The following is a 55,734-nucleotide window of genomic DNA, read 5'->3' on the forward strand; positions in this document are numbered from 1 at the left end:
GCCCTCGAAGCGTGCCAGCCGCACCGCCGTATGGCCGCGCATCGCGTGCGGGCTCGGCATCACCAGCAGACAGTCGTCATGCGGGGTGCGGACCTCCGCCTCCCCATCGAGCGCGATCAGCGTGTTGCGGCGCGGTACCACCTCCCCGCCGCGGAAATCGCGCAGGAAGGTGAAGCCACTGGTGCTGGCTGTCACGGTGCGCGTGACCCGCGCCAGGCGTCCGGCCGAGGGCGCGGCATCCGGCGGCAGCGGCGCATCGGGCGTCGCCATGCCCAGATGGCGCAGCAGCCTGGCGGCGCTCTGCTCCATCTGCGCCAGCGTCTCCGCCTGCCAATGCGGGCCGGCTTCGAGCAGCAGGGCGGTGGCACCGTCCTGGAAGCGGACATGGTCGATCAGCCGCCGCCCAGACGCGTGCCCATCATCCGCCACCACAAGCGGCGGCGTGCCCAGTGCCTGGCCCAGCGCCCGCGCCGCCGCCCCCGGCCCGGCCAGGAACAGCGGGTCCGATGGCCAGAGCATGGAATGCAAATCCAGTAGCACATCCGCCTGCGCCATCACCGGCAGCAGCGCCCGGGCCCGGTCCAGTTCCACGGATCGCCGCCCACCGCCGAGCAGGGCCGGCGCCCAGATGCGGTTCAGATCCTCATCAACGAATCGGCTAGCGGTGGGATCGGCCGGGTCGAAGCGTTCCAGCGCCGCCAGATTGCCGAAGACCAGCGTCAACGTACCGCGACGCGGCCGCAGCCCGTCCCGCAGCCAGCGTGCCAGCAGCAGCGCACCGGCAATCTCATTGCCATGCACCGCAGCGGAGACAACGAGATGCGGCCCGGCCTCCACCGCCTTGAAGCGCCAGACCCCGGGCAGCCCGGCATTGCCGGCCCGCCAGGGGCCGATCTCCGGCCGCGGCAGATGCACGGTCAGTGGCGGCAAGCCGGCCAGGACGCTGGAGGATGGCCTCACGCTGCCATCCTGTCGCGAAGCCTTTCGAGGAAGGCGCAGCAAGTCGCGATTTCGGATCGCGCGATCCATTCCTCCGGCTGGTGGGCCTGCGCCACGTCACCGGGGCCGCAGACCAGGGTGGCGATTCCGGCATTTTGGAACACCCCGGCCTCTGTCGCGAAGGGCATTCGCCCCACCGGCCCGACCGCCCCGCAATCCCGCGCCAGGCCGACCAGCGGATGCGCCGGGTCGAGGTTGAGCGGCGGGGCCAGGCAGCGTGGGCGGATGCGGAATTTAGCCTCCGGCGCGCGCGCCTGCAGGTCCGGCAGCAGCACGTCGCGGGCGTAATCGTCCAGCGCGTCACGCACCGCCGCCGCCTGGTCGCCGGGCACGGAGCGCACCTCGAAGACGAATTCGGCCAAGTCCGGCACGATGTTGAGGATGCTGCCGGCGCGGAAGGTGCCGGTGTGGACGGTGGTATAGGGCGGCTCAAACCCCTCCGCCCGATGGCCTTCCGCCGCGAAGCGGCGTGCTTGGGCCTTAAGGAACGCCACCGCCTCCGCCGCCGCCTCCAGCGCGTTGGCGGTGCGGTGCGCCTGGCTCGAATGGCCGGTGCGGCCGGTAACCTCGACCTCCCAGGACGCATAGCCCTTATGCGCCACCACGGGTGCCATGAGGCTCGGCTCACCCACGAGGCATAGCGCCGGCAGGGGGCCGTGCCGGGCCAGGCTGTTCACCAGCAATGGCGCGCCGGCGAAGGTGGTCTCCTCATCGAAGGATAGGCAGAGATGGATCGGCCGCGCCAATGGGCGCGCGGTGAAGGCAGGCACCGCCGCCATGACGCAGGCCCAGAAGCCCTTCATATCCACGGTGCCGCGCCCAGTCAGCCGGCCATTGGCCTCGCGCAGGGCGAAGGGGTCCGCTGCCCAGGCCTGGCCTTCCACCGGCACGCAGTCGCCATGTGCCGAAAGCGCCACCCCGCCGGCCACCGCCGGGCCGATCATGGCATGCAGCGCCGCCTTCTGGCCGGTGGCATCCAGAACGCGCCGGGATGCCACGCCATGCCGGGCGAGTTCATCCTGCACGAACTGGACAAGATCCAGATTGCTGCGCGCGCTGGTCGTATCGAACGCCACCAGCCGCGCCAGAATCCCGACCGAATCGGACTCCGCCCCCATCCGCGAGTATCTCCCTTGCCGTCACTCTATACGGCCCGGGAATGGGCGCAATTCGATGTCGTCCTATTGCGCGAGGCCAAGGTCGCGCAGCACCGTCCGGTTCATCGCGCTCTCAGCGGCGAAGCGCTCCTGAAAGGCTGTGCCGGGCAGGTAGCGCGGCACCGCGTTCATCCGTTCCGCCGCCTCCCGGAAGCTGGTGCTGGCCACTGCGGTGGCGCAGGCTCGCCCCAGTGCCGCCGCGGCGGCGTCGGGCATGCCGACGGGGCCGATCAGCCCTCCGGCGGAGCTGCCCTCGATCGGGTGGCCAAGTTCCGCCACTGTCGGCACCTGCGGCAGGGCAGGCATCCGTTCCAACCCGAAGACCCCCAGGATGGGCAGGCCGGCATTGGTGGGGATGGAGGGGCTTTCGACGAAGACCTGGATCTGCCCGCCGAGCGCCGCGGTCGCCATCGGCCCGGCGCCTGTGAAGGGCACATGCAACCCATCCACCCCCGCCGACTTCAGCAGCGCGGCCATCAGGATGTGCTGTGTGCTGCCCTGGCCGGGGGAGCCATAGACCAGCGCCTCCTTCCCCGACCGCGCATGAGCGATCATGCCCGCGAAATCCTGGAACGGCGCGCCGCGGCCGGCCACCAGCACTTGCGGGTTGTCATAGACCAGACAGAGGAAGCGAAAGCTGTCCATGGAATAGGACAAGGATTGCAGATGCGGCTGCGCCGTCAGCGGATTGTTCGGCGACATGCCGATGGTGTAGCCATCAGCCGCCGCGCGGGCGATTTGCGCATCGCCGATGGTGCCCGCCGCGCCGCCGCGGTTGACGATGACCACCGCCTGTCCCAGCGCCCGGCTGAGCTCAGGCTGTAATGCGCGGGCCATGAGGTCCGTATTGCCGCCGGGCGGATAGGGCACGACCATCTGCAGGGCGCGGGATGGGTAGCCGTCCTGCGCCCAGGCGGTGCCGGCGGCCAGCAGCAGCCCGAAGGCGAACGCAATTTGCGTCTTCATCGTATTTCCCCCAACGGTTTTCTTGTCAGGGGACGCTTGCGCGCAGGGTCGAGGCGGTCAAGGCCGCCGAGCGGCGGCGGGGTTCCGGGGAGGTGTCAGCGCGCCGCGCGCGCCTCCGCCACCAACCGCTCAAGTGTTGGCAGATCCACCGCGCCAGGCACCAGGGTGCGGCCGATCACCAGGGCCGGCGTGCCCTCGATGCCAAGCGACTGGGCCAGGTTGAGATTGGCCTGAATGCGCGCGGCCACCGCCGGATCGTCCATGTCCCGGCGCAGCCTAGCCCAATCCAGCCCCGCGCGTTCCGCCTGCTGGCGCAGCACCGGCTCCGTCGGCTCGCTCCGTAGCACCATCAGCGCATCATACAGCCGGCTGTAGCCACCCTGGCGCTGCGCCGCGAGCAAGGCGCGAGAGGCCAGCACGCTGTTCGGGCCGAGGATCGGCAGGTCCTTCATCACCACGCGCAGATTGGGGTCGCGGCGGATCAACGCCTCCATGGTGGGGTGCAGCTGCTTGCAGTAGCCGCAGCGCGCATCAAAGAACTCGACCAGCGTCACGTCGCCCTGCGGGTTGCCCTTCACCGGGTCCGCCGCATCGCGGAACAGCGCCGCCTCCTGCGCACCGATCGCCTCCCGCTGCGCGGTCGCACGCGCGGCCCGCTCGGCCGCCTCCAGCCCGCCTATGGCGTCGCGCAGGATGGTTGGGTCATCGCGCAGCGCCTGGCGGAGGATTTCGACAATCTCAGCACGCTGAGCGGGGGTGAAGCCTTGGGTCCAGCCGGTTATGGGCAGGGCCAAGGCCAGCAGCAGGGCGGCGGCCCGGATCATCTGACGCATGTGAATCCTCATCGGCCGCGTTGCGGCGGTTGGTTCTCGGGCGCGGCGGCATTGCGAAGATCCTGCGCCCGCAGCCGCTGCGGACCGGTCGGCAGCGCGGTCGCGGCCCGGGTGGCGAGCGTCCGGGCGCTGCGCGGGTCGCCCAGCAGCAGTGCTTCCTCGGCCAGCGCCAGGTCGGCCTGCGGCATATTGCCCAGCCTGCCCTGCGCCACCGCCATCTGGCGCCAGACGAAAGGGCTGTCACGTTCTGTGCGCAGCGTCGATTCCAGTTCAGCCACCGCCCGGTGCAGCTGGGCGGGCTGGCCGAGCTCGATCAACACTCGGGCATGGCTCAGCCGGATCATCGGCTCATCCGGCGCCAGGCGGCTGGCCTGGGCATAGGGGACCAGCGCCTCCGCGGGCCGGTGGCCCTCGAACAGGATCTGGCCCTTGAGTTCATGTAGCCAGGGGCTGCGCGGCGCCTCCGCGATCAAGGCATCGATCATCGCAACAGCTTCCGGAATGCGGCCGGAGCGGAATTGCGCGATGGCACGGGCATAGCGGGCGGGGCCGGAGGTGTCGCTCGGTGGGTAACGGCGCCAGGTCATCGCCGGCGGGTCGATGAAGCCATCCAGCTTCGCCCGCACCATGGCGAAGCCCTCCTCGAAGCCCGGCGGCACCGGCGCATTCGCATGGCGAGACCGGGCGATGTGCTCGCGGGCAAACTCCAGCCGGTCACGGGATAGCGGGTGGGTGCGGAAATACGGGTCCTGACGTCCGACGGCCAGCAGTTCCTGCTCCAGCAGCTTTTCCAGCAGCGACTCCATGCCGCGGGAGGACCAGCCGAGCCTGTCCAGATAGGTCACCGCCGCCTGGTCAGCCGATTGTTCCTGGGCGCGAGTGAAGGCGTAGAACTCCCCCATTGCGCTGGCTTGGCCACCCAGCATTCCGGCCGCCAACGCGCCGGATTGCCCGGTCGCCGCAGCTGCCGCGCCGCCCAGCAGCATGGCAGCGACGGAGCGCAGCATGGCCGCGCGCATCTCATCCGGCATCCGCGCCAGGTGCCCGCCGGCGATGTGGCCAGTCTCATGCGCGAGCACGCCGATCAGTTCCTTCACCGACCCCGCCTGCTGGATAAGTCCGGTGTGGATGAACAGCCGGTTGCCGGTGCTGACGAAGGCGTTTATGGCGCGGTTCTGGATCAGCGTGATCCGAACCAGTCCGGGATCAACGCCTGCCGTGCGGAACAGCGGGTGGGACAGGCGGCGGACCAGATTTTCGGTCTCCGCATCCCGGATGGTCACGATCCGCTGCGAGGCCTGCTGCGCCGCGGCCGATCCGGGGGCGACCAGCGCGACGAGAAGGGCGAGGACGACCAGGATGACCACCAGCTTGGTGCCGGCGATCGAAAAGGCCAGGGGGCGCGACATGGCGACCAGCCTAGCGCGATCGACGCCCTCGGCCCACCCCGAGGCTTGTAACACGCCCCGCCAGGGCCGCCGGTTCGCCGCGCTGGCCCTGCTGCCGTTGCTAGCGGCCTGTGGCGCCACGGACAGCACAACCAGCGGCTTGCAGGCCGGGCAGGAAGGCTTCGTGCGCGGCTTCCTCGGCGGCGTTGCCGCGGAGGAACCACGTGCTGCGCTGATCGCGCGCGACGTGCTCTCGGCTGGTGGGTCTGCGGCGGACGCGGCGGTGGCGGCGGGCTTCGCACTCTCCGTCACCCTTCCCTCACGTGCCGGACTTGGCGGCGGCGGCGCCTGCCTGCTGTACGTGCCGAGTAGGAACGAGGTGGAGGCCATCGTCTTTCCGCCCGGCCCGCGCGCCTCGGTACCGCCAGGCGCCGACCGGCCGGCTGCCCTGCCATTGATGGCGCGCGGCCTGTTCGCCCTGCATGCCCGCGCCGGCCGCCGGCCTTTCGAGGAATTGATCGTCCCGGCGGAACAGGCAGCGCGATTCGGCACCGAGGTCAGCCGCGCCTTTGCCGCCGACCTCGCCGCCGTCGCCGGGCCGCTGTTTGCCGATCCGGGCGCCGCCGCAGCTTTCGCGGCCCCGGGCGGCCAGCCGCTGGCCGCCGGTGCACGGATGACGCAGGTCGACCTTGGCAGCACACTCGCCACGCTACGGACCGCCGGCGTGGGTGATCTGCACCAGGGCGCGCTGGCGCGGCGGATGGAGGAAACCTCCCGCGCCGCTGGCGGCATGCTGACGGTGCCTGAAATGCGGGAAGCGGTACCCCGGGTGGTGCCGCCGCTGCAGGCGCGGCTTGGGAATGATGTGGTGTCCTTCCTGCCGCCGCCGGCCGATGGCGGCCTGGCCGCTGCGGCCGCCTTCGCCGCGCTGCAGGCCGGCACCGCCGCGCCCGGCGCAGCCGCGCGAGGCGAGGCTGTCGCTGCGGCCTGGCGGGCGCGTGGCGGGGAGCCCATGACGCTACTGGCCTCAGCCGATTTGCCGGGCGGCGGGTTGGGCCTGCTGCCGGCCTCGACTGGGCTCGTCGTGGTCGACCGTGACGGCATGGCGGTGACCTGCGCCTTCACCATGAACAACCTGTTCGGCACCGGCCGCGTCGCGCCGGGCACCGGCGTGCTGCTGGCCGCGGCGCCTGGCATCGGCGAGGTTCAGCCGCCATTGCTCTCGGCCGGGCTGGTGCACAGCCCCAATCTGCGCGCCTTCCGCGCCGCCGCTGCCGGCAGCGGCCAGCAGGCGGCGCCGATGGCCGTGGCGCTGCCGCTGTCCCAGGTCATGGGCGGGGTGGCGCCGGCGCAGGCCGCGGGTTCGGCGCCGCAGCCGGGCCGCACCCAGTTGCTGTCCTGCCCGCGCTATCTGCCTGGCGACGCAAACGCCTGCCAGGCGGTGACGGATCCGCGCGGCGCCGGCCTCGCCGCGGGTGCCGTGGACCGCTGAGGGCGTGGCGCTGAAGGTCGGAAGGGGGGCGGAAGCGCCGCCCTTCCTGGTGATGGATGTGATCGCGGCGGCCAATGCGCGTGCCGCAAGCCTGCCTGCCGGCGCCCCCGGCGTGCTGCGCATGGAGGTCGGCCAGCCCGGCAACGGCGCGCCCCGCGGGGCGGAGGAAGCCGCCATCCGCGCGCTGCAATCGCGCCGGCCGATGGGGTACACGGAGGCCTTCGGCCTCGCTTCCCTGCGCGCCCGCATCGCGCGGCACTACCTGGACCACTACGGCGTAGCGGTGGCGGCGTCGCGCATCGCGGTGACGGTGGGGGCCTCCGGCGCCTTCCCGCTGGCCTTCCTGGCGGCCTTCGACGCGGGCGACCGAATCGCCATGGCGGCGCCCTTCTACCCGCCCTACGCCAATATCCTGACCGCGCTCGGCATGGTGCCGCAGCTGCTGCCCTGTGACGCCTCGACCCGTTTCCAGCCAACGCTGGCGATGCTGGAGAGACTGGACCCGCTGCCCGCCGGGCTGATCGTTGCCAGTCCGTGCAACCCGGCCGGCACCATGCTCGCCCCCGACGACTTTTCCGCGATTGCCCGCTGGTGTCATGACAGGGGCGTGCGCCTGGTCTCGGATGAGATCTATCACGGCTTGTCCTGGGGCAGCGTGGCAGAGAGCACCGCCGCGGCCTTCAGCGACAGCGCCATCGTGGTGAACAGTTTCTCGAAGTATTTCTGCATGACTGGCTGGCGGATCGGGTGGCTGCTGCTGCCGGAGGATCTGTGCAGGCCGGTGGAGCGGCTGGCGCAGAACCTGTTCATCAGCGCCCCGCACATCGCGCAGGTCGCCGCTGAAGCCGCCTTCGACTGCACCGCCGAGCTGGAGGCCAACAAGGACGGCTACCGCCGCGCCCGCGCCGCGCTGCTGCTGGGCCTGCCACAGGCGGGCTTCGACCGCATCGCCGCCGCCGACGGCGCCTTCTACCTGTGGTGCGACATCGGGCATCTCAGCAATGACAGCCTAGATTTCTGCGCCCGCATGCTGGAGGGCGCGGACATCGCCGCCTCCGCCGGCGTCGATTTCGACCGCGAGCGCGGCCACCGCTTCCTGCGCTTTAGCTATTGCGGGGCGGAGGCGGAGGTGGTGCAGGCGCCGGCGCGGCTGAAGGCCTGGCTCAGGCGCTAAGCGGCCCACCCCAACGCCACCAACCAGCCGGCAGCGCCGAAGCGGCCGTGGCGGCGTGAGTGGGCGAGGGAAACAGTGCGAAGCAGGTTGCGCCCGACCCGCTCATCCGCGCCACCAGGCAGCCGGGCTGCGCTGCCAGGGCGGCCAGCACCTCAGCCACCTGAGGGCACAGGCCGATCGCGGCGTCCTGCAGGTCATTGCCCAGCGGGCGCAGCCACGCGGCCAGCTCGGCGGCATTCGCCCAGCATTCCGGGAAGGTGGCGGGGGCGGAAAAGCCGGCTCGGCGGGCACCGAAGACGGCGGGCGTGGCCAGGGGCAGGCGCGGATTGGCGAGCAGCAGGCCACAGGGCGGCAGCGGCGGGACCGGGGACAACAGCCCCCCTACCCCGCGCATCCGCGCCGGGCGGCCAGCGACGCAGACCGGGACATCGGCACCCAGCGTTGCCGCGATGGCGTCCAGATCCGCCTGAACGCCCCACAACCCGGCCAGCACACGCAGCCCTGCCGCGGCATCCGCCGAGCCACCACCGATGCCGGAGGCCACCGGCAAATGCTTCTCCAGCCGCAGCGCGGCATGGGGCGGGCATCCAGCAACGGCCGCCAGGGCGTGCGCGGCGCGGAGCACCAGATTATGCGGTTCCGCCGTCAGCGCCCCCGCCTCCGGCCCATCCAGCGCCAGGGTCAGCCGATCGGACGCCATGGCGGAAACGTGGTCGCCCGCGCCCGCAAATACCGCGAGGCTGTCCAACAGGTGAAAGCCATCCGAACGACGGCCGGTGACGCGCAGATACAGGTTCACCTTCGCCGGGGCGAAGCCCGGATCCTGCGCGCTCAATCGCGGCTCTGTGCCGTCGTGGCCGGCGGATCGGGCAGGCCGTCGCGCAATTTGACGGTGATCTTCTCCAACTCCGCCGCCTCCGGCTCCAGTCCCATCGCGCGGCGCCATTGAAAACGGGCTTCCTGACGCCGGCCAGCGGCCCAGTAGGCATCACCCAGATGGTCGTTGATGACGGAGTTTCGCGGCTCCAGCTCGACCGCGCGTTCCAGGGCGGCGATGGCGCCGGGAATGTCGCCCATGCGGAACAGCGCCCAGCCGAGGCTATCGACGATATTTCCGTCATTGGGCCGCAGCGCCACCGCGCGTTCCAGCATGCGGCGCGCCTCCGGCAGATCCCGGCCCTGCTCCACCCAGGTATAAGCAAGATAGTTCAGGACGTAGGGCTGCTCTGGAGCCAGCTCTAGCGCCCGCTTGAAATCCGCCTCTGCCCGCGGCCAGTTGCCGGAGCGCTCATGGGCTATGCCGCGGGCATAGTATAGCGGCCAGTCCGTCGCCCCGGGCGTCGGGATGCGTGCGAGTGCGGCGTCATAAGCCTGCACCGCATCCGGGAACCGGCTGCGTACCCGCAACATATCGCCGAGCCGAACCAGGGGTTGTGGCTGCTCCGGCAGGTCTGCCGCCAGGCCACGCAGCGCGGCCTCCGCCTCCTCCACCCGATCCATGCGGTCGAACAGCGTGGCGCGGCGCAATGCGGTGACGGGGGCGAGAGGATCGGCGCCCGGCACCGCCTCCAAGACCTGAAGCGCAGTGTCCGGGTGGCGCTCCTCGGCGTAGTTCTCCGCGATCAGCAGAAGGGTCGGCGAGAAATCCGGGCGCAGCCTTAGCGACAGCCGGGCCAGGATCAGCGCCGCATCGCCGCCCCCCTGCTGGCGCAGCGCCACCGCGAGCGTCAGGTAGGATTCGGAAATGCCTTCCACGGCGGAGGAAACAGGTCGGGTCTCAAGCAGGGCGCGGCGCTGCGCCGGACTGCTGGCCGCGAGCGCATAATCACCCAGCGCCCGGCCCAGCCCATCGACCAGCGCCATCGCCTCCCCCTCCCGCCCGCTGCGGGCGAAGATGGCGGCGGCCACCTGCAACAGGCGGAGCGAGGGATCGGGCGTTTCCGCCAGCGCCACGCGGATCGCACGCTCCGCCTCCCGCGGCCGGCCGGCAAGGTCGGCGATCAGCGCCATGTGCAGCGAATGGATGCCCCGTAGACGGCCGGTCTCAGCCAGCGGGCGCAGCGTGGCCAGCGCGGCATCGGTCTGGCCGCGGCCCTGCTGCACCCAGGCGAGCAGCAGCGGTTGGAGCAACTGCGCCGGGCCCTGCCGCGGCAGCGCGCGGATCCGCTGCTCCGCCCGGTCCCATCGCCCAGCCAGCGACTCGGAACCGACAAGTAGCAGCGCGGCGGCTTGGTTCTGCGGAAGACGGCGGGCAAGGCGCAGCGCCTCCGGCCTTCCGTCGAGCAGGGCGGCGGCAAAGGCACGGCTCAGCAATTCGCCCTGGTTCGGGTCTCGCCGCAGGGCCGCCAGCAGCCGATCGGCGGCCACGCGCGTGTCGGTTTCCGACTGCGCGAAGCGGCCAGAAAGGTAGTTGCCGAAGACGCCTTCGGGTTCTGCGGCTTCCGCCGCCGCAGTGGTGGCGGGGCTGGGCGTGCCGGCGGCGGCACAGCCGGACAGCAGCGCGGCCACGAGCAGAAGGGCGCGACGGGGCGGGACGGACCATATCATGCCGGTTACCCTAGCAGCCCTGCGCGGCGCTTCGCCAGAACGGCATTGATGCATCGCAGCAGCGGGGCGGTCCCCCGCCGCCAGCGTGGCCCCCATGCCACAGCCCCGGGCAAACCGGCGTGGAGCGCGAAACACGGCGACATGAAATGGACGTTTGTTCATCCGACCTGCGCCTCGCCGCGGTTACGTTTCGTTCCTCGACCGAGAAACGGGAGTATATTGATGCATCGCCACGTCCTTGCCCTGTTCGCGTTGCTCGCCGGCCTCGTGGCCGCCGGCTCAGCGCAGGCACAGAATCGGTTTTGGCTGGTCAATGAGACCGGGCAGACCATCGAGCGTGCCTATGTCTCGTCCTCGCGCGTTTCCAACTGGGGCCCGGACATCCTCGGCACCTCGGTGCTTCCGTATGGGGAACGGGTCTGGGTGGTTCCCTCCTTTGGCGACTGCGTGCTGGATTTGCGCGTGACGTTCCAGGGCGGCGGGGAATCCACGCGCATGCAGGTGAATGCATGCCGAGTCAGCCAGATCGTCTTCGGCGGCCGCGGCGCTGGGGCGGGAGCTGGCGCACAGGTTGCGCCATCTCGGCCCGCTGTCATGAATCCGTCCTTCAATTTCGTGAACGGCACGAACACCACTATCAGGGAGCTTTATGTCTCATTGGCCACCGATGGCGGCTGGGGGCAGGACCGGCTGGGCACGCAGGTGATGCGGCCGGGCCAGCGCATCCCCGTATCCCTGCCTGCCGGCGTGACCTGCGCTGTGGATATGCGGCTAGTCTACATGGATGGCCGGTCCTTCGAACGGCGGCGGCAGCAAACCTGCAACCTGAACAGCTTCGTCTGGCGGTGAGGGACCAGGCGGGGCGAAGTCACGAGTAGGGCGGACCTTCCGAGGCGGTGTCGGCAGCCTCCTATCCTCCTGACGGTCCGACGGGCGGGGCCAGGCGGCAGCCGAAGGCAGCTCTTGCAGGGCGCGCCCGCGGCGCCCGACCCGCTTCGGCACTGGTGGCTCCACCTGATGTTGCCGACGGGTCGATCATCTGGTTGCGCGCCCGCAGCTGGGGGCCGCGCAACGGATGATTGAGAAAGCATCGGACCCCGAGCCCCGGACCCAAGCGCCGGCCCGCGGCGGCCATTACGATGCGCAGCCCTCCCACGCCCGGTAGTTGCGCGGCGGCCCGCCCCCGGCGCAGGCTACGCGCCGGATCGGCCAGGAAGGAACCTTGACCATGCCGGATGGCACCACCCCCCTGCTGCTTCGGCAGGACAGCGAATCCGGCGTCACGCGGCTGACCCTCAACCGGCCAGACAGCCGGAACAGCCTGTCCTTCGCCATGCTCGGCGCGCTGCTGCATGCGCTGGAGGAAATCGCACAGGACCCAGCCGTGCGCGTCGTGGTGCTCGCCGCCGCCGGTCCTGTGTTCTGCGCCGGCCATGATCTGCGGGAGATCACCGCGCATCGCAATGACGAAGATGAAGGCCGCGGCTTCTACGCCGCCGCCATGCAGCGCTGCGCTGCGGTGATGCAGGCGATCGTCGCCCTGCCCCAGCCGGTGATCGCAGAGGTGCAGGGGATCGCCACCGCCGCCGGCTGCCAGCTTGTGGCGAGCTGTGATCTGGCGCTGGCCAGCGAGTCCGCCAGGTTCTGTACGCCCGGCGTCGATATCGGTCTGTTCTGCTCGACCCCGGCCGTAGCCCTGTCTCGCGCAGTGGCGGCCAAGCCGGCGCTGGAGATGCTGCTGACCGGCGCCATGGTGCCGGCAGCGGAGGCGCAGCGGATTGGCCTGATCAATCGCGTGGTGCCGGCGGCAGAACTGACGGAGGCGACGATGGCGATGGCGGCGCAGATCGCCGCACGGTCGGCGCATACCGTGCGGCTCGGCAAGGCTGCCTTCCACCGCCAGCGTAGCCTGCCGCTCGATCAGGCCTACGCCCATTGCGCGGCGGTGATGACCGACAATCTGCTGGCGGCCGACGCGGCGGAAGGTATTGGCGCCTTCCTCGCCAAGCGCAGCCCCGTCTGGCAAGACCGCTGAGACCACCGAGTAGGCCCACCCAGAAGGCCACAAGGATTCCAGGAATGGCTGCGACCGACTACGATGCCCTGCCCCGCACACCCGCCAACCACCAGCCGCTGACACCGCTGCTGTTCCTGGGACGCGCGGCCATCACCTTCCCCGAGCACACCGCCGTGGTTCATGGCGCGGTACGCCGCAACTACCGCGAACTGCGCGCGCGCTGCGTCGCGCTCGCCGATGCACTGGTGAAGCGCGGCGTGGTGCGCGGGGATACGGTGGCGGTGCTGCTGCCCAACATCCCCGAGATGCTGGAATGTCACTACGGCGTGCCGATGTCGGGCGCCGTGCTGAACACGCTGAACACGCGGCTGGATGCCGGGACCATCGCCTACTGCCTCGACCACGGTGAAGCGAAGGTCCTGGTGGTGGATCGCGAATTTGCGCCCCTTGCCCGCATGGCGCTGACCCAGTGCAAGGTGCGGCCGCTGCTCGTGGAGGTGGATGATCCAGAGGCGAGCGAGGCCGCGCGCGCCAACCGGTTGGACGGCGCGCTGGATTACGAGGCGCTGGTCGCCGAGGGCAGCCCCGACTACGCCTGGGCGCTGCCAGCCGATGAGTGGGACGCAATCTCCCTGAACTATACATCCGGCACGACGGGGCGCCCGAAAGGCGTGGTCTACCATCACCGCGGCGCCCAACTGCTCGCGATCGGCAACATGCTGTCCGCCGGCATTGGCAAGCATCCGGTCTATCTCTGGACGCTGCCGATGTTCCACTGCAATGGATGGTGCTTCCCCTGGTCGATCACCGCGCAGGCCGGCACCCATGTCTGCCTGCGCGCCGTGCGCGGCAATGCGATGTGGGCGCTGATGGCCAGTGAGGGCGTGACCCATATGTGCGGCGCGCCGATCGTCATGGCGACGCTGCTGGCCACCGCCGAGGCCGAGAAGAAACCCCTGCCGCATCAGGTGCAGTTCGTCACCGCCGGTGCACCACCGCCGGAGGCCGTGCTGGGCGCGATGAAGGAATCCGGCTTCGCGGTCTGCCATGTCTATGGCCTGACTGAATGCTACGGCCCCTCCGTGGTGAATGAATGGAACCACGCCTGGGATGCAAAGCCCGCGCCGGAACAGGCGGCGCTGATGGCGCGTCAGGGCGTGCGCTACATCGCGCTTGAAGGCCTCATGGTGATGGACCCCGACAGCATGGCGCCGATCCCGGCCGATGGGGCCTCCATGGGCGAGGTGATGATGCGCGGCAACGTCGTGATGAAAGGCTACCTGAAGGACGCTGCGGCGACCGAGAAGGCCTTCGCCGGCGGCTGGTTCCACACCGGCGACCTCGCCGTGACCTTCCCCGATGGCTACATCCAGCTCAAGGACCGCTCCAAGGACATCATCATCTCAGGCGGCGAGAACATCTCCTCAATCGAGGTCGAGGATGCGCTGTACAAGCATCCCGCCGTCGCGGTCGCCGCCGTGGTGGCAAGGCCCGATGAGAAATGGGGCGAGACCCCATGCGCCTTCATCGAACTGAAGCCGGGCGCGACAGCGACGGCGGAGGAACTGGTGGCCTGGTGCAAGGGCCGGCTCGCCAGTTTCAAGGTGCCGCGCCATGTGATTTTTGCCGAACTTCCGAAGACCAGCACCGGGAAGATCCAGAAGCACGTGCTACGGGCCCAGGCGCGAGAGGGTACTGTCTGACCGCGAAACTTTGCTTGCACATCCGGCAGGGCTTCCCCATCATCCTGCTCATCCATCAACAACCGAAAGGAGGTGATCCAGTGTCTCATGGTATCAATGCGGGCGACCGTTCCGCGGCCTGGATCATCGCCACCGCCAGCGCGGCGGCGAGTCACTAGTCCCAGGCGGTAACGCCACAGGATCCATGCAAAGGCCCCGGCGGAGCGATCCGCCGGGGTTTTTCTTTGGGCGGGACGCGGCGGAGTCAGACCCCGCCGCCATCCACCACGAAGCTCTGCGCGGTGACCACCGCGCTGTCATCGGCGGCGAGCCACAGCACCATGCGCGCCAGGTCGGGGGGCATCACCTTTCGCTTCAGGCATTGTTTCTCCATGGTCCGCGCCACCGCGTCCGGCGTCGCCCACAGCGCCTCCTGCCGCTCGGTGAAGACCCAGCCGGGCACCACCTCATTCACCCGGATGCCATCCACGCCGAGGTCGCGCGCAAGGCCGCGGGTCAGGCCGCGCACGGCGGATTTCGCGGTTGTATAGGCGGGCATACCGCCCTGCGCGTTCATCCAGCTCACGCTGCCCATGTTGATGATGGACCCGGCGCCGGCCTCGCGCATCGCCGGCGCCACGGCCTGGGCGCAGAAGAACATATGGCGCAGGTTGGTGGCCATGCGCTCGTCCCAGTAATCGGGCTCGACATCCTCCATGCCGTGGCGGTCGTCGCGGGCGGCGTTGTTCACCAACACCTGCACCGCGCCCAGCTGTGCCGCGACCTCGGCGATGGCGGCGCGCAGGGCGGCGATGTCGCGCAGGTCGCAGCGTAGGAACAGCGCCCCTGTCTCCCGCGCCACGCGCTGGCCGCCGGCCTCATCGAAATCCAGGAAGGCCACGCGCGAGTCCTGGCGGGCGAAATCCGCCACGACCTCCGCTCCGATGCCCGACGCCCCGCCGGTCACCAGAACCACCTTCCCCACCAGAGACGGGTAGCGCGCGAAGCCCATCATCGTCATCCCCGTTGCGGTGGCAGCAGCGGCTGCGGGTCGAGGAAAAGCTGGTACCAGGACAGCGAGAAATGCAGATGCGGGCCGGTGACGCGGCCGGTCGCGCCCATCAGCGCGATGCGCTCCCCCTGCTCCACCACCTGGCCGTCACGGGCGATGCGCTCCGACAGATGCGCATACAGCGTGTTCACGCCCTGCCCATGATCCACCACCAGGATCTGGCCGAAGAAGAAGAAATCGCCGGACAGCGTCACCCGCCCCGGCAGCGCCGCGGTGATGGGCGTGCCGGTTGGCGCGGCGACGTCCAGCCCGTAATGCGGCTGGCGCGGCTGGTCATTCAGGATGCGCTGGCTGCCGAAGATGCCGCTGATGCGGCCGCGCGCCGGCCAGGCCATATCAGCCATGAAGCCCGTGCCGGCACTGTCCAGCGCCCGCGCCGCGGCAAGCTGCGCGCGCTCGCGAGTGATGCGGCGAAGCGCCGCCGCATCCGGGCTGACCATACCGCCGGGCAGGCCAGTGATGCGTTGGATGTCCCAGTCCCGCTTCGCTACCGGCAGGCGCCGTTCCTCCCGTCGTCCATCCGGGTGGGTGATGGCGAGGCTGGCGCTATCATCATGGTCGCGGCCGAAGCCCATGGCGAATTGCCCGCCCGGCGCCACGCGGACCGGCTTGCCATCCAGCTCCATCCGCGTGCCGGGCGGCGCCTGGCCGCGCAGCAGCCCGCCCTGGGCGACCACGCCGTTCCAGGTGATCGATTGCGCCGCGACGGGGCGGGCGCAGGCCAGCAGCAAAGCAGGGGCGGCGAGCATCAGACGACGAGCGATCAAAGCAGGCTCTCCTGCGCCGGCGGCGCCTTGGGGGTTCGGCTGCGCTTCGGCGCCTCGCCGTCTGCGGTGGCAAAAACATCCCCATCGGCGAAGGCGATCGAAAGTTTCGCCCCGGGCGCCACCTGCGCAGCGCGGGTCAGTGCCTGGCCCTGCGCGTCGCGGACCAATGAGAAGCCGCGCGACAGCACGGATTGGTAGGACCCGGCCTCCAGCCGCGCCGAAAGCCCGGCCAGCTTCGCCGCCTTTTCCCGCATCAGCGCGGAAAGCGGCGCGACAGAGAAGGCCTGCAGCGCACGCGCGCCCTGGGCGCGCTGCGCCAGCCGCGCGAAAGCCGCGCCATTGCGGCCCTCCAGCAAGGCGAGTGTCGCGCGACGGGCGGCGATGCCGGCGCGGGGGTTCGGCATCGGCAGCCGTGCCAGCGCCTCATGCCGCCGCCAGACGAAGGCGACGAGGGCGGGGGCCAAGCATTCCTCCGCCTCGTCCAGCCTGCGGCGCAGGTCTGTCACGCGAGCGGGCACATCCGGCAAGCGGCGTTCCAGCCGCAGCAGCACCGTCTCCGCCGCCCGCAACTGCCGCACCATGGCGCCGCGCAGCCGTGCCTCCCGCTGTGACAGGTCAGCCAACAGATCGGCCCGCGCCGGCACGGCCATCTCCGCCGCCGCGGTGGGCGTCGGCGCACGGCGGGCGGATGCAAAATCGATCAGCGTGGTATCCGTTTCATGCCCCACGGCCGAGATCAGCGGAATCGCAGAGGCAGCGGCGGCGCGCACCACCACCTCCTCGTTGAAGGCCATGAGGTCCTCCAGGCTGCCGCCGCCGCGCGCCACGATGATGACGTCCGGGCGCGAAATGGCCCCGCCCGCGGGCAGCGCGTTGAAGCCGGCAATGGCGGCGGCAATGCGTTCCGCAGCCCCCTGGCCCTGCACCGGCACCGGCCACAGGATCACGTGGCGCGGGAAGCGACGCGCGATGGTCGTGCGGATATCCTGGATCACCGCGCCGGCCTCGCTGCTAACCACGCCGATCACCACCGGCAGCCGCGGCAGCGGACGTTTCCGGTCCTCCTCGAACAGACCCTCGGCCAGCAGCTTCTTCCGCAGCATCTCGATGCGGGCGAGCAGTGCACCCTCGCCCGCGAATTCCAGGCGGTCGATGACAAGCTGGTATTTGGACCGGTCCGCATAGGTGGTGATGCGGCCGGTGGCGATGACCTCCACGCCATTCTCGGGCTGGATCGCCAGCCGCGGCACGGTGGTCTTCCAGATCACCGATTCGAGCTTCGCATTCTCATCCTTCAGCGACAGGTACCAGTGGCCGGAGGGGTAGCGCTTCGCCTCACACACTTCGCCGCGCACGCGGACGCGGGCGAAGGCGCCTTCCAGCGTGCGGCGGACGGCACCGGCTATCTCGGAAACCGCGTATTCGGGAAGGTTGCTGGTGGTGGGGGTGAGCGTCGTGTCCATGCGCGGACCCTATGCTAGGAGGCGCCCTGCGCGAAGCGGGTCGGGGATATCGTGATGCGGGTGCTGGTGGTGGGTGGCGGCGGCCGGGAACATGCGCTGTGCTGGGCGATCGCCAAATCGCCGAAGCTGGCGAAGCTGTGGTGCGCCCCTGGCAATCCGGGCATCGCCGCGGTGGCCGAGTGCGTGGCGATCGGGGCGGAGGATATCGCTGCGCTCACCGCCTTCGCCGAGGCCCATGCCGTGGACCTGGTGGTGGCCGGGCCGGAGGCGCCGCTGACGCTTGGCTTGGCCGATGCCTGCGCCGCCGCCGGCATCCCCTGCTTCGGCCCCTCTGCCGCCGCCGCGCGGCTCGAGGGTAGCAAGGCCTTCTGCAAGCAGGTGGCCGATGCCGCCGGCGTGCCGACCGCCGCCTGGGCGCGGTTCGAGGATGCCGCCGCTGCGCGAGCCTATCTGGCGCAGCAGGGCGCACCCATTGTGGTGAAGGCGGATGGCCTGGCTGCCGGCAAGGGCGTGGTGGTGGCGATGACGCTGGCGGAGGCCGAGTCGGCCATCGCCACCATCATGGAGGACCGCATCCATGGCAGCGCCGGCGCCGCCGTGGTGATCGAGGAATTCCTGGACGGCGAGGAAGTCTCCTTCTTCGCGATCTGCGACGGGACTGAGGCGCTGGCCTTCGGCGCGGCGCAGGACCACAAGCGGGTCGGTGACGGCGATACTGGTCCGAATACCGGCGGCATGGGCGCGTACTGCCCCGCGCCGGCCTTCACGGACGCGCTGCGCGACGAGGTGATGGCCCGCTTCATCCGCCCCACCTTGGCCGAGATGGCTCGCCGCAGCACGCCCTTCCGCGGCGTGCTGTTCGCCGGGCTGATGCTGACGGCCAGCGGCCCCAAGCTCATCGAATACAACGTCCGCTTCGGCGACCCGGAATGCGAGACGCTGCTGCCCCTGCTGCGATCCGACCTGCTGCCAGTGCTGCACGCGGCGGCCACCGGCAGCCTGGAGGGCGTGACGCTGGACTGGAACTCGGCGCACAGCCTGGTGGTGATCCTGGCCGCCGAGGGCTACCCCGGCACGCCGCGCCGCGGCACGGCCATACGGGGGCTGGAGACGGCCGCCGACCACCCAGGCGTGCTGGTCTTTCATGCGGGCACCACACGCGACGCGGACGGCACGATTCGTGCCGCCGGCGGACGTGTGCTGGCGGTGCAAGCGAAGGGCGCTAGCCTGGAAGCGGCGCGCGATGCCGCCTATGCGGCGGTGGAGGCGATCGACTGGCCGGAGGGTTTCGCGCGGCGGGATATCGGCTGGCGCGCCCTCGGCTGAACGCCCGCCTGGGTCAGACCGGCTCCGGCCAGATGAAGCGCTGGCGCTCCAGATAGGCCAGTCGCGCGGCGAGATCCTCCGCCGCGCAGGCCATCACGGACACCACGCCCACGCCTACCTCGCGCGCACCCGCTTCAGCGGTCTCCGGCGCCGCATCGGCCTCGATGACGAGTTCCATCAAGCGCGCGCCCACCGGTACCTCCAGCGCCGCCACGGCGCGGGCCTCGGCGGCAAGTTCCAGCACCAGCGGCTCCGCCCCAATGGTCGCCAGCGTCACCCGCTGCGCCCGCGCGGGCGCGCGCAACATCAGGTGCAGGCGTAGCGTGCCTTGGGCGACTTCGGGCAGCGGCAGGCGCAGCAGAGCGCGGCCCGGGCGTGTCCAGCAGCCCCAATCCTCCGCGGCGTGCCAGCCCTCCCCGGCGCGCAGCAGATCGGCCAAGGCCATCTCCGGGCTGGGCAGCGGGGCTGCGATCTCGGCCAGGCGATGGACCGCGCCGAAGGAAGCATCAAGCGGGGGCGCTGCCTCGGCGGGGGGTACCGAGGCCAGACGGGCCAGCAGATCCTCCGTCACCTGGTCCCAGGCGCGCAGCTTAAGCCCGGCCCGCACCTTGGCCTCCTGCGCCTGTCGATAGGCCGGGTCGAAGGCGAGGCGTTCGATGGCGTCGAGGAAATCCGGCTCGCTCTGGTGGCGGAAATGCTGGGCGAGGCCGAGGCCTGCCTCCAGCAACCCGCTGTGGTCGGGCGCCAGCACCGCCTTGCCGTGGGACAGCGCCTCCGTCACCGGCAGGCCCCAGCCCTCATGGAAGGAATTGTACAGGGTGAACAGCGCGTCCTCATAGAGCCCGGCGAGCGCCGAATCCGGGACATCCGCCAGCAGCCGCACCCCATCCCGAAGCGCCGGCGCATTGCGCAGGAGGGCTATGGCAGAATCGGAGAGGTAGCCAGGCCGCCCCACCAGCACCAGCAGCGGCAGCGCCGCGGCGCCGTGCTTGCGGATCAGCGCCAGCCAGGCATTCAGCACGAACAAATGGTTCTTGCGCGATTCGAGCGTGCCGACGAACAGCACATAGGGTCGCCCGGCCAGCGCCGCGGCGCCGGGATGCGGGCGCGCCGCCGGCGGCACCCGCACCGGCTGCGCATCCAGCCGCAGCACGGAAACTGGCGGCGCCGGCAGGCCCGGCAGCAGCCTCGCGCGCAGCGCCTCGATATCCTTCCGCGTCGCCTCCGAAACGGATAGCAGCAAGTCGGCATGGGCGCCGAGGCCGGCGAACCAGCGGGCGAATTCCGCGACCATCGCCGGGGCATTGTGTTCCGGCACCACCAGCGGGCCGCAATCATGCACCAGGGCGGCGTAGCGCAGCCCATGCCGCGCCTTGGCCGCGCGCAGCGCCAGATTGTAGTCCCGCAGCCACCAGGATGAGCCGAGATTCACCAGCCAGGCGCCCTGGGGGAAGACGAATTCAGGCGCCGTCGCCACCGCCTCCCGCGCCAGGCCCACCGCTTCCCGCCAGGGAGCGTCCAGCAGGTCGGCGCCGGCCCGCGCCAGGGTCGCCAGCCGCAGGAATATCTCACGCGGCAGGGCGCGCCAGGTTCCGGCCGCCGCATCGAAGACCACCAGCAGAACGGTCGCCGCCGCGCTGCCGGGTCGCAGCGCGGGGCCCACGATCTCCATCTGCACGCGCTGGATGCCGGAGGGCGCGCGGTTGCCGCCGAACCAGGACACCAGGTCGGACAGGTCGAACACCACGGAAAGGTCGCCGAGCAGGGTCAGCCCCGCGCCTTCTTCCGCCGCCGCTTCCGCCAGCCCGCCCTCGGCCAGCAGCGTCGCCACCTCGCGCCAGGCCAGATCGCTGTCGGGCGTCAGGTCCAGTGCGCGGGCATAGGCGGCGCGCGCCGCAGCGCGGTCGCCGGCGCGCTTCAGGGCGTGTCCGATCTGGATCTGCAGGTCGGCATCCTCCGACATGCCACGTTCCGCTTGGCGGTAGGAGGCGACGGCCGCGAGCGGGTCGCCCTGCTCCTTCAAGCAGTGACCGTGCTGGACCCAGATGCCCCAATCATCAGGGTGCTGCGCAAGCCAGGCGGCGTAGCTTTCAGCGGCGCCGCTCCAGTCGCGCGCATCGCGTCGGCGATCCGCCTCCCCCAGCACGCCCGCACCCTCGCTCCGCCGCACCCCGTCCATGCCGGATGACCCCACCTCGTGGCCGCCCGGTCTACATCACATCAGGCCCGGCCGTAATTGTCTTCCAGCCGCACGATGTCATCCTCACCGAGATAGGAGCCGGACTGCACCTCGATCAGCGTCAGAGGGATCATCCCCGGATTCTCCAGCCGGTGAACGCAGCCCAGCGGCAGGTAGACGCTCTCATTCTCCCGCAGCAGAATCCGCTCCCCGTCCCGCTCCACCATGGCGGTGCCGGCGACCACCACCCAATGCTCGGCGCGATGGTAGTGCTTCTGCAGGGACAGCTTGCGGCCCGGCCGCACGCTGATCTTCTTAACCTGGAAGCGGGTGCCGATCGCGACGCCCTCATAGGCACCCCAGGGGCGATAGACGCGACGGTGTTCGGTCGCCTCCTTGCGCCCGGCTGCCTTCAGTTGCTCGACAATCTTCTTCACGTCCTGGGCGCGGTCGCGGTGGCAGGCCAGCACCGCATCATCCGTCACCACCAGCACCACATCGTCGAGCCCGACGACGGCGCTGAGAATGCCTTCCGAGCGCACGAAGCAGCGCCGTGCGCCCAGCAGGGCGACTGGACCCATGGTTGCATTACCCTCGGCGTCCTTGGCCGCAATATCCCACAGCGAGGACCAGTTGCCGACATCGGACCAGCCCGGATCGCAGGGCACCACGGCGGCGAGCGCCGTGCGCTCCATCACCGCGGTGTCGATCGATACAGATGGTGCCTGCGCGAAGCCGGCGCCAAGCCGCACAAAGCCCAGGTCCCGGGTGCCATCTGCCACCGCGCCGCGGGCCGCCCGCAGCACATCCGGCGCATGGGCGTCGAGCTCCGCCAACAGCGTGGCGGCGGTTGCGACGAACATGCCGCTGTTCCAAAGATGCTTGCCACCGGCCAGAAACCGCGCAGCGGTTGCGGCATCCGGCTTCTCGACGAAGCGGGCGATCTCCAGCGCGCCGTCCACACCCGGAAGCGGGGCACCCGCCTCGATATAGCCATAGCCGGTCTCCGGGACCGTCGGCCGGATGCCAAACGTGGCGATGCGGCCGGTGGCGGCGGCGGCGGCGGCAGAGTCCAGCGCCTGGCGCAGCGCCGGCACATCCTGCACTGCGGCATCGGCCGCCATGATCCACAGGGTGACGCCGGGGCTTTCCTCGCCGATCAGGACGGCGGCAGCGGCGATGGCGGCGGCGCTGTTGCGCGCCTCCGGCTCCAGGATGATGCGCGACCCCTCGATCCCGGCCTCGCGCAGCTGCTCGGCTACCAGGAAGCGATGCGCCTCCCCGCACACCACCACGGGCGGGGCAAAGCCAGGGCCGCGGGCTCGCTCGGCGGTTTCCTGCAGCATGGTCCCGGCGGAAACCAGCGGCCAGAACTGCTTCGGATAGCCCTCGCGGGAAAGCGGCCAAAGCCGGCTGCCCGTCCCGCCGCACAGAATGACGGGTACAATTGTTTCCTGCGGACCAGGCGGCGCGGAGCTGTCGGGCATGTTTCGCTCACTGTCGGACATGGGCCGGGTATGTCGCAGGGGTCGGCAAAAAGAAAGGCGGCGATGCGGAGTCTCCGTGTCATTGCGTGTCACCGGGGCGCTGGCATGCCGCGCCAAGGTTGACGACCGCCGCAGTAGGTCGCTTAACCGTCGCAGGCCCGCCCGGGCCCGGCAGGACGCCGCGCGGCTACAGGAAAGGGTGACCGGTGCCGAAGCCACGGATCGCGATCGACGGCTACAATCTGGCGCTGGACCAGGGCACGGGGGTCGCCACCTACGCCCGAAACCTGTCCCACCGGCTCGGCGCGCTGGGGGCGGAGGTCGGCGTTCTGTATGGCCAGCGCGGCTCCACCGGCGAGGACGGGCTGCTGCGCGAGGTCATGCTGTACGATGCCCGGCCGCGGCCGCCGCACTGGCTGAAGCGCGCCATCGACGACGCAGTCCACGCTATGAAGCTGTCCTATGGCGAGGAGGCGAAGCGCGTCCCGTTGACGGACAGCGTCATCCGTAGGGGACTGGAGGCGCGGCTGCCGCATGCGGATACGCTGTGGAATGCGCCGGAGCTGTTCCGCGCCGCCGTGCAAAGTTTCGGCCTGAAGAACAGGATGGGCCGCGTGCGGCTGCCGGACCAGCAGGATGTGATGCACTGGACCTACCCGCTGCCGCTGCTAGTGGAGGGCACCAAGAACATCTACACCATCCACGACCTGGTGCCGCTGCGCATGCCCTACGCAACGCTGGACGTGAAGCGCCGCTACCTCGGCACCTGTCGGGCCATCGCGATGCATGCCGACCATATCGTGACGGTCAGCGATGCCTCGAAGCGAGACATCATCAACCTGCTTGGCGTGCCGGCGGAGAAAATCTCCAATACCTACCAGTCGGTCGAAATCCCCGACCGCCTGGCACGCAAGCCGGAGAACCTGGCCCGCGCCGAGGTGAAGGGCGCCTTCGGGCTGGATTGGGGGGAATACTGGCTGTTTTTCGGCGCAATCGAGCCGAAGAAGAATGTCGGGCGGCTAATCGAGGCCTACCTCGCCTCCGGCAGCACCAAGCCGCTGGTGATCTGCGGCAAGCAGGCCTGGCAGATGCGCCAGGAACTTGGCCTGATCTATGACGACGACCAGCGCATCATGGCCGACCCCGGGCCCTTCGACGGTGTTCAGGCGCTGACCCGCAAGCTGCGCGACCGTGTCATCCTGCTGGACTATGCGCCCTTCCGCCTGCTGGTCAGCCTGGTGCGCGGCGCCCGCGCCTTGCTGTTCCCGTCACTCTATGAGGGCTTCGGCCTGCCGGCTCTGGAAGCGATGCTGCTCGGCACCCCGGTGATGACCAGCAACACCTCCTCCCTGCCCGAGGTGGTGGGCGACGCTGCTCTCACCGTTGACCCCTACGACACGCGTGCGATGGCGGAGGCGATCCAAGCACTGGACGGCGACGAAGCTCTGCGCTTGGCGCTGGCCGCCAAGGGACCAGCTCAGGCTGCGCTGTTTGACGGCGCGCATTACGAAAGGCGACTTGCCGAGATGTATGCGCGCATCGGCGTCACCCTGGAGCCCCGATAGCGCAGTCCACGGTCGCCGGCCTGTCCCGGACGCTGGCGGCACGGTTGACGCTGGTATTTCCGAATACGAGGCCCAACAGGCCGTCTGGCAGGCGCCAAGGCAGGAGGTCTCCTCGCTTCCAAACCTATCGGCAGTCGAGACCCGGTCCGATCTTAGACCGGCACCGCCCCCGGCGGCTTCAGCGCCATCAGCACGAATGAGCTTCGGGTTTCCTTCACACCCGGCATCCGCAGCAGCGCCTTCAGCGCGAAGTCAGCGTAGGCCTCGAAATCCGCGGCGACGACGTGCAGCATGTAATCCATCCCGCCGCTCATGGCGTAGGCCGCGATCACCTCGCGCCGTGCTTCGATGGACCGGTGGAATGCGGCGGCGACATCCTCGGCATGTGAGGACAGGGCTACCTGAACGAAAGCCTGGATCGGCAGACCGACCCGCGCCGGATCCACGACCGCGGCATAGCGGGCGATTACGCCCGCCTCTTCCATCCGTCGAATGCGCCGCAGGCAGGGGGTGGCGGACAGCCCCACCTGCTCCGCCAAGGCCGTGACGGCAATGCGGCCGTCCTGCTGCAGGGCGCGCAGGATGCGCCGATCGAGTTCATCCAGGCTGATAGCGGATTTCACCAAAATCGACCCCTCCATAGGTCTAGACCGCGCAGCCTAGCCGCAAATGATGGCGTATTTCGCCGGAATCCTCCCCCACCAATGCCCTACTTCTGGTGAACCCGCACGGAGAGAAGCCCATGGATGTCCCGCCCGATCGCAGCGCCTATGCCGGCCGCATCTCGGATGCGAACCCGATGGGTACGGATGGCTTCGAATTCGTCGAGTTCACCGGACCGGATGTTCCGTATCTGGAGGCGCTGTTCACCCGCCTCGGCTTCGCCCCAGTGGCCCGCCACCGTTCCAAGGCCGTGACGCTGTGGCGGCAGGGGGACATCAACTTCCTGATCAATGCCGAGCCGGAGAGCTTCGCCCAGGCCTTCGCCAGGCTGCACGGCCCCTCGGCCTGCGCCATGGCCTTTCGGGTGGCCGATGCGGCAGAGGCCTATCGGCGCGCCATCGCCCTCGGTGCCAAGCCTGTGACCGGCAAGATCGGCCCGATGGAGCTGAACATCCCTGCGATCGAGGGCATCGGCGGATCGCTGCTGTATTTCGTGGACCGCTACGGCGCCCGCGGCAGCATCTACGACGTCGATTTCCGCTGGATCGGCGAGCGTGACCCGCATCCGGTCGGGGCCGGGCTGACGGTGATCGATCACCTCACCCATAACGTCCACCGCGGCCGCATGGATGTGTGGTGGCAGTTCTACGCCAAGCTCTTCAACTTCAAGGAAATCCGCTACTTCGACATCGAAGGCAAGCTGACCGGCCTGAAGTCCCGGGCGCTGACCTCACCCTGTGGGCAGATCCGCATCCCGATCAACGAAAGCTCCGACGACCGCAGCCAGATCGAGGAATTCCTGCGCGCCTATCAGGGCGAAGGTATCCAGCACGTCGCCCTGGGCGCCACGGACATCCACGCCAGCGTCGAAGCCATGCGCGCGGCCGGCGTGGCCTTCCTCGACACGCCCGATACCTACTACGAGATGCTGCCGGATCGCCTGCCGGGCAGCGAGCAGGGCCTGGACCGCCTGCGCCGCAACCGCATCCTTATGGATGGCGCCCCGACTCCCGAGGGCGGAAGGCTGCTGCAGATCTTCACCGGCACCGTCATCGGGCCGATCTTCTTCGAGCTGATCCAGCGGCAGGGCGACCAGGGCTTCGGTGAGGGCAATTTCCGCGCGCTGTTCGAGAGCATCGAGCTCGACCAGATCCGGCGCGGCGTCCTCAAGCCGGCGGAGGCTTGAACACCCGCCCGCTCAGGTCACCCAACAGCCGATCCGCCCTGGCATGGCGGGCGGCACGGCGTTCCCGGGCGCGCCGCGCCGCCTCGTCAAGCACCAGTTGCTCGGCGCGTGAAGCCGCGGCGACCGCTTCCTGCGCGACTGCCAGTGCTGAATTGGTGGCCGCATGCAGGGCAGCAGCCTGGTCCAGCCGAATGCGGGCGGCGGGCAGCCAGGCGGCATAATCAGCGGCGGCCGCGCCCTCGGCTTCGGCGGCCAGTTCTTGTGTCACACGGTTCAGCGACTCGGCGGCGCGGTCCTCGGCCCGCAGCTTGCCGGCAAAGTCGCGACGCGCGCCCTCAAGCTCCAGTCTTCGTAGCAGACGCAGGGCCTTTAGCGGATCAGGCCGGGGCATCGGCAAGAGCCTCGGCAAGAGCGCTGAAAGCCTGATCGAGGGTCGAGACCTCCCCTCGCGCCTGGTGCAGCATGGCCTCGATCCGTGGCGCCAGGCGCAGCGCCACATCGGTCTCCGGGTCGGCTCCCATGCGGTAGGCGCCGAGCCGGACCAGGTCCGCAACGTCATCGCGCAGCGCCAGCAGCCGCCGGGCGCGCCGTACCAGACTCGCCTGGTCTGCGGTCAGGCAACCCGGCACCGAACGTGACAGGCTCCGCAGCACTTCAACCGCCGGAAAGCGGCCGGCCTCGGCGATCCTTCGTTCCAGCACCACATGCCCATCCACGATGCCGCGCACGGCATCCGCGATCGGCTCGTCATGGTCGTCACCCTCCACAAGAACGGTCAGCAGCGCGGTGATACTGCCAACCCCCGGCCCGCCAGGCCCGGCGCGTTCCAGCAAGGCTGGCAGTTCACGGAAGACGCTGGGCGGATAGCCGCGCGTCGCCGGCGGTTCACCCGCGGCAAGTCCGATCTCGCGGCAGGCCAGGGCGAAGCGGGTTACCGAATCCAGCAGCAGCAGCACGCGCTGGCCGGCATCCCGGAAATGCTCGGCAACGGCCAGGCTGGCATAGCCTGCCTCCCGCCGCATGGCCGCGGAGGCATCGGAGGTGGCGCAGATGACAACACTGCGCTTGAGCCCCTCCGGCCCCAGGTCATCCTCAATAAACTCCCGCAACTCGCGCCCGCGCTCCCCGATAAGCGCCAAGACGACCGTGTCGAAGGAGGCGGCCCGCGCCGTGGTGGCCAGCAGGGTGGATTTGCCGATGCCGGATGCGGCGAACAGGCCGAGCCGCTGGCCCTCGCGCATGGTGCAGAAGGCATCGATCACGCGAACACCGACACCGACGGGAGGGCCAAGCCGCTGGCGCTGGGCCGCATTCGGGGCGGCTGCGCGGGTTGGGCGTGCCCATTGGCCGCTGCGCAGCGAGCCCTTGCTATCCAGGGGGTTGCCGAGCGGGTCGATGACGCGACCGCGCCAGCCCTCGCCGATCCGCAGCCCGGCGCGGGATAGCGCCTCCACTGGCAACCCCTCGGCGATGGAAGCGGTTTCGCCGAAGATCACGGCACGCGCGGATGCGGGACCCACGCTCACCACTTCCGCGAGCGCCCCTTCAGCCTCCCCGCACCTGATGCGTAGCCTTTCGCCAATCGCCAGTTGCGGGCGGAATCCGGTGACATCGACTGTCAGCAGGTCGGCGGCGCGTACCTGACCATGTCGCAGGTGGCGTGCAGAGACGCGTATGGTCTCCGCTGCAAGGCGCCAGGGGTGGATTTTCATACTTTGTCTAAAAAACCTTTAAGATGCTATTTATAGGTTTATGTCTGAACCAAAGTGCATTTTTTCGGTGAATAAGGTCTTCACAGATCGCGCAGAGGTGGTATTCCTACACGCAGAAAGTGTGTGGAGGGCTTCCATGCGTGTCCTTTTAGTTGAAGATGATACAATTGTCGCTCGCGGCGTCACTCTTGCACTGAAGGCTGCGACGATGATCGTCGACACAGCCGACACCGGTGAGGAGGCCTTGGAGCTCGCCCGGCTCTACGATTACGACATCGTGGTGCTCGACCTGATGCTGCCGGACATGGAGGGCTATGAGGTCGTCCGCCGGCTGCGCGCCGCCCGGCTGGAAACGCCGGTCCTGATCCTGTCCGGCCTGACCAGGCCCCAGGCCAAGGTGCGCGGCTTTGGGATGGGCGCCGACGACTACATCACCAAACCGTTCGACCAGCAGGAACTGGTGGCCCGCATTCAGGCCATCGTCCGACGCGCGAAGGGCTTCAGTCAGCCCACCCTCTCGGTCGGTCCCCTCACCCTGAACCTGGGTTCGCGGGAAGTTCTGGTGGATGGCAGGGCGGTGCACCTGACTGGCAAGGAATATGCCGTGCTGGAACTGCTGACCCTGCGGAAGGGCGTGGTGCTGACCAAGGAAGCCTTCCTGAACCATCTGTATGGCGGAATGGACGAGCCTGAGGTGAAGATCATCGACGTCTTCATCTGCAAGCTTCGCAAGAAGCTCGCGAGCGCCGGTGCAGCCGAGTTGATCGGCACCGTCTGGGGTCGTGGCTATGTGCTGCGCGAACCCAATGGCGCCATCAGGCTTCCGTCCAGCCCGGATGGACGGGGCGGCCCGGCCAGCGCCGCAGCCTAATGCCGCAACCCGATCCCTCGCCCAGGCGGGCGAGGGGCCGGTCCGACCACGGTAGTTCAGGCGGCATTTATCACGCGGCCGCCTTCTGGGCGGAGACGCCATAGGCGCCGCGCTCGCCGGGGATCGGGATCAAGCGGTCCGTCAGCCCCAGCACCGTCTCCGCGCCGCCCAGATACAGCACCCCCTCCGGCGACAACCGGCGCGCCAGCGCCTCAAGCACGCGCGTCTTGGTTGGTGCGTCGAAATAGATCAGCACGTTGCGGCAGAAGATCGTGTCGAACCGACCCAGTAAAGATAGGTCGTTCAGCAAATTCCGCTCCTCGAATCGCACCATCGCGGCCAATTCGGGCGCAATCCGCCACTTCGCCCCATCCTGACGGAAATGCTTGACGAGCGAGCGAATGGGCAGCCCACGCTGGACCTCGAACTGGGTAAAGACACCCTGGCTAGCCCGCTGCAGGATCTCGGCGGAGATATCCGTAGCCAGGATCTCTACCCGGCAATCCGCCCGGCCGCCCAGCGCGTCCGCCACAAGCATCGCGATCGAGAACGGCTCCTGCCCGGTGGAGCAGGCGGCCGACCAGATTCGCAGCGGTGCGCCGGGAGAGCGGTTGGAGATCAGCCGGGGCAGGATCTTGGCGAGATGCTCAAACGGCTTGCCGTCACGGAAGAAGGACGATTCATGCGTGGTCAGCGCCTCGACCACGGCACGCTCCAGCGCCTCATCCGGTCTCTGCCGCAGCTTCTGGCCGAGCGCGGACAGCGACGCCAGTTTGAACCGCGACAGAATGGGCCCAAGACGGGTTTCCAGCAGATACGCCTTGTCGCTGGTCAGCACGATGCCTGAGCGGCGGCGAACAACGCCAGCGATCTCCGCGAACTCTTCGTTGGTCATGTCCGCTTCCCGTCTGCACCGGCCACAAGGATGCGGCTCGCGATGTCTTCGATGTTGAGAATGGCTGAGGCGATCCCTGCCTTTGCGACCGCGCCCGGCATGCCCCAGACCACCGATGTCGCCTCATCCTGCGCCAGCACCGAACCGCCGGCACTGGATACGGATCGGCATCCCGCCAGGCCATCACTGCCCATGCCGGTCAGGATCGCGACCAGAAGCTGGCCCTGGCAAGCTGCGACGAGGCTCCGGAGCATGGGATCGACGGCCGGTCGGCAGAAATTCTCGGGCGGTCCGTCGCCCAGATGCGCTACGAGCGCGCCGGCTACGTCCTTGATGATCAGATGCTTGTCCCCGGGCGCAAGGTAGAGGCGGCCGGGCACCAACTTGTCGCCCTCCTTCGCCTCGCTACAGGGCAGCGTCCCGATCCGGTTGAGGTGGTCCGCCAACAGCGTCGTGAAGCCCGCAGGCATATGCTGGACGACGATCACTGGCACCACCAAGGGTCGGACCAATCTCGCCACCAGGCTTGCCAGCGCCTGCGGCCCTCCGGTTGATGATCCGATGGCAATGGCGCGCGGCCGGACCACCGGCCCGCCAGGCCGATCCGCCGTCAACGGCCTTGCCACCGGCAATCGGGCAGTCGGGGCGGCCAGCGTGGACGGGGTCCGCCGCATGCGAGCCCAGCCCTTGATCTTGGCCACCAGCTCCGCCTGGAACTGGCCACCACTCATGCCGCCGGCGGATGCGGAAGGCTTCGGCACATAGTCCACCGCGCCGGCGCGCAGGGCTGCCATGGTGGCCGTGGCGCCGCGCTGACTCAGTGCGCTGGCGACGATGATGGCCGTGCCCGGCACCGCTTTGAGCAGCAGCGGAAGCGCGGTCATGCCATCCATGCGCGGCATTTCCAGGTCCAGCAGAACGACCTGGGGCCGATCGACCGTCGCCATCGCCGTCAACTGCGCCAACGCATCCCCGCCATCAACGGCCTTGGCGATCACCTTGATGTCCGGGTCGGTCGCCAGCATGCGAGACATGACACCGCGGGCTGCCGCACTGTCGTCACACAGAAGGACCCGGACAGGCCCAGCGGCGATCACGCGGCGGCAGCCTGCAGCAGGCCAATCTGCGCGAGCTTGCTGCCGAGGATCTCGGCGTCGAACGGCTTCATCACATATTCCTGCGCGCCGGCCTCCAGCGCCTCCATGATCTTCTCGAAGGCGATCTCGGTTGTGCACAGGATGATGACGGGCTTGTCGGAGCCGAACTCCGCACGCGCGGCCCGCAGAAAGGTCACGCCGTCCATCACCGGCATGTTCCAGTCGAGCAGCACAACCTCCGGCAGCAACTCCCGGCATGCGGTCAGCGCCTCGCTGCCATCGCCCGCCTCGCGCACCGTGAAGCCGAACCCCTCCATGAAGCGCCGCGCAGCCTTGCGCACGACACGGCTGTCATCGACCACCAGGCACTGGCGCACCGCCACCTCCGACCCGCTCATCGGCCACCGCCGATCGCCAGAACCCGTTCCACGTCGAGGACAATCAACAACTGGCCATCGCGCCGATGAACCCCTTGGGAGACCTCGCGCCAGACGGCATCGAGCGTCGGCGGATTGGCCGCGGAATCCTCCTGTCGCAGCGGCACAACCTCACCAACCTGATCGGCCAGCATGCTGTAGAGTTCGCCCGCCATCTCGACCACGATGCTCATCGGCTGGACCTCCGCGGGCCTTGGCGGCAGGCCGAGGCGCCGGCGGAGGTCGACCGCTGTCACGATCCGCCCGCGCAGATTGAGGCTTCCCGCCACCTCCGGCGGCGCCAGGGGAATGCGCGTGATCACCTGGGGGCCGAGCACGTCGCGGACCACGAGTACGGGAACCCCGCAAGCCTGTCCCGCAACCGTCAGCGTCAGGAACAGGTCGGCGTCGGTAACGGCCGATGTTGTTGTCTGAGTACGCAAGACCAGATCCTCCGCTTCAGGCCGCAACCGGCACGGCAAGGCATTCCGTGAGGCTACCGAGCAGCGCCTCGCGGTCGTACTTGCCGACATAGTCCGTGAAGCCGGCCGCACGTCCGCGCGCCACGGCCGCCGGCTCGACGCGTCCGGTCAGGGCGATCATGGGCAGGTCCTGCCACGCCCCATTGTCCCGGAGCTCGCGCGCGAAGGCGTAGCCGTCCATTTCCGGCATCTCGATGTCGGACACGATCGCGTCGAACAACTCGCCCCGCTCACGCAGCCGCAGCGCCTGGGCCGGCCCCTCGACCGCGACGACCTCGTAGCCCTCCGCCGCCAAGGCGGGCACCACCAGTTCGCGGAAGAAGGCACTGTCCTCGACGAGCAGGAGACGCCGGCTCACAACCGCCGAGGTTGCCGGGCGGAACCAGTCGCCACCCCCCTGCCCCAGCCACCAGGCGGTATCGATGACATCCGTCACCTTGCCCGCCACGACGGCGGAGCCGAGGAAGCCGGGACGGCCCTGACCCGCCTGGACGCTGAGCGCCTCATCGACCACGTCGAGGATGGCGTCCACCATGATGCCCAGGCTGCGCTCACCTTCGCTGAACACCAGCACGGTCTGCCGGGTTCGCGCTTCGTCATGCGGCGCAAAGCCACCCGACATGGACAGCAGCGGCATGAGCTGACCGCGATACTGGACCACCGGCGTGCCGCCGGAATTCTCGATCTGCTCCACCGGGATGTCGTCCAGGCGGGCGATCAAGCCCAGCGGCACAGCCTTCGGCGTATCATCGCCTGCCCGGAACAGCAGCAGCGATGTCTTCTCGTTGGTGCGCACGGCACTGGCCACCTTGCTGTCCGACGCACGCTGGCCACCGCCATCCGCGACCACGCCGGTGACGCGCGCGATGCCGTTCGGGTCTAGGATCATGATGACGCTGCCATCGCCGAGGATGGTATTGCCCGAGAACATGCCGATATGCCGCAGGATCGGCGCCACCGGCTTGACGACGATCTCCTCCGTATCGAACAGCCGGTCTACGATAATGCCGAAGACGTTCGCACCGACCTGCGTCACGACCACGAAGCCCGTATCCCCGGCGGTATCGAGCGGCTCGCTCGACTCGTCGAGCCCGAGAACGCGGCCCAGTGACACCAGCGGCAGCAGCCGATCGCGCAGCCGGAGCACCGGTGCATCCTTGATGCGCTCGACGCGGGAACCGGACCCCCCACCGACACGCACCAACTCCAGCACGCCGATCTGCGGAATGGCGAAGCGCTCGCCCGCGACTTCCACGATGAGCGCGGAGACGATGGCGAGGGTAAGCGGGATCTTGATGGTGAAGCCCGTGCCACGCCCTTCGACGGAGGTCACGTCAATGGTGCCGCCAATGCGTTCCACATTGGTCTTCACCACATCCATGCCGACGCCCCGGCCGGAGACGGCGGTGACAGCGGCGGCCGTTGAGAAGCCGGCGCGGAAGATGAAGCGCTGGATCTCGCCCTCGCTCATCCCGGCGATCTCGGCCTCGCTGGCCAGGCTCTGCGACAGCGCCTTCTGCTTGATGCGCTCGATGCTCAGACCTCGTCCGTCATCCGAGATCTCGATGAGGATGTGGCCGCCTTCATGATAGGCGTTCAGCGTGATGCGCCCGGTCTCGGACTTGCCCGCCTTGCGCCGATCCTCAGGCCCTTCAAGCCCATGGTCGCCGCTGTTCCGCACCATATGCGTCAGCGGGTCCTTGATCAGTTCCAGGACCTGGCGGTCGAGTTCCGTATCGGCGCCGCGCATCTCAAGGTCGATCTTCTTGCCGAGTTCGATCGACAGGTCGCGCACCAGGCGGGGCATTTTTGCCCAGGCGTTGCCGATGGGCTGCATGCGGGTCTTCATCACCCCGTCCTGCAGATCGGATGTGATGTGCGAGAGCCGCTGCAGCGGCACGCTGTAGGCACCGTCACTGCGGGCTCGGGAGAGCTGCATGAGCTGGTTTCGCGTCAGCACCAGCTCGCTGACCAGCATCATGAGGTCCTCGAGCACATCCACGGAAACGCGGATGCTCTGCGGCGGGGCGCGGCCACCGCTCGCATGTTCCTCTGGCGCCGGCTCCGTCGCCGCTTTTGGGGCGACGCTGCGAAGGGAGTGGCTTGCAGGGGCCTCGAGCGCAGGCAGTTCCTGTAAGGGCGGCGCGGGGACGTCGGATGCAGGCGCCTGGGCGGCCGGCGTCGGCTCCGCGGCGAACGCTGCCTCCCGTTCCGCCTCGGAAAACATGCCATCCCCGCCGGCCGCGGCATCGAGCTGCGAGATCAGCTCGCCATCATCGCCCGCAGGCTCCGCGCCGCCGGTTTCCAGCTTGCCAACAATTTCCTTGATACGGTCCAGCGCGCGCAGGACCAGGCTTATGCCGGCTGGCGTCACGGCCAGTACGCCATCGCGATACATGCCGAGGATATTCTCGGCTGCATGCGCGACGCGTTCGAGCCGTGACAGCCCAAGAAAGCCGCAGGTCCCTTTGATGGTGTGAACCAGTCGGAAGATCTCCGACAGGGTAGGTTTGTCGTCGGGTGCCTTCTCCAGCCTCAACAACGCAACGTCGAGTGCAACGAGGCCCTCATGCGTCTCGGTCAGGAAGTCGGCGAGCAAGTCGTCCATTCGGGGCTCCGGCGCCTTGTCTTCCCCGGAGCCTGACCGATCAGGCCGAAAATTCCGTTAACATGCCGGAAGATCAGGCCGAAACCCTGCTTTCAGTTGCGTGTCGAGAGTGTCAGCAGCAGTGGCGCCGCCCCACCGCTGCCGCCCATCATCAGGTCCAGGCGAATACCTGAGGATGCGGCAACGGCCAGTAGCAGCGGGACAGATACACTGCGTGGATTCAGTGGCACCGCCTCACCGGCCAAGCCTGCGGCGAGTCCTGCCGGCCAGACGGCGCCGGGGCCGTCCGGCCAGATCGAAAGCCCCCCTTCGGTATCCCCACCAAGTCGGATGGTGCCACCGCGCGGCAGCGCATCCACCGCCGTCCAGCACGCCAGCAACATGACCTGTGTCAGATGAGCCGGGAATACCGCATTGGATTCGAGATCGGCCAGGTCGATGCCGGCGCGCCGGCCGAGTGTCAGTCCCTCCGCCATCTGGGCGATTTCCTCCACCCGGCAGTCGCCGCAGCCCGCGCCCACCGCCGCGCGATAAAAGCGAATGCGCCGATCCATGATGCGTGCCGCATCGCGTGCGACATCCATCGCGTCGTCGCCCGGACCGTCCAGCAGGTCGAGCGCTCCCGCCAGGGCACCGGCAGGACCTCCAAGGTCATGGCATAGTCTGGTGCAGACGGCCTGGGCCAACGCGATCTTGTCAGGCAGCATTCATACCTCCGCAGCGCATCAGCCAGCCACGACGGCCAGCCCTCAGGGGTCAAGCTTCTGGCTTACCCAAGTCAGGTTGCCAGATCAGCAACAAGAAGTGGCAAATCAATGTTGCGGCCTCGCGATAGGCTAGCGGGAGGCCGTCCAACGGCGTTACCCTCCCGACGTGATTTCGGAACTCTCCCCGGGCATGCGTGTCCGCCATCCCGACTGCCCGCAATGGGGGGTTGGCCAAGTGCAATCTGTTGTCGGAGATCGGGTGACCGTCAACTTCGAGCATCTTGGCAAGGTCATGATTCGTACCGACTATGTCGCCCTAATCCCAGTGGATCCCGTTAAGCCTTGAGCAGTATACCCCTGGAATTTTTTGGTCTGCTAGGCGACTGGCGGATCTATGTTGCCATCGCGGTGACGGCCCTTGCGGGTATCATGCGCGGCTATTCCGGCTTCGGCACCGCAGTATTGCTCGCACCGGCCTATTCGGTTCTTTGGGGTCCACGAATCGGCGTGCCGGTGATGCTGCTGATGGAGCTCGTCGTTTCGATGCAGCTCCTGCCTAAGGCCATCGGAGAGGCCAATCGCAGGGTCATTCTGCCTATCGGCGCGGCAGCCTGTCTTGCGACGCCGCTGGGCGCCTTCATCCTCATCACGGCGGACCAGGATCTGCTGCGCCGCTTCATCGGCGGCTTCGTGTTGGTCTTCGGCCTGCTGCTGATGTCGGGCTGGCGCTACCACGGCTCCAGGCCGCTCCCGCTCAACCTCGCCGTGGGCAGCCTGGCTGGGCTGCTGAAGGGGGCGACAGGTATCAGTGGCCCGCCCGTGATCCTCTACCTTCTGGCCGGGCCGGAAGCGGTGAAACAGCATCGCGCCAACCTGATCCTGTTTTTCGGCACCATCGCCGTCATCTCCGTCATCCCGCCGGCGCTTGGCGGGCTTATCGTCTGGTCTACATTGGCGAAGCTACTGATATTACTGCCTATTTTAACTATATGTGTTCCCGTTGGCGCCCGCCTGTTCCACGTACTTCCTGAGCGTTGGTACCGGCGTGCTGCCCTCTTCTTCCTAGTCTCGACGGGAGTCATCGCGCTGCTTGCATGATCGACGGGGGCGTCAGCACTTGCGCCGTGGCAGGGTGACGGACCAAATGTAGCAGGTATGAACGCTTCAAGGCCGTCTTCCCCCGGGAGGTCCACAGAATGATCGATCCATTTGGCCGGAAGGTGAGCTACCTCCGCGTATCGGTCACGGACCGGTGCGACCTTCGGTGCGTCTACTGCATGGCCGAGGACATGACCTTTCTGCCGAAGGCCGAGGTGCTTTCGCTCGAAGAGCTCGACCGACTTTGTGGCGCATTCATCAAGCTGGGCGTCGACCGGATCCGACTGACCGGGGGCGAGCCGCTGGTCCGCAAGAATGTCATCAGTCTGTTCCGCAGCTTGGGCGCGCGTCTCGGCGCCGGCGGGTTGCGGGAGTTGACGACCACGACCAATGGGACGCAGCTGGTCCGTATGGCCGGCGACCTGCACGCTGCCGGGGTGCGGCGGATCAATGTCAGCCTTGATACGCTCGATCCTGGAACCTTTGCGGCCGTCACCCGCTGGGGGAAGCTGGAGCCGACGCTCGACGGTATCTTTGCCGCCAAGGCCGCCGGACTTGCGGTCAAGATCAACGCGGTCGCGATGAAGGGTGTGAATGAGGATCAGTTCGACCGAATGATCGCCTGGTGCGGCGAACATGGCTTCGACCTATGCCTGATCGAGACCATGCCGCTCGGCGAAATTACCGGCGACCGCAATGACCAGTACCTGCCGCTTTCCGGTGTGCGGAGCCGCCTGCGGCAGAACTGGACGCTGGACGAGACGGACTACACGACCGGCGGTCCCGCCCGGTATTACACAGTTCGGGAGACGGGACGGCGCATCGGCTTCATCACGCCGCTGACCCATAATTTCTGCGAATCCTGCAATCGCGTCAGGCTGACCTGCACCGGGACGCTTTTCATGTGCCTCGGCCAGGATGATGCAGCTGACCTTCGCCGGCCGCTCCGCGATCCTGCGCTGGATGGGAATGGGCTGGAGACAGCTATACTTGAGGCCATTTCGCGTAAGCCGAAGGGCCATGACTTCGTGATCGAGCGGGGCCGCAGCGAACCCGCAGTCACCCGCCATATGAGCGTGACGGGCGGCTGATGCTCCAGGATCTTGTCGCGGCCCTGACCATTCCTGGTCTGCCAGATTGGTCGGGCCTTGTGGTTCTGGTGCTCTTGGGACTGGTCGGCCTCGCCTATCTCCTGATGCCGTTCAGCGTCTTCGGACTAAAGGGGCGACTTGAGGCCGTCGAGGCGCAGTTGGATGAGATCCAGGCCGAGATCCGCAGTCTGGCCCAGCGGATGCCGGAGCCATCCCGGCGGCGCACGCCGGTCGAGGATGACTGGGCCGAGCCGACGCCCGCCTTACGCCAGGGGCCGGAAGGAACGATACCACGGCTTCGCCAGCCAGTCGTTCCACCAGCCACCTGGCCGGAACGTGGCACCGGGCGATCCGAGCCGCGGTTGGAGTGGCCGCGCCCGCCAAGGTGATGCTTGAGCCTCGCTTGCCGGCAGGCCCGAGGCAGGCTTGATGAAGGATCGCTACCAGGAGCGCGCCTAATGAATCACGAAATCTCCCGGCTGCGCGGCAGGTCGGCACCGCGCGTTGGGCGTGCATGATGGAATGCAGGACGCCCTGGTCCGGTGCGGCGGGCATGACTGAGACGCTCCAAGCGCTGGGCGGCAAGGGGCTGGCTGGGCGGATCGCCATTCTTGCTGCCCCGACGGATCTTGCGGCCGAAGCGATGGCCCGGCTGGTCGCCCAATACGGCAATGCGACGCTGGACGACGCCCGTGTGGTCGTAGCACTTGGCGGCGATGGCCTGATGCTGGAAACCCAGCACCGCCTGCTGGGCCGCAACCTTCCCGTCTACGGCATGAATTGCGGCAGCGTCGGCTTTCTGATGAATGATTTCGGGGAGACCGGCCTTCCCGAACGCCTCGCCCTGGCCCAGGCCGCGACGCTGCATCCGCTGCGGATGCGCGCCCACATAGGCCTCGGAGACCCGGTTGAGGCGCTGGCCATCAATGAGGTGTCGCTGCTGCGGGAAACGCGACAGGCGGCCAAGATCCGCATCCTCGTCGACGGCAAGAAGCGGCTGGATGAACTGATCTGTGACGGGGTCCTGGTCGCAACGCCGGCCGGTAGCACCGCCTACAACCTGTCCGCGCATGGCCCAATCGTACCGCTGGGCGCGAACCTGTTGCCACTGACCCCGATCTCCGCTTTCCGCCCCCGCCGTTGGCGCGGCGCCTTGCTGCCCGCCGAAGCGCGCGTCGTGTTCGAGGTGCTGGAGCATGACAAGCGCCCGGTGGCCGCGGTTGCGGACTACACGGAGGTGCGTGACGTCCGGCGCGTGGAAGTTTGGGAAGATCGCGCGGTGGCATTGACCATGCTTTTCGATCCGGATCACGGCTTGTCGGAGCGCATCATCGCCGAGCAGTTTACCGTCTGATCCTTCGTCTGCGAGGGGCCGGCAGGTTGACGCCAGCCTGCGCTTCTGCTATCCGCCCGGCACATCCTGGCGCAGGTCATGGCCAGGTTGGCGTTGAATCCGTGGCGGTCGTCGGCCGCCACGCTGCCAGGCCGGATCATGAAAACCTCGACGACCGCGCCCCTTCCTGCCGATCCCTCCACCCCGGCCGAGGCCGGTGGCCCGTTGGTGCTGGCCCTGCCGAAAGGCAGAATCCTGTCCGAGTTGGGCCCGCTTCTGGCGCGCGCCGGTATCGCACCGGCAGCCGATTATCTTGACGAAGACAGCCGGCGGCTGCGCTTTGAGACCAACCATCCCGGCCTCGACGTCGTGCGGGTGCGGCCCTTCGATGTCGCCACCTTCGTCGCCCATGGCGCTGCGCAGATCGGTGTCTGCGGCGCGGATGTGCTGATGGAGTTCGACTATGACCAGATCTATGCACCGCTGGATCTGGGGATTGGGCGATGCAGGGTCTCCGTAGCCGGGCCGGTGAATGCGGCATCGGCCGAGGACATTGCAGCCTGGTCGCGCGTGACCGTCGCAACCAAATACCCCACGATCGCCCATCGTCACTTCGCAACCCGTGGCGTGCAGGCCGAGATCGTGCATTTGAATGGCGCAATGGAACTCGCGCCCTCATTGGGGTTGTCGCGGGTGATCGTGGATCTGGTGCAGACCGGCTCGACGCTCCGCGCAAATGGCCTGGTGGAGACGGAGGTGATCGCGCAGGTCACCTCCCGGCTCATTGTGAACCGGACGGCACTGAAGACGAGGCCGGAGGCGATCGGCGCCTGGATCGCACGCTTCCGCGCCGCCATGGCGGAGCTTCACGCGCGATGATCTGGCTCGAGACCTCCGATCCCGGCTTCGAGACGGGCTTCCAGGCACTGCTGGAGGATGGGCGGGACACGACCACCCGCGTGGACGCGGCCGTTTCCGGCATTATCACCGCCGTCCGTCAGGATGGCGACGCCGCGCTGATCGAGCTGACGCGCCGCTTCGACCGCTGGAGCCCAGCCACCGCCGATACGCTGCGCGTGACGGAAGCCGAACTGGACGAAGCGGCGGCTATCGTGCCTGCCGACCAGATGGCGGCCCTCCAGGTTGCCGCGCGGCGGATCGAGGCGTTCCACAGGGCACAGCTGCCCACCGACATCGCCATGACGGATGCGGACGGCGTACAGACCGGCCTGCGCTGGGGACCGATCGATGCCGTCGGTATCTATGTGCCAGGCGGCAAGGCTGCCTATCCCTCCTCCGTACTCATGAATGCCCTGCCGGCGCGCGTCGCGGGGGTGCCGCGGATTGCCATGTGCGTGCCGACGCCAGATGGCGTGCTGAACCCCTTGGTGCTGGCCGCGGCGAAACTGGCGGGAGTCAGCGAGGTCTGGCGCCTCGGTGGGGCGCAGGCCGTTGCGGCCATGGCCTGGGGCACGCCTTCCATCGCTCCGGTGGACCGCATCGTCGGGCCGGGCAACGCTTATGTGGCGGAGGCAAAGCGCCAGGTCTTTGGCCGCGTCGGAATCGACAGCATCGCCGGCCCGTCGGAAGTCGTGATCCTGGCAGATGCCGCGAACAACCCGCGTCATGTGGCGCTGGACCTGCTGGCCCAGGCCGAGCACGACGAAGCGGCACAATCCATCCTGATCACCGACAACGCCGAATTTGGCCGTAGCGTCGCGGCCGCTCTCCAGGACGAGCTGACCCGCCTGCCACGCGCGGCCATCGCCGGCACCTCCTGGGAACGGCATGGTGCGATTGTCATCGTCCAGGATTGGGATCAGGCGGTCGAGTTGACCAACCGGCTTGCGCCAGAACACCTGCAGATCATGACCGCCAATCCCCGCGAACTGCTCGCTTGCATCCGCCATGCCGGCGCGGCTTTCCTGGGGCGGTTCTGCCCGGAGGCGGTGGGGGATTACGTCGCCGGCCCGAACCATGTGCTGCCCACAGGGCGCACCGCGCGGTTCGCGTCCGGCCTCTCGGTCTTCGATTTTCTCAAGCGGACCACCTGGGTTGAGACGGATGCAGCGGCCCTCGCGGCCATCGGCCCGGCGGCGGTCACGCTCGCCAGGGCCGAAGGTCTGGGCGCGCATGCGCTGAGCGTGGCGGCTCGATTGGAACTTAACGACCGGCGTCCTTGACCGCGAGCCTTAGCGCGCTCATGTTCCGCGCCACTTTGCGCCAAGGCGCGGAACCCCTCAAATCGTGCCTTGCCGGCCTTGGCCGCGCGGGCCCTGATGACCCCGATGAAGGATCTGCATGTCGAAAGAGGACATGATCGAGTTCAGCGGCACCGTGGCGGAGCTGCTGCCCAACGCGATGTTTCGCGTCAAGCTCGACAACGACCACATGGTGCTGGCCCACACCAGCGGCAAAATGCGGAAGAATCGCATCCGTGTCCTGGCGGGTGACCGGGTGAATGTGGAGATGACGCCTTACGACCTCACCAAGGGGCGTATCACCTTCCGCTTCAAGTAGACCGCGGACATGCCGGGCTCGCCAGGCACGGCTCCCTCGCGCCCGATGCTCGTGCTCGCCTCCAGCAGCCCGCGTCGCCTGGATCTGCTCGCGCGGATCGGCGTGATACCGGACCGGATGCAGCCGACGGAGGTCGATGAAACGCCTCTCAAGACCGAACAGCCGCGCGCCCTGGCCATCCGGCTTGCGGCCGACAAAGCCATGGCCGGCGCGGCCCTGATGCCGGACTCGCTGGTCCTCGCGGCTGACACGGTGGTCGCCCTGGGGCGGCGCATCCTGGGAAAACCAGCCGATGAGGCGGAGGCGGCCCGATTCCTGGGCCTGCTGTCCGGCCGCAGGCACCGGGTCATGACAGCCGTTTGTCTCGCCCAACCAGGCGGCCCTCGGACTGCCCGCCTGGTCACCACCATCCTCGCCTTCCAAAGGCTGACCCAGGCCCAGATCGAGGACCATGTCGCCTCAGGCGAGTGGCGCGGGGTGGCAGGTGGCTATCAGATTCAGAAGCGCGCCGAGATGTATGTGCGCTTCCTGTCAGGCAGCCATTCCAACGTCGTAGGCCTGCCACTGTTTGAGACCACCCAGTTGTTGCGCGGGGCGGGTTGGCTTCGTCCATGACCGGCGACGCGGAAATCCGCGTCAGCGTCTCACCTGGCGAGGTCAGGGTGGCCGGTCTCCGGCATGGCAAGCTCGAAGCGGCAAGCATCGAGCGGGTCGCACGGCCCGATGGTGTCGGTGACATGCACCGGGCACGCGTGACGGCAATCCTGCCAGCCATGAGCGGCGCCTTCCTGATCCTGGGCGACGACCGGATGGGCTTCCTGCCGGAGAGCGAATTGCCGCCACCGCGCCGCGCCATATCCAAGGCGCTGCATGAGGGTCAGATGCTGGCGGTGCGGATATCCCGCGCGGCCCAGGGTGGTAAGGGTCCGAGGGTGACAGCCCGCTTGACGGCGGACGAGCAAGCCCTGGCGGACGCCGCCGCGGATCGCCCGCCCGGCCTGCTTCGTCGCGGCCCCGATGCGGCGCTGCGGCTAGCCAGACTTTGGCCGGACGCTCTGATCACCACCGATGGTCCCGAATGGGCCGCGCGCGTTCGCAGCGCATTGGGCGCCGGGCGCGTGAGCCTGTGTCTTGCGGGCGCCTTTAATGCTGAACTGGAGTCGGACTTCGATAGTCTGGCGAGCCCGCGTGTCGTGCTGGACGGCGGTGCGAGCCTGCTGATTCACCCAACGCCGGCGCTGACGGCCATAGATGTGGACTCTGGCAGCCTGGCTGGCTCGAGAGACGCGACAGCCCACGCCTCGCTCAACCAGGCGGCGACGGCGGCGGTGGCCCGGCAGATCAGGCTCCGCAATCTGGCGGGCGCCATTCTCGTGGATTTCGCGGGTCTACCGATCCGCAAGCGCGAAGCCTTGGTGGCACCGCTGGCAGCGGCGCTTGCATCCGACCCGCTTGGCGCAAAGCTGCTTGGCATGACCCAGCTTGGCCTGATGGAAATCGTGCGTCCCCGCATACACCCGCCGCTGCACGAGATACTGGGGCTGCCACCTTCGCCTCTGACCCTGGGGCTGGCTGCGATGCGCCAGGCGCTGCGGGAGGTCGCGGCCCTTCAGGGCGCGGCAATCGCCCTGGTCGCGGCGCCTGAGGTCATCCGGGAGATCGAGGCGTCGCCTGAAGCCGTGGATGCCTATCGCAACCAGGCGGGCCGCCCCCTGCTCCTTCGGCCGGATGCCTGCCTGCGACCGGGTCAGGAGCAGATCATGAGGGTCGAGGCATGACACAACCGCAGGTTCCGCCCCGGCGCGCCCGCCGCTGCCCGATCTGCAGCCGCCCTCTGCCCGGCCCCGCCAGCCGCTTCTGCTCGGACCGCTGCGCTAGCGTCGATCTCGGGCGCTGGCTGCGCGGGGACTACGCCATTCCCGTCCACGAAGATCCCGATCCGGTAGATGAATCCTGAACCCCCACTGGGTGGACAGGGCGCCGACCTTCCGCTATCACGCGCGCCTCTACCGCGGCGGACCGCAAGGACCGACCTGCTTGGGCCCAGGTAGCTCAGTTGGTAGAGCATGCGACTGAAAATCGCAGTGTCGGTGGTTCGATTCCACTCCTGGGCACCATTTCACTCCTAACCCGGCAGTACCAAGGCCCGGGATGCAACCGTCCGCGCGGGAATGAGCCTCGGCGGGCGGTCTAGCCTGTGACGCCATCCGATGGCCTGTCGCACGCCACAGCTAGGCAAAATGCGCCAAAACTCCTTGCGAAGCCCTTCGTGTTGCGTGACGGTCGCCACATCGATGCCGCTCCAGAAGGACTGACCCTTGGCCTACGCACTCCAGCAGTTGATCAACGGGATCAGCCTCGGGATGATCTACGGCCTGATCGCGGTCGGCTACACCATGGTCTACGGCATCATCGGGATGATCAACTTCGCCCATGGCGACATATTCATGGTAGGCGCCTTCGTGGCGCTGGTGGCTATCCTGATGCTGATGTCGGGCGGATTGATGGACGGTCCCGCCGCCATACTCCTCGTACTGGCCATTTCCATGGCCTTCACCGCACTTTATGGGTGGACGGTGGAGCGCGTCGCCTATCGTCCACTGCGGGGCAGCTTTCGCCTCGCGCCGCTGATCTCGGCCATCGGCATGTCCATCGTCCTGCAGAACTTCGTCCAGGTCAGCCAGGGTGCGCGGGTCAAGCCGCTGGAGCCTCAGTTACCCGGCGGGTTCGAGTTGATGCGTGACGGCAACTTCGTCGTGCAACTGTCCTACATGCAGATGCTGATCATCCTCTCCACCCTCGCGGTCCTTGCGGTCTTCACCTGGCTCGTCACACGCACCGCGCTCGGCAGGGCCATGCGTGCCTGCGAGCAGGACCGGAAGATGGCATCCCTACTCGGTATTAATACGGACCGGACGATAAGCTTGGCCTTCGTCATCGGCGCGGCGCTTGCCGCCGTTGCCGGCACGCTCTACCTGCTGCGCTACGGGATCGCTGACTTCTTCATGGGGTTCATCGTCGGCGTGAAGGCCTTCACGGCGGCCGTACTGGGTGGCATCGGCAGCCTGCCGGGTGCGGTTCTCGGCGGCCTGCTGATCGGGCTTATCGAGACCTTCTGGTCCGCCTATTTCTCCGTGCAGTACAAAGATGTGGCGGCGTTCGGCATACTTGTCCTGGTGTTGATCTTCCTGCCCACCGGCCTGCTCGGGCGGCAGGAGGTGGAAAAAGTATGACCACGCCATCCGCGGCCTCGCCGCACGCGGTCCCGTCTCGGCTGCGGGCCGCGCTGTTCGATGCCACCAAGGCAACGGCGGTGGCTTTCGGATTGTTCGTCGTCATGGTCGGGCTTCGCACCGATGTCAGTCCGACTGGCGCGCTTTTCCTGCGCACGCGTTGGCCTGATGTCGCACTGCTCTGCGCCGCTGTATTCGTGGCCCGCCTGGCTATGGCCTTCTGGGCAGGCCGCGGACTGCCGGCGGTCGGATTGGCGAAGCGGGCGACCGCCCTCTCTCGCGCCGGGCTGTTCTTCGGCCCCGCGCTGCTGGCCCTGGCGCTGATCCTGCCCTTCGTGCCGGGCATCGGTCGCTATGAACTCGACCTTGGTATCCTGGTTCTGACCTATGTGATGCTGGGCTGGGGCCTCAACATCGTGGTGGGCCTGGCCGGGCTTCTGGACCTGGGTTACGTCGCCTTCTACGCGGTCGGCGCCTATTCCTACGCGCTTCTGGCCCAGTATTTCGGGCTGTCGTTCTGGATTTGTCTGCCCCTCGCCGGCATTCTCGCCGCCTTCTGGGGTGTGCTGCTGGGCTTCCCGGTGCTGCGGCTGCGTGGCGACTATCTGGCGATCGTCACCCTGGCGTTCGGCGAGATCATCCGCATCGTCCTGCTCAATTGGGTCGAGCTGACTGGTGGCCCGAACGGCATTTCCGGCATCCCGCGGCCAACCTTCTTCGGACTGCCCTTCAGCATGAGCGGCGGCCCCGGGACCTTCGCAGGATTCTTCGGGCTGGAGCCAAGCCCGTCGCACCGCGTCGTCTTCCTGTACTACCTGATCCTGGCCCTGGCACTGCTGACGAACTGGGTCGCCATCCGAATTCGCAGGCAGCCGATTGGCCGGGCCTGGGAAGCCCTGCGTGAGGACGAGATCGCCTGTCGCGCGCTCGGCATCAACATCACCAACACCAAGCTGACGGCCTTCGCCCTGGGCGCCATGTTCGCCGGCTTCGCGGGTGCCTTCTTCGCCACGCGGCAGGCCTTCATCAGCCCGGAGAGTTTCACCTTCATCGAATCCGCCATCATCCTGGCGATCGTGGTGCTCGGCGGCCTCGGCAGCCAGATCGGCATCGCCGTGGCGGCGATCATCATGATCGGTGGCTTCGAGCTGTTCCGCGATCTGGAAGAGTATCGGATGCTGGTCTTCGGTGCCGCCATGGTGACCATCATGGTTCTGCGTCCGCGCGGCCTGGTAGGCTCTCGCGCGCCCAGCGTGGTGCTGGGCACGCAGCGCCGGATCAATGCGCAGCATGTCAGCGAGGGTCGCGGATGAGCACCGAGATCCTGCGCGTCGACGCGCTCAGCATGCGCTTCGGCGGACTACTCGCCGTCGATGCGGTGGATTTCCAGGTGCAGCGCGGCAGCATCACCGCGCTGATCGGCCCGAACGGCGCCGGCAAGACCACGGTCTTCAACTGCATCACCGGCTTCTACCGCCCGACCGGCGGCCAGATCAGCCTTCGTCGTGCGGATGGCAGCATCGCCAGCCTCCACAGGCTGAAGGACCATCGGATCGCCCGTGCCGGCGTCGCTCGCACATTCCAGAACATCCGATTATTCGCTGGCATGACGGTACTGGAGAATCTGCTGATCGCTCAGCACCTCAAGCTCCAGAAGGCAACCGGATACGGCATCGGCGCGATGCTCGGCTTTCCCGGCTATCGCGCGGCGGAGGCGGAAGCGATCGACCGCGCTGTGGAATGGCTGCGCGCAACGGACCTGCTGGATCGCGCCGATGATGCCGCGGGCGGGCTGCCCTATGGTGCGCAGCGCCGGCTCGAAATCGCCCGGGCAATGTGCACAACGCCCGCACTGCTGTGCCTGGACGAACCCGCAGCCGGGCTCAACCCACGGGAATCGGACGACCTGGCCAAGCTTCTGGTCAGTATCCGCGACGGCACGGCAACCCGCAGCGACCCCACCTCCATCCTGCTGATCGAGCATGACATGGGCATCGTCATGCGCATCTCGGACCACATCGTCGTACTGGATCACGGCCGCAAGATTGCAGAAGGTCCGCCGGACCAAATCCGGAATGACCGCCACGTCATCGCCGCCTATCTGGGCGAGGATGAGGACGCTGCATGACGACGACGATGCTGGAGGTGCACAATCTGGAGACCGGCTACGGTGCGGTTCAGGCGCTGAAGGGGGTTTCGCTGCATGTCGACCAGGGCGAGATCGTCGCCCTGATCGGCGCCAATGGGGCCGGCAAATCGACCCTGCTGATGAGCATCTGCGGCGATCCCCGCGCCAGGTCTGGCCGCATCATTCTGGACGGCGAGGACATCACCACGAAACCCACGCACGAAATCATGCGGAGCGGTGTGGCGCAGTCCCCCGAGGGACGGCGCATCTTCCCCCGCATGTCGGTGCTGGAGAATCTGATGCTGGGGGCGCAGGCAGCGGGACGCGACCCCGGCCCCGAATTGCCGCGCGTGTTCAACCTGTTTCCCCGCCTGAAGGAACGCCAGGCACAGCGCGGCGGCACGCTTTCGGGTGGCGAACAGCAGATGCTCGCCATCGGCCGTGCGCTGATGTCGCGTCCGCGTTTGTTGCTGCTGGACGAGCCATCACTCGGCCTCGCGCCGCTGATCTCGCGCCAGATATTCGCCGCGATCCGCGACCTGAATGAGCGTGAGGGGCTTACCGTGCTGCTGGTGGAGCAGAACGCCAACCAGGCGCTTCGGCTTGCGCACCGCGGCTATGTTCTCGTCACCGGCCGGATCACCATGAGCGGCAGTGGCAAGGAACTGCTGGCCCGGCCTGAGATCCGAGATGCCTATCTTGGCGGCGGCCACTGAAACGGGAGATCAATCTGACCAGCCGGCCAGCGACCTGACCTCGGCCGGAGTCGTGCCCTTTTCGCGCAGGTCCCGCAGCGTCGGCGCGCCGTCGCGCTTGGAAAGCCGGCGGCCGGCGGCATCGGCGAGCAGCGGATGATGCGCGTAGTCTGGCTCCGGCCATCGCATCAGGACCTGAAGCAGGCGATGCAGATCGGTGGCAGGCAGAAGATCATCGCCCCGCGTCACCAGGGTCACGCCATCCCGCGCATCGTCATGGGTGACGCAGAGGTGATAGCTCGCCGGAACCTCCTTCCGCGCCAGCACCACGTCGCCGAACTGTGCCGGATCACAGGCGATCCGGCCGCGCGTCGCATCCTCGAAAGTGAGCGGCCCCTCCAGGCAGCGAAGTGCGCGCGACATATGCAGCCGTAACGCGTGCGGTTCGCCCTCCGCCAACCGTGCCTCAACCTCACCCGCCGGCAGCCGGAGGCAGATGCCGGGATAAAGCGGACCGTCCGGGCCGTGGGGCGCCGAGGCGCTGGCGGCGATCTCCCGCGCAATTTCGCCGCGCGTGCAGAAGCACGGATACAGCAGGTCGCGCTGCCGCAGCGCCGCGAGCGTCTGCTGGTAATGCGCCATGTGCCGCGACTGCACACGGACGGGGCCATCCCAGTCGAGGCCAAGCCAGCGCAGATCCTCCAGGATCGCCTCCGTGAATTCCGGCCGGCACCTCGTGCTGTCGATATCCTCGATCCGAAGCAGGAAGCGCCCCCCGGCCTCGCGTGCCCCCCGCCAAGCCAGCAGCGCCGCATGCGCATGTCCAAGATGCAGGAAGCCGGTCGGGCTTGGGGCGAAGCGCGTGACGAGTGGGGCGGTCGCGGTCATGCTCCGGCGGGCGTAGCCGAACACCGGGAAGCGGAGCAAGCGATGTCAGGTCTTCTGGATGGACCGCGGTGGGGGCCAGCCGTCGGGCGCGATGCGCGCCGACTGGTGCTTCTTCTGCACGGCGTCGGAGCCGATGGCTTCGACCTGATCGACCTGGCGCCGGGCTGGGGCAAGGCCGTGCCGGATGCCCTGTTCATCGCGCCGCATGGCCCGGAGCCCTGCGATCTGGCGCCTTATGGTCGGCAATGGTTCAGCCTGCAGGATCGCTCGGAGGCCATGATGCAGACCGGCGTGGACGCCGCGGCAACCGGGCTGGCTGCCGCCATCGGCGCCATGCTGCGCGAGATGGGTCTGACCCACCGGGACCTGGCCCTGGTCGGCTTCAGCCAGGGCGCTATGACCGCGCTGCATCTCGGGCTGCGCCACCCGCCCGGCTGCGCCGCCATCGTGGCCTATGCGGGTGCCTTGCTGGTGCCCGACTCGCTCCCAGCACCCCCCGCAACCGCGCCAGCAATCCTGCTGGTGCATGGCGAGGCTGATGAGGTGGTTCCGGCCGAGGCCAGCCGGATTGCAGAACGCGCCCTGACACGCGCCGCCTATGGCGTGGAGAGCACGTTCCGGCCGGGCCTTGGCCACGGCATTGATGAGGTCGGAATCAGCCTCGGCGCGCTGGCGCTGCAGCGCGCACTCCGGGGTGATCCAGCATGACCGATGGATGAAAGCGTCCATTCTCCTGGTTGCGTGGCTGCAGCGGCACTGGCATGAAGACGGGGTCAACGCGGCGCTGCCACAGTATCTGGGGCTTGCCTAACGTTACGAGCACCAGATTTGTCCAGTGTCGCCATTCGTAGGAGTGGCGCTTGCCTGACGGCGGACACTTCCAGCTTGGACAGTCCTTTCCAGCGCTCGTCCTGAACGCGGATTTCCGGCCGCTGTCCTATTTCCCCCTGTCGGTCTGGGCCTGGCAGGATGCCGTCAAGGCGGTGTTCCTCGACCGCGTCTCGGTGCTGTCCGAGTATGAGACCGAGGTGCATTCACCCCGGATGACCATGCGGCTGCCCAGTGTCATCGCCTTGAAGGACTACATCCCCGCCGCCCGGCGGCCGGCCTTCACGCGCTTCAACGTGTTCCTGCGCGACAGCTTCGAGTGCCAGTATTGTGGCGAGGGTCGCCCGACGCAGGACCTGACCTTCGACCACGTCATTCCGCGCAGCCGCGGCGGCCGGACCACCTGGGACAACGTGATCACCGCCTGCGGCCCCTGCAACCTACGGAAAAGCAACAAGCTTCCGCGCGAATGCCGCATGTTCCCCCGCCAGGTGCCGCGCCAGCCGACGAGCTGGGAGCTGCAGGAGAACGGTCGGTCCTTCCCGCCGAACTACCTGCATGAAAGCTGGCGGGACTACCTGTACTGGGACAGCGAGCTGGAGAGCTGAACGGCTTGCCTCAGACCCGCTCGGTCACCCTGATCGCCACCTTGCACCCGGCCTTGATCGCGGCGCTGAGCAGCCGGTAGGCCGGCGTCAGCTCCGCCTCATTCGCCAGCCCGATGTCGCGGTGTTCGAGTTCCTCGGCACGGAAACGCTCAATGTCCTCGCGCAGTGGCTGCTCGTCATCGCCCAGCGTCGCGGCCTGGTCGCGATAGTGTTCGTCGATCGCCTCCTCCACCGCCACGGTGCAGGCCATCGCGGCGCGGTGGCCCATCAACGCCGTGCCGGCCCCCAGCACGAAGCCGGCGACATGCCAGATGGGCAACAGGGCCGTGGGGCGCACGCGGCGCTCGGCGATCAGGCGGCTGAAGGTGTCGAGGTGGACCTGCTCCTGCGCCTTCATGTGCTCCAGGATCGGGCCGAAGCGCGTGCGGCCGAGCACGGCAAGCTGGCCTTCATAAATTCGCTTCGCACCGTATTCGCCCGCATGGTCCACCCGGATGGTGCGGCTGACATACTCGCGCGGGGTCGGGTCGCCAGGCAGGCGCCCTTCAGCGGTTTGACGGCTGGGCATCAGATCCTCCATTCGCGACGGGCCTGGTGCAGGGTCCAACCGGCCAGTGGCGACGCATAGATCAGGTTCATCGCCGCGACGGAAAGGGACAGGCCCGGGATAAGATAGGCCGGCTCGTCACAGGGCTTGGTTGGCAGCGGCGCCAGGTTTTGCAGTAGATCGTCAATGCTGGCCCCCGCCCCGACGCCAGGCGCCAGGCAGGCTGGCAACGGCGATGGCCACCAGCCCTGTTCCACGCCCACATGAAGCGCCGCGATGCCGCCCGAAACGGCGACCGCCAGGCCGGCAGCCCCCAGCAGCCAAGCCCGAAGCCGCGGTGGCGCTGGTAGGGCGAGAAGGGCAAGCCCGGCCGCCACCCAGTAGGGCCAGCGCTGCCAAAGACACAGGGCGCAGGGTGCGAGGCCGGGCCAGTACTCGAAGGCCATGGCCGCAAGCGGCGCCGCGGCCGCAAGGAGTGCGATGAGCATGGGAATTGTCATGGCACGATTCATCCGTCAGCCCGCCTGCCAGGGCAACTGGACCCCTGGCGGAGCCGGACATACCGTAAGCCTGTATCGAGAGGGGAATCGCCGTCATGCTGCGCATCTGGGGCCGTGCCAATTCGTCCAACGTCATGAAGGTGCTGTGGCTCTGCGAGGAGCTCGGTTTGCCCTTCGAGCGGATCGATGCCGGCGGCGCCTTCGGCAAGACGCGGGAGCCGGCCTATCTCGCCATGAACCCGAACGCCCTGGTCCCCACCATTGAGGAGCCGGACGGCTTCACGCTGTGGGAGAGCAACGCCATCCTGCGCTACCTGGCGCGCTCGCGCGCGCCCGGTAACCCGATCTACCCGGCCGATCTTCGCCTCGCGGCGGATTGCGACCGCTGGATGGATTGGCAGGTGGCCGCGGTGAACCGACCAATGACCACCGTCTTCTTCACCTATGTCCGCATCCCCGAAGCAGAGCGTGACTGGCCCGCTACCCACAAGGCGCGCGCCGAGGCCGAGACCCTCTGGGCCATGCTGGACCGTCATGTGGCGGGCCGCCCCTTCATCACCGGAGACGACTTCACCCTGGCCGACATAGCGCTGGGCATCTACGCGCATCGTTGGTTCGCGCTGCCAATCGAGCGTGCGGAGATGCCGGACCTGCGCGCCTGGTACGACCGCCTGCTGGTCCGGCCAGGCTGTGCCAAACATGCCGCCGGCCCGCTGACCTGATGCTTCAGCGGCTGGCGCCCGGGGTCCAGGTCACGTCCCGCGCCCCATTGCCGTTCAGGCGGCGCGACAGAACGAAAAGGTGGTCCGAAAGCCGGTTCAGATAGCGGATCACTTCGGGGTTCACCGTGTCCTCGGCCGCGAGGGAAACGACGTCCCGCTCAGCCCGGCGCACGATGGTACGCGCCAGGTGGGCATGGGCGGCCCCCGGACTGCCGCCGGGCAGGACAAAGCTGCGGAGTGGGGGGACGAGCGCATTCATCTCGGCCAGCTCCGCTTCCAGCCGCTGGCATTGTGCGTCGCTCACCCGCAGCCGATCGCCGCCGATACCGGGCACACAGAGATCGGCGCCGAGGTCGAACAAATCGTTCTGGATGCGCGCCAGCATGGCGTCCGCCACCCGGTCCCCCTCCAGGTTCAAGCGAACCAGGCCGATCACCGCGTTGGCCTCGTCCACCGTGCCATAGCCCGCCACCCGCAGCGCATCCTTCCGCACGCGAGAGCCATCGCCGAGCGACGTTTCCCCCGCATCCCCGCCCCGCGTCATGATCACGTCCAGCCTTACCATCGTCGGTCTCCTTCGAGTTGGAAGGTGATGCCGATCGCCGTGGTGGAAAGGACCGGCAGCCCATCACGCTGCGCCGCCTCGAACCGCCACCGGCGCACCGCCTCGATCGCGGCCTGATCCAGGGCCGGGAAGCCGGATGATACCATGACCCGCACATCGGCCACGTGACCAAGTGGGTTGATCTCGACCTGGAGGGTGACGCGCCCCTGCTCGTTGCGGATGCGGCTGGCCTGCGGATAGGACGGCGGCGCATTGACCACGCCGGGTCGCAGACGTGCAGCCACCACCGCACCGATCGCCTGCCCCGCGCCCTGCGCCATTGGAGCCGCTGCCGCCGCCGTTCCGGTCGCGGCCGGCGCCGGCGCGGCTCGCGGTCGGGAGGCAGGTTCGGGCGGTCGAGGTGGTGCGGGCGGCGGCGGTAGAGGGGTCGCTTCCTCAGCAACCGGCTCTGCAACGGGCATGGGGTCGTTGAGGGTCGGAGGGGCGAGCGCTGCGGGCTCCGCTTCGGGCGCGGCTGGAGTGGCAGCCGCCTCGGGTGAAGGCGGGGTGTTTGGCGGCTCCGGCGGCGGGGTCTGCGCCGGTTGCGTGGCCGAATCCACGGCATCTCCGGCACCTGGTGTCTGTTCGGACCAGACCAGCGCAACCTGCTGCTCGGCCGGTGCCTGAACCGAGCCACGCTGCAGGTTGACAAGCGCGAGTGCCATGGCCGCATGCAGGCCGAGGGAGACGGCGAGCATAGCGCCTGAGCCCAGAGGCCCAGGCCTATGACGGGTCCCGGTTCCGTCCCTCACCCTCGGAGGCTAGACGGAGAAGTACTTGGCGCGCGGATGGTGCAGCACGATCGCACTGGTGGATTGCTCCGGGTGCAGCTGCCACTCATCCGACAACGAAACGCCGATCCGCTCTGACTGCAGCAGCCGCAGCAGCCCTTCCTGATCCTCCAGCTTCGGGCAGGCCGGATAGCCGAAGGAATAGCGGCCGCCGCGATAGGATTGCTGCAGCATCCGGTCCATGTCCCGGTCATCCTCTCCCGCATAGCCCAGCTCGGCGCGGATGCGCTTGTGGACATACTCCGCCATCGCTTCCGCCATCTCTACGGACAGGCCGTGCAGGTACAGGTAGTCCTGGTAGCGATTGTCCTCGAACCATTCCCGCGCAATGTCGGAGGCTTTCTGGCCGACGGTCACCACCTGCATGCCGATCACGTCACGCGCATTCGGGCCTTCCTCGATGTCACGCACGAAGTCGGCGATGCATTCGCCATCCGGCTTCGGCTGACGCGGCAGGTTAAAGCGGCAGACTTCCGTCGCGCCGTCCTCCGCGAACAGCACCAGGTCGTTGCCCTGGCCGGCGCATTTCCAATAGCCGTAGATGGCCTGCGGCTTGAGGATCTTCTGTTCCTCCGTCAGCGCCAGCATGCGCTTCAACACCGGGCGTAGCTCCTGCTTCGCCCAGCCGAGGAAATCCTCAAGCGACCGCCCGGCCTTTCGGAAGCCCCACTGGAATTGGTACAGGCTGCGCTCGTTGATGAAGGGGATGATCGCCTTCGGCGGTGCCTCCACCACCCGCGCGCCCCAGAAAGGCGGCACCGGCACGGCGCTTTCGGCTGCCACGCGCCTGCGTCGTTCCTGGGCATAGGCCAGGTCAACCGGCGCGAAGCCACGCGGGTCGGCCTGGCCGAGCGTGCGCTTCTCGTTCTTCGCCTTGCCGACACGCTTCGCCTGCAGGGCCGAGAGGTAGTCCTCGAAGCCGTTGCCCATCACCTTGTCCATCAGGTGCAGGCCATCGAAGGCATCCCGCGCATACGCCACGCGCCCGCAGGCATAGGCCTTCACGCAGTCATCCTCGACATAATTGCGAGTCAGCGCGGCGCCGCCGAGCATCACGGGAATGTCGATGCCCTGGCGGCTCATCTCCTCCAGGTTCTCGCGCATCACCACGGTGGATTTCACCAGCAGGCCGGACATGCCGATGGCATGCGCCTTGTGTTCCTTGGCGGCGGCGACGATGTCCAGCAAAGGCACCTTGATGCCGAGGTTCACCACCTTGTAGCCGTTGTTGGTCAGGATGATGTCGACTAGGTTCTTGCCGATGTCGTGCACATCGCCCTTCACCGTGCCGAGCACGATGGTGCCCTTCTCCTGGCCCTCGACCTTCTCCATGAACGGTTCGAGATAGGCGACGGCGGCCTTCATCGTTTCCGCGCTTTGCAGCACGAAGGGCAGCTGCATCTTGCCGGCGCCGAACAGCTCGCCCACCACCTTCATGCCGTCCAGCAGCACTTCGTTGATGATGGAAAGTGGCGTGTTGCCCTGGTCGAGCGCGACCTGCAGCTCCTCGCCCAACCCCTTGCGGTCGCCATCGATGATGCGGTCCTTCAGCCGGCCTTCGACCGTCTCCGCACGGGTCTTCTTGACGTTGTCCGCCGCCTTTCGGCCGGAAAAGATCTCCAGCACCTTCTGCAGCGGGTCGTAGCCTTCGCGCCGGCGATCGAAGATCAGATCCTCGACCACCTCCACCTCCTCCGGCGGAATCTGGTGCAGCGGCTTGATCTTGGAGACGTGGACGATGGCCCCGGTCATGCCAGCCTTCACGGCATGGTCCAGGAACACGCTGTTCAGCACATGCCGCGCGGCCGGGTTCAGGCCGAAGGAGATGTTGGACAGGCCGAGGATGATCTGGATGTCCGGAAACTTCTCCCGGATCATGCGGATGCCATCCAGCGTCCAGACGCCCAGCTTGCGGTCATCCTCATTGCCGGTGGCGATGGTGAAGGTCAGCGGGTCGATCAGCAGGTCGGATTGGGCCAAGCCGTATTTGTTGCAGGCGAATTCGACCAGCCGTGCGGCGATCCGCAGCTTGTCTTCCGCCGTCTTGGCCATGCCGACCTCATCGATCGTCAGCGCGATGACCGCGGCGCCAAACTTCTTGGCCAGCTTCAGCCGATCATGCGCCGCTTCCTCGCCATCCTCGAAATTGATCGAGTTGATGATCGGCTTGCCGCCATGCAGCTTCAGCGCGGCCTCGATCACCGGAGTCTCGGTGCTGTCGATGACGAGGGGGGAGTTCACGCTGCTCGTGAAGCGGCGGATGACCTCGTTCATCTCCTCCATCTCGTTGCGGCCGACGAAGGCGGTACAGACATCGAGGCTGTTGGAGCCCTCGGCCACCTGCTCGCGCCCGATGGTGACGCAGCCATCCCAGTCGTGCGCTTCCTGCCGCTGCCGCCACAGCTTCGACCCATTGGCGTTGCAGCGCTCACCGATCGAGAAGTAGCTGTTCTCCTGCCGCAGCGAGGTTGCGCCATAGAGGCTGGCAACGGAGGGCACCCAGATGGGCTTGCGCGCCACCGGCGCCGGGCGATGCCGCGCACCGCCGAGCTTGCGCAGCAACTCGTCCAGCGCCTGGATATGCGGCGTGGAGGTGCCGCAGCAGCCGCCGATCAGGTTCAGCCCGTCCTCGACGATGAAGCGCTCCATCCAGGAGGCAAGATCCTTGGGACCGAGCGGGTAGTGCGTCTTGCCATCCACCAGTTCCGGCAGCCCGGCATTGGGCTGCACGCTGATATAGCCGGGCCAGTTCTGCGACAGCCAGCGCACATGCTCCGCCATCTCCTGCGGGCCGGTGGCACAGTTCAGCCCGATCAGTGGCACATCGAGCGAATGCACGACCGTGGTCGCGGCCGCGATGTCGGGGCCGACGAGCAGCGTGCCCGTGGTCTCCACGGTGATCTGCACCAGGATCGGGATGTCCGACTTTGCGCGCGCGCGGGCGATCTTGGCCGCATTCACGGCGGCCTTGATGAACAGCGTGTCCTGGTTGGTCTCGGTCAGCAGCGCATCTGCGCCACCAGCGATCAGCCCTTCGCATTGCAGGACGAGCGCCGCTTCCAGCGCGTCGTAGCCGATGTTGCCGAGGCTCGGCAGCTTGGTGCCCGGGCCGATATCGCCGATCACCCAGCGATGCCGGCCATCCGCAAAGCTCTCCGCCGCCTCGCGCGCCAGCTCGACCGACAGCTTGTTAATTTCGAACGCCTTGTCCTCCAGCTCGAACTCGGCGAGCGTGACTGGCGATCCGCCGAAGCTGTTGGTGAGCACCATGTCGGCACCCGCCTCGTAATAGCCACGGTGGATTTCGCGGACGAGGTCTGGGCGCGAGAGGTTCAGCACCTCCGTGCAGTTCTCCTTGCCCCAGAAATCCTTGTCGACATCCAGCGTCAGTGCCTGG

The 55,734-nt window shown here is 68.1% G+C and carries 54 protein-coding genes and 1 tRNA gene (1 of these 55 only partly in view); 28 read left to right on the forward strand and 27 right to left on the reverse strand.

The features are described from left to right. The 5 genes from ACFHNC_RS08105 to ACFHNC_RS08125 form a co-directional block, all read right to left on the reverse strand. Nucleotides 1-960, reverse strand: a 960-nt coding sequence (locus tag ACFHNC_RS08105; protein WP_437168721.1) for a peptidase M14, incomplete at its 3' end; no start/stop codon positions are given. Continuing rightward, nucleotides 957-2,117, reverse strand: a complete 1,161-nt coding sequence (gene argE / locus ACFHNC_RS08110; protein WP_437168722.1) for an acetylornithine deacetylase — start codon at nucleotides 2,115-2,117, stop codon at nucleotides 957-959. The genes ACFHNC_RS08105 and argE, both read right to left, overlap by 4 nt. Nucleotides 2,118-2,180: 63 nt before the next feature. Continuing rightward, nucleotides 2,181-3,122: a Bug family tripartite tricarboxylate transporter substrate binding protein gene (locus ACFHNC_RS08115; protein WP_437168723.1), complete on the reverse strand. Its 942-nt coding sequence runs from the start codon at nucleotides 3,120-3,122 to the stop codon at nucleotides 2,181-2,183. A 95-nt stretch (nucleotides 3,123-3,217) separates the two neighbouring features. After that, nucleotides 3,218-3,955, reverse strand: coding sequence for a DsbA family protein (locus tag ACFHNC_RS08120; protein ID WP_437168724.1), 738 nt, complete (start codon nucleotides 3,953-3,955; stop codon nucleotides 3,218-3,220). 8 nt (nucleotides 3,956-3,963) lie between these two features. After that, complete coding sequence (locus tag ACFHNC_RS08125; protein WP_437168725.1) at nucleotides 3,964-5,364, reverse strand: M48 family metalloprotease; 1,401 nt, start codon at nucleotides 5,362-5,364, stop codon at nucleotides 3,964-3,966. Between ACFHNC_RS08125 and ACFHNC_RS08130 the strand changes: the two genes are divergently transcribed. Both ACFHNC_RS08130 and ACFHNC_RS08135 read left to right on the forward strand, forming a co-directional pair. Continuing rightward, nucleotides 5,315-6,835, forward strand: a complete 1,521-nt coding sequence (locus tag ACFHNC_RS08130) for a gamma-glutamyltransferase (protein WP_437168726.1) — start codon at nucleotides 5,315-5,317, stop codon at nucleotides 6,833-6,835. The genes ACFHNC_RS08125 and ACFHNC_RS08130 overlap by 50 nt on opposite strands. A 4-nt stretch (nucleotides 6,836-6,839) precedes the next feature. After that, a complete protein-coding gene (locus tag ACFHNC_RS08135; RefSeq protein WP_437168934.1) occupies nucleotides 6,840-8,009 on the forward strand; it encodes a pyridoxal phosphate-dependent aminotransferase in 1,170 nt (389 codons plus the stop codon). On the opposite strand, the gene ACFHNC_RS08140 is transcribed toward ACFHNC_RS08135, so the two are convergent. Together ACFHNC_RS08140 and ACFHNC_RS08145 are read right to left on the reverse strand one after the other, a co-directional pair. Next, nucleotides 7,999-8,844, reverse strand: a complete 846-nt coding sequence (locus tag ACFHNC_RS08140) for a 4-(cytidine 5'-diphospho)-2-C-methyl-D-erythritol kinase (protein ID WP_437168727.1) — start codon at nucleotides 8,842-8,844, stop codon at nucleotides 7,999-8,001. The two genes, ACFHNC_RS08135 and ACFHNC_RS08140, sit on opposite strands and share 11 nt — an antisense overlap. Next, complete coding sequence (locus tag ACFHNC_RS08145; protein WP_437168728.1) at nucleotides 8,841-10,556, reverse strand: tetratricopeptide repeat protein; 1,716 nt, start codon at nucleotides 10,554-10,556, stop codon at nucleotides 8,841-8,843. The genes ACFHNC_RS08140 and ACFHNC_RS08145 overlap by 4 nt, the downstream gene beginning before the upstream one ends. A 222-nt stretch (nucleotides 10,557-10,778) precedes the next feature. Between ACFHNC_RS08145 and ACFHNC_RS08150 the strand changes: the two genes are divergently transcribed. From ACFHNC_RS08150 to ACFHNC_RS08160, 3 genes are all read left to right on the forward strand, one after another. Further along, the gene (locus tag ACFHNC_RS08150; protein ID WP_437168935.1) at nucleotides 10,779-11,405 is read left to right on the forward strand and encodes a Tat pathway signal protein; all 627 of its coding nucleotides are present in this window, start codon (nucleotides 10,779-10,781) and stop codon (nucleotides 11,403-11,405) included. Nucleotides 11,406-11,784: 379 nt separating this feature from the next. Next, nucleotides 11,785-12,591, forward strand: a complete 807-nt coding sequence (locus ACFHNC_RS08155) for an enoyl-CoA hydratase (RefSeq protein ID WP_437168936.1) — start codon at nucleotides 11,785-11,787, stop codon at nucleotides 12,589-12,591. A gap of 44 nt (nucleotides 12,592-12,635) precedes the next feature. Next, nucleotides 12,636-14,276, forward strand: a complete 1,641-nt coding sequence (locus tag ACFHNC_RS08160) for an acyl-CoA synthetase (RefSeq protein ID WP_437168729.1) — start codon at nucleotides 12,636-12,638, stop codon at nucleotides 14,274-14,276. A 244-nt stretch (nucleotides 14,277-14,520) separates the two neighbouring features. Here the strand turns inward: ACFHNC_RS08160 and ACFHNC_RS08165 are convergent, their stop codons facing one another. The 3 genes from ACFHNC_RS08165 to xseA are packed head-to-tail and all read right to left on the reverse strand — an operon-like array spanning nucleotide 14,521 to nucleotide 17,557. Continuing rightward, entirely contained in the window at nucleotides 14,521-15,270 is a 750-nt protein-coding gene (locus tag ACFHNC_RS08165) for an SDR family NAD(P)-dependent oxidoreductase (RefSeq protein ID WP_437168730.1), read from the reverse strand. A 2-nt stretch (nucleotides 15,271-15,272) separates the two neighbouring features. After that, entirely contained in the window at nucleotides 15,273-16,094 is an 822-nt protein-coding gene (locus ACFHNC_RS08170; protein WP_437168731.1) for a M23 family metallopeptidase, read from the reverse strand. After that, nucleotides 16,091-17,557, reverse strand: coding sequence for an exodeoxyribonuclease VII large subunit (gene xseA / locus ACFHNC_RS08175; protein ID WP_437168732.1), 1,467 nt, complete (start codon nucleotides 17,555-17,557; stop codon nucleotides 16,091-16,093). Before xseA ends, ACFHNC_RS08170 begins: the two co-directional genes overlap by 4 nt. Before the next feature lie 54 nt (nucleotides 17,558-17,611). Here xseA and purD point away from each other — a divergent pair, with 54 nt between their 5' ends. Further along, nucleotides 17,612-18,883, forward strand: a complete 1,272-nt coding sequence (purD, locus tag ACFHNC_RS08180; protein WP_437168733.1) for a phosphoribosylamine--glycine ligase — start codon at nucleotides 17,612-17,614, stop codon at nucleotides 18,881-18,883. Between the two features lie 13 nt (nucleotides 18,884-18,896). On the opposite strand, the gene ACFHNC_RS08185 is transcribed toward purD, so the two are convergent. Both ACFHNC_RS08185 and ACFHNC_RS08190 read right to left on the reverse strand, forming a co-directional pair. Continuing rightward, a complete protein-coding gene (locus tag ACFHNC_RS08185) occupies nucleotides 18,897-21,062 on the reverse strand; it encodes a glycosyltransferase (protein ID WP_437168734.1) in 2,166 nt (721 codons plus the stop codon). Between the two features lie 41 nt (nucleotides 21,063-21,103). Continuing rightward, a complete protein-coding gene (locus ACFHNC_RS08190; RefSeq protein WP_437168735.1) occupies nucleotides 21,104-22,549 on the reverse strand; it encodes a mannose-1-phosphate guanylyltransferase/mannose-6-phosphate isomerase in 1,446 nt (481 codons plus the stop codon). Nucleotides 22,550-22,755: 206 nt separating this feature from the next. On the opposite strand from ACFHNC_RS08190, the gene ACFHNC_RS08195 reads away from it, so the two are divergent. Continuing rightward, nucleotides 22,756-24,114, forward strand: a complete 1,359-nt coding sequence (locus ACFHNC_RS08195) for a glycosyltransferase family 4 protein (protein ID WP_437168736.1) — start codon at nucleotides 22,756-22,758, stop codon at nucleotides 24,112-24,114. A gap of 152 nt (nucleotides 24,115-24,266) precedes the next feature. Here ACFHNC_RS08195 and ACFHNC_RS08200 read toward each other — a convergent pair whose 3' ends face one another. Then, entirely contained in the window at nucleotides 24,267-24,737 is a 471-nt protein-coding gene (locus ACFHNC_RS08200) for an Lrp/AsnC family transcriptional regulator (protein ID WP_437168737.1), read from the reverse strand. 119 nt (nucleotides 24,738-24,856) lie between these two features. Between ACFHNC_RS08200 and hppD the strand changes: the two genes are divergently transcribed. Further along, nucleotides 24,857-25,963, forward strand: a complete 1,107-nt coding sequence (hppD, locus tag ACFHNC_RS08205) for a 4-hydroxyphenylpyruvate dioxygenase (protein ID WP_437168738.1) — start codon at nucleotides 24,857-24,859, stop codon at nucleotides 25,961-25,963. Here hppD and ACFHNC_RS08210 read toward each other — a convergent pair. Next, nucleotides 25,944-26,354 (reverse strand): hypothetical protein, encoded by a 411-nt coding sequence (locus tag ACFHNC_RS08210; RefSeq protein WP_437168739.1) that lies wholly within the window; start codon nucleotides 26,352-26,354, stop codon nucleotides 25,944-25,946. The genes hppD and ACFHNC_RS08210 overlap by 20 nt on opposite strands. Next, entirely contained in the window at nucleotides 26,341-27,675 is a 1,335-nt protein-coding gene (locus ACFHNC_RS08215) for a FliI/YscN family ATPase (protein ID WP_437168740.1), read from the reverse strand. The genes ACFHNC_RS08210 and ACFHNC_RS08215 overlap by 14 nt, the downstream gene beginning before the upstream one ends. Nucleotides 27,676-27,811: 136 nt before the next feature. Here ACFHNC_RS08215 and ctrA point away from each other — a divergent pair, with 136 nt between their 5' ends. Then, complete coding sequence (ctrA, locus tag ACFHNC_RS08220; protein WP_437168741.1) at nucleotides 27,812-28,546, forward strand: response regulator transcription factor CtrA; 735 nt, start codon at nucleotides 27,812-27,814, stop codon at nucleotides 28,544-28,546. A gap of 70 nt (nucleotides 28,547-28,616) precedes the next feature. On the opposite strand, the gene ACFHNC_RS08225 is transcribed toward ctrA, so the two are convergent. The 6 genes from ACFHNC_RS08225 to ACFHNC_RS08250 all read right to left on the reverse strand — a co-directional run bounded on the left by ACFHNC_RS08225 (nucleotide 28,617) and on the right by ACFHNC_RS08250 (nucleotide 34,751). Next, nucleotides 28,617-29,441: a CheR family methyltransferase gene (locus tag ACFHNC_RS08225; RefSeq protein ID WP_437168742.1), complete on the reverse strand. Its 825-nt coding sequence runs from the start codon at nucleotides 29,439-29,441 to the stop codon at nucleotides 28,617-28,619. Next, nucleotides 29,438-30,538: a protein-glutamate methylesterase/protein-glutamine glutaminase gene (locus ACFHNC_RS08230; protein ID WP_437168743.1), complete on the reverse strand. Its 1,101-nt coding sequence runs from the start codon at nucleotides 30,536-30,538 to the stop codon at nucleotides 29,438-29,440. Before ACFHNC_RS08230 ends, ACFHNC_RS08225 begins: the two co-directional genes overlap by 4 nt. Continuing rightward, on the reverse strand, nucleotides 30,535-30,936 hold the full coding sequence (locus ACFHNC_RS08235; RefSeq protein ID WP_437168744.1) for a response regulator: 402 nt from the start codon (nucleotides 30,934-30,936) through the stop codon (nucleotides 30,535-30,537). The genes ACFHNC_RS08230 and ACFHNC_RS08235 overlap by 4 nt, the downstream gene beginning before the upstream one ends. After that, the gene (locus ACFHNC_RS08240) at nucleotides 30,933-31,397 is read right to left on the reverse strand and encodes a chemotaxis protein CheW (protein WP_437168745.1); all 465 of its coding nucleotides are present in this window, start codon (nucleotides 31,395-31,397) and stop codon (nucleotides 30,933-30,935) included. The genes ACFHNC_RS08235 and ACFHNC_RS08240 overlap by 4 nt, the downstream gene beginning before the upstream one ends. A 16-nt stretch (nucleotides 31,398-31,413) precedes the next feature. Then, nucleotides 31,414-34,044 carry a hybrid sensor histidine kinase/response regulator gene (locus ACFHNC_RS08245; protein WP_437168746.1) on the reverse strand — a complete coding sequence of 877 codons (2,631 nt, stop codon included), beginning with the start codon at nucleotides 34,042-34,044 and terminating at the stop codon, nucleotides 31,414-31,416. Nucleotides 34,045-34,136: 92 nt separating this feature from the next. Continuing rightward, nucleotides 34,137-34,751 carry a histidine phosphotransferase family protein gene (locus ACFHNC_RS08250; RefSeq protein WP_437168747.1) on the reverse strand — a complete coding sequence of 205 codons (615 nt, stop codon included), beginning with the start codon at nucleotides 34,749-34,751 and terminating at the stop codon, nucleotides 34,137-34,139. A gap of 190 nt (nucleotides 34,752-34,941) precedes the next feature. On the opposite strand from ACFHNC_RS08250, the gene ACFHNC_RS08255 reads away from it, so the two are divergent. From ACFHNC_RS08255 to ACFHNC_RS08330, 16 genes are all read left to right on the forward strand, one after another. After that, on the forward strand, nucleotides 34,942-35,097 hold the full coding sequence (locus ACFHNC_RS08255; protein WP_437168748.1) for a DUF3553 domain-containing protein: 156 nt from the start codon (nucleotides 34,942-34,944) through the stop codon (nucleotides 35,095-35,097). Continuing rightward, on the forward strand, nucleotides 35,094-35,849 hold the full coding sequence (locus ACFHNC_RS08260; protein WP_437168749.1) for a sulfite exporter TauE/SafE family protein: 756 nt from the start codon (nucleotides 35,094-35,096) through the stop codon (nucleotides 35,847-35,849). Before ACFHNC_RS08255 ends, ACFHNC_RS08260 begins: the two co-directional genes overlap by 4 nt. A 98-nt stretch (nucleotides 35,850-35,947) precedes the next feature. Continuing rightward, on the forward strand, nucleotides 35,948-36,940 hold the full coding sequence (gene moaA, locus ACFHNC_RS08265) for a GTP 3',8-cyclase MoaA (protein WP_437168750.1): 993 nt from the start codon (nucleotides 35,948-35,950) through the stop codon (nucleotides 36,938-36,940). After that, entirely contained in the window at nucleotides 36,940-37,329 is a 390-nt protein-coding gene (locus tag ACFHNC_RS08270; RefSeq protein WP_437168751.1) for a hypothetical protein, read from the forward strand. The genes moaA and ACFHNC_RS08270 overlap by 1 nt, the downstream gene beginning before the upstream one ends. A 164-nt stretch (nucleotides 37,330-37,493) precedes the next feature. Beyond that, on the forward strand, nucleotides 37,494-38,294 hold the full coding sequence (locus ACFHNC_RS08275; protein WP_437168752.1) for an NAD kinase: 801 nt from the start codon (nucleotides 37,494-37,496) through the stop codon (nucleotides 38,292-38,294). 138 nt (nucleotides 38,295-38,432) lie between these two features. After that, nucleotides 38,433-39,152, forward strand: coding sequence for an ATP phosphoribosyltransferase (hisG, locus tag ACFHNC_RS08280; protein ID WP_437168937.1), 720 nt, complete (start codon nucleotides 38,433-38,435; stop codon nucleotides 39,150-39,152). Beyond that, a complete protein-coding gene (gene hisD, locus ACFHNC_RS08285) occupies nucleotides 39,149-40,456 on the forward strand; it encodes a histidinol dehydrogenase (RefSeq protein WP_437168753.1) in 1,308 nt (435 codons plus the stop codon). Before hisG ends, hisD begins: the two co-directional genes overlap by 4 nt. Nucleotides 40,457-40,574: 118 nt before the next feature. After that, nucleotides 40,575-40,793, forward strand: a complete 219-nt coding sequence (gene infA, locus ACFHNC_RS08290; RefSeq protein WP_216872644.1) for a translation initiation factor IF-1 — start codon at nucleotides 40,575-40,577, stop codon at nucleotides 40,791-40,793. 45 nt (nucleotides 40,794-40,838) lie between these two features. Further along, on the forward strand, nucleotides 40,839-41,408 hold the full coding sequence (locus ACFHNC_RS08295) for a Maf family protein (RefSeq protein ID WP_437168754.1): 570 nt from the start codon (nucleotides 40,839-40,841) through the stop codon (nucleotides 41,406-41,408). Next, nucleotides 41,405-42,571: a ribonuclease E/G gene (locus ACFHNC_RS08300; RefSeq protein ID WP_437168755.1), complete on the forward strand. Its 1,167-nt coding sequence runs from the start codon at nucleotides 41,405-41,407 to the stop codon at nucleotides 42,569-42,571. The genes ACFHNC_RS08295 and ACFHNC_RS08300 overlap by 4 nt, the downstream gene beginning before the upstream one ends. Beyond that, nucleotides 42,568-42,750, forward strand: a complete 183-nt coding sequence (locus tag ACFHNC_RS08305; protein ID WP_437168756.1) for a DNA gyrase inhibitor YacG — start codon at nucleotides 42,568-42,570, stop codon at nucleotides 42,748-42,750. Before ACFHNC_RS08300 ends, ACFHNC_RS08305 begins: the two co-directional genes overlap by 4 nt. Nucleotides 42,751-42,834: 84 nt before the next feature. Next, nucleotides 42,835-42,910, forward strand: a tRNA-Phe gene (locus ACFHNC_RS08310). A 201-nt stretch (nucleotides 42,911-43,111) separates the two neighbouring features. Beyond that, nucleotides 43,112-44,026, forward strand: coding sequence for a branched-chain amino acid ABC transporter permease (locus ACFHNC_RS08315; RefSeq protein ID WP_437168757.1), 915 nt, complete (start codon nucleotides 43,112-43,114; stop codon nucleotides 44,024-44,026). Beyond that, on the forward strand, nucleotides 44,023-45,339 hold the full coding sequence (gene livM / locus ACFHNC_RS08320) for a high-affinity branched-chain amino acid ABC transporter permease LivM (protein WP_437168758.1): 1,317 nt from the start codon (nucleotides 44,023-44,025) through the stop codon (nucleotides 45,337-45,339). The genes ACFHNC_RS08315 and livM overlap by 4 nt, the downstream gene beginning before the upstream one ends. Then, entirely contained in the window at nucleotides 45,336-46,154 is an 819-nt protein-coding gene (locus tag ACFHNC_RS08325; RefSeq protein ID WP_437168759.1) for an ABC transporter ATP-binding protein, read from the forward strand. The genes livM and ACFHNC_RS08325 overlap by 4 nt, the downstream gene beginning before the upstream one ends. Then, on the forward strand, nucleotides 46,151-46,870 hold the full coding sequence (locus ACFHNC_RS08330; protein ID WP_437168760.1) for an ABC transporter ATP-binding protein: 720 nt from the start codon (nucleotides 46,151-46,153) through the stop codon (nucleotides 46,868-46,870). The genes ACFHNC_RS08325 and ACFHNC_RS08330 overlap by 4 nt, the downstream gene beginning before the upstream one ends. 9 nt (nucleotides 46,871-46,879) lie before the next feature. Here the strand turns inward: ACFHNC_RS08330 and gluQRS are convergent, their stop codons facing one another. Further along, nucleotides 46,880-47,737, reverse strand: coding sequence for a tRNA glutamyl-Q(34) synthetase GluQRS (gene gluQRS / locus ACFHNC_RS08335; protein ID WP_437168938.1), 858 nt, complete (start codon nucleotides 47,735-47,737; stop codon nucleotides 46,880-46,882). A 42-nt stretch (nucleotides 47,738-47,779) separates the two neighbouring features. Here gluQRS and ACFHNC_RS08340 point away from each other — a divergent pair, with 42 nt between their 5' ends. Further along, a complete protein-coding gene (locus tag ACFHNC_RS08340) occupies nucleotides 47,780-48,445 on the forward strand; it encodes an alpha/beta hydrolase (protein WP_437168761.1) in 666 nt (221 codons plus the stop codon). A gap of 152 nt (nucleotides 48,446-48,597) precedes the next feature. Beyond that, nucleotides 48,598-49,173, forward strand: a complete 576-nt coding sequence (locus ACFHNC_RS08345) for an HNH endonuclease (protein WP_437168762.1) — start codon at nucleotides 48,598-48,600, stop codon at nucleotides 49,171-49,173. Between the two features lie 10 nt (nucleotides 49,174-49,183). On the opposite strand, the gene ACFHNC_RS08350 is transcribed toward ACFHNC_RS08345, so the two are convergent. Both ACFHNC_RS08350 and ACFHNC_RS08355 read right to left on the reverse strand, forming a co-directional pair. Beyond that, nucleotides 49,184-49,741, reverse strand: coding sequence for a demethoxyubiquinone hydroxylase family protein (locus ACFHNC_RS08350; protein WP_437168763.1), 558 nt, complete (start codon nucleotides 49,739-49,741; stop codon nucleotides 49,184-49,186). Next, nucleotides 49,741-50,208: a disulfide bond formation protein B gene (locus ACFHNC_RS08355; protein ID WP_437168764.1), complete on the reverse strand. Its 468-nt coding sequence runs from the start codon at nucleotides 50,206-50,208 to the stop codon at nucleotides 49,741-49,743. Before ACFHNC_RS08355 ends, ACFHNC_RS08350 begins: the two co-directional genes overlap by 1 nt. Nucleotides 50,209-50,315: 107 nt before the next feature. Between ACFHNC_RS08355 and ACFHNC_RS08360 the strand changes: the two genes are divergently transcribed. After that, nucleotides 50,316-50,942, forward strand: coding sequence for a glutathione S-transferase family protein (locus ACFHNC_RS08360; protein ID WP_437168765.1), 627 nt, complete (start codon nucleotides 50,316-50,318; stop codon nucleotides 50,940-50,942). Between the two features lie 4 nt (nucleotides 50,943-50,946). On the opposite strand, the gene ACFHNC_RS08365 is transcribed toward ACFHNC_RS08360, so the two are convergent. From ACFHNC_RS08365 to metH, 3 genes are all read right to left on the reverse strand, one after another. Then, nucleotides 50,947-51,507, reverse strand: a complete 561-nt coding sequence (locus tag ACFHNC_RS08365; RefSeq protein ID WP_437168766.1) for a cob(I)yrinic acid a,c-diamide adenosyltransferase — start codon at nucleotides 51,505-51,507, stop codon at nucleotides 50,947-50,949. Beyond that, entirely contained in the window at nucleotides 51,501-51,827 is a 327-nt protein-coding gene (locus tag ACFHNC_RS08370) for an energy transducer TonB (RefSeq protein WP_437168767.1), read from the reverse strand. Before ACFHNC_RS08370 ends, ACFHNC_RS08365 begins: the two co-directional genes overlap by 7 nt. 480 nt (nucleotides 51,828-52,307) lie before the next feature. Further along, a protein-coding gene (gene metH / locus ACFHNC_RS08375) for a methionine synthase (protein WP_437168768.1) crosses the window boundary here: on the reverse strand, nucleotides 52,308-55,734 show its 3' portion. The gene runs 74 nt beyond the window's last position; 3,427 of the gene's 3,501 nt are visible here — the last part of the coding sequence; the start codon falls outside the window, past its right edge; its stop codon occupies nucleotides 52,308-52,310.

It is taken from the genome of Falsiroseomonas sp. E2-1-a4 (genome assembly GCF_051433165.1).
Classification (GTDB): domain Bacteria; phylum Pseudomonadota; class Alphaproteobacteria; order Acetobacterales; family Acetobacteraceae; genus Falsiroseomonas.

Coding starts and splice junctions, on each gene's coding strand:
- argE (WP_437168722.1), bottom strand. CDS start 2,117: ATGGGGGCGGAGTCCGATTCGGTCGGGATTCTGGCGCGGCTGGTGGCG.
- ACFHNC_RS08115 (WP_437168723.1), bottom strand. CDS start 3,122: ATGAAGACGCAAATTGCGTTCGCCTTCGGGCTGCTGCTGGCCGCCGGC.
- ACFHNC_RS08120 (WP_437168724.1), bottom strand. CDS start 3,955: ATGCGTCAGATGATCCGGGCCGCCGCCCTGCTGCTGGCCTTGGCCCTG.
- ACFHNC_RS08130 (WP_437168726.1), top strand. CDS start 5,315: ATGACCACCAGCTTGGTGCCGGCGATCGAAAAGGCCAGGGGGCGCGAC.
- ACFHNC_RS08125 (WP_437168725.1), bottom strand. CDS start 5,364: ATGTCGCGCCCCCTGGCCTTTTCGATCGCCGGCACCAAGCTGGTGGTC.
- ACFHNC_RS08145 (WP_437168728.1), bottom strand. CDS start 10,556: ATGATATGGTCCGTCCCGCCCCGTCGCGCCCTTCTGCTCGTGGCCGCG.
- ACFHNC_RS08150 (WP_437168935.1), top strand. CDS start 10,779: ATGCATCGCCACGTCCTTGCCCTGTTCGCGTTGCTCGCCGGCCTCGTG.
- ACFHNC_RS08155 (WP_437168936.1), top strand. CDS start 11,785: ATGCCGGATGGCACCACCCCCCTGCTGCTTCGGCAGGACAGCGAATCC.
- ACFHNC_RS08160 (WP_437168729.1), top strand. CDS start 12,636: ATGGCTGCGACCGACTACGATGCCCTGCCCCGCACACCCGCCAACCAC.
- ACFHNC_RS08165 (WP_437168730.1), bottom strand. CDS start 15,270: ATGATGGGCTTCGCGCGCTACCCGTCTCTGGTGGGGAAGGTGGTTCTG.
- xseA (WP_437168732.1), bottom strand. CDS start 17,557: ATGGACACGACGCTCACCCCCACCACCAGCAACCTTCCCGAATACGCG.
- purD (WP_437168733.1), top strand. CDS start 17,612: ATGCGGGTGCTGGTGGTGGGTGGCGGCGGCCGGGAACATGCGCTGTGC.
- ACFHNC_RS08185 (WP_437168734.1), bottom strand. CDS start 21,062: ATGGACGGGGTGCGGCGGAGCGAGGGTGCGGGCGTGCTGGGGGAGGCG.
- ACFHNC_RS08190 (WP_437168735.1), bottom strand. CDS start 22,549: ATGCCCGACAGCTCCGCGCCGCCTGGTCCGCAGGAAACAATTGTACCC.
- hppD (WP_437168738.1), top strand. CDS start 24,857: ATGGATGTCCCGCCCGATCGCAGCGCCTATGCCGGCCGCATCTCGGAT.
- ACFHNC_RS08210 (WP_437168739.1), bottom strand. CDS start 26,354: ATGCCCCGGCCTGATCCGCTAAAGGCCCTGCGTCTGCTACGAAGACTG.
- ACFHNC_RS08215 (WP_437168740.1), bottom strand. CDS start 27,675: ATGAAAATCCACCCCTGGCGCCTTGCAGCGGAGACCATACGCGTCTCT.
- ctrA (WP_437168741.1), top strand. CDS start 27,812: ATGCGTGTCCTTTTAGTTGAAGATGATACAATTGTCGCTCGCGGCGTC.
- ACFHNC_RS08225 (WP_437168742.1), bottom strand. CDS start 29,441: ATGACCAACGAAGAGTTCGCGGAGATCGCTGGCGTTGTTCGCCGCCGC.
- ACFHNC_RS08235 (WP_437168744.1), bottom strand. CDS start 30,936: ATGAGCGGGTCGGAGGTGGCGGTGCGCCAGTGCCTGGTGGTCGATGAC.
- ACFHNC_RS08245 (WP_437168746.1), bottom strand. CDS start 34,044: ATGGACGACTTGCTCGCCGACTTCCTGACCGAGACGCATGAGGGCCTC.
- ACFHNC_RS08250 (WP_437168747.1), bottom strand. CDS start 34,751: ATGCTGCCTGACAAGATCGCGTTGGCCCAGGCCGTCTGCACCAGACTA.
- ACFHNC_RS08255 (WP_437168748.1), top strand. CDS start 34,942: ATGCGTGTCCGCCATCCCGACTGCCCGCAATGGGGGGTTGGCCAAGTG.
- moaA (WP_437168750.1), top strand. CDS start 35,948: ATGATCGATCCATTTGGCCGGAAGGTGAGCTACCTCCGCGTATCGGTC.
- ACFHNC_RS08270 (WP_437168751.1), top strand. CDS start 36,940: ATGCTCCAGGATCTTGTCGCGGCCCTGACCATTCCTGGTCTGCCAGAT.
- ACFHNC_RS08275 (WP_437168752.1), top strand. CDS start 37,494: ATGACTGAGACGCTCCAAGCGCTGGGCGGCAAGGGGCTGGCTGGGCGG.
- hisG (WP_437168937.1), top strand. CDS start 38,433: ATGAAAACCTCGACGACCGCGCCCCTTCCTGCCGATCCCTCCACCCCG.
- hisD (WP_437168753.1), top strand. CDS start 39,149: ATGATCTGGCTCGAGACCTCCGATCCCGGCTTCGAGACGGGCTTCCAG.
- infA (WP_216872644.1), top strand. CDS start 40,575: ATGTCGAAAGAGGACATGATCGAGTTCAGCGGCACCGTGGCGGAGCTG.
- ACFHNC_RS08295 (WP_437168754.1), top strand. CDS start 40,839: ATGCTCGTGCTCGCCTCCAGCAGCCCGCGTCGCCTGGATCTGCTCGCG.
- ACFHNC_RS08300 (WP_437168755.1), top strand. CDS start 41,405: ATGACCGGCGACGCGGAAATCCGCGTCAGCGTCTCACCTGGCGAGGTC.
- ACFHNC_RS08305 (WP_437168756.1), top strand. CDS start 42,568: ATGACACAACCGCAGGTTCCGCCCCGGCGCGCCCGCCGCTGCCCGATC.
- livM (WP_437168758.1), top strand. CDS start 44,023: ATGACCACGCCATCCGCGGCCTCGCCGCACGCGGTCCCGTCTCGGCTG.
- ACFHNC_RS08325 (WP_437168759.1), top strand. CDS start 45,336: ATGAGCACCGAGATCCTGCGCGTCGACGCGCTCAGCATGCGCTTCGGC.
- ACFHNC_RS08330 (WP_437168760.1), top strand. CDS start 46,151: ATGACGACGACGATGCTGGAGGTGCACAATCTGGAGACCGGCTACGGT.
- gluQRS (WP_437168938.1), bottom strand. CDS start 47,737: ATGACCGCGACCGCCCCACTCGTCACGCGCTTCGCCCCAAGCCCGACC.
- ACFHNC_RS08340 (WP_437168761.1), top strand. CDS start 47,780: ATGTCAGGTCTTCTGGATGGACCGCGGTGGGGGCCAGCCGTCGGGCGC.
- ACFHNC_RS08350 (WP_437168763.1), bottom strand. CDS start 49,741: ATGCCCAGCCGTCAAACCGCTGAAGGGCGCCTGCCTGGCGACCCGACC.
- ACFHNC_RS08355 (WP_437168764.1), bottom strand. CDS start 50,208: ATGCTCATCGCACTCCTTGCGGCCGCGGCGCCGCTTGCGGCCATGGCC.
- ACFHNC_RS08360 (WP_437168765.1), top strand. CDS start 50,316: ATGCTGCGCATCTGGGGCCGTGCCAATTCGTCCAACGTCATGAAGGTG.
- ACFHNC_RS08365 (WP_437168766.1), bottom strand. CDS start 51,507: ATGGTAAGGCTGGACGTGATCATGACGCGGGGCGGGGATGCGGGGGAA.
- ACFHNC_RS08370 (WP_437168767.1), bottom strand. CDS start 51,827: ATGGCGCAGGGCGCGGGGCAGGCGATCGGTGCGGTGGTGGCTGCACGT.